The sequence below is a fragment of the Pseudarthrobacter sp. R1 genome (assembly GCF_024494415.1).
Taxonomy (GTDB): domain Bacteria; phylum Actinomycetota; class Actinomycetes; order Actinomycetales; family Micrococcaceae; genus Arthrobacter.
The window spans coordinates 125236-182906 of sequence record NZ_JAMKFI010000004.1 but is presented as its reverse complement, the minus strand read 5'-3'; the positions used below and the strand labels follow the sequence as shown (position 1 = coordinate 182906).

At 65.5% G+C, this 57671-nt stretch carries 46 protein-coding genes (2 of these 46 only partly in view); 21 read left to right on the top strand and 25 right to left on the bottom strand.

The window, feature by feature from the left end; translation table 11 throughout:
- Both M8J71_RS03890 and M8J71_RS03885 read right to left on the bottom strand, forming a co-directional pair.
- Positions 1-345: the 5' portion of a zf-HC2 domain-containing protein gene (locus M8J71_RS03890; RefSeq protein WP_256246686.1), read on the bottom strand. 324 nt of this gene lie to the left of the window's left edge; the window shows 345 of its 669 coding nt (coding positions 1-345); the start codon lies at positions 343-345; its stop codon lies off the left edge, out of view.
- Complete coding sequence (locus tag M8J71_RS03885; RefSeq protein ID WP_163167868.1) at positions 342-842, bottom strand: sigma-70 family RNA polymerase sigma factor; 501 nt, start codon at positions 840-842, stop codon at positions 342-344. Before M8J71_RS03885 ends, M8J71_RS03890 begins: the two co-directional genes overlap by 4 nt.
- 161 nt (positions 843-1003) lie before the next feature.
- On the opposite strand from M8J71_RS03885, the gene M8J71_RS03880 reads away from it, so the two are divergent.
- Entirely contained in the window at positions 1004-1555 is a 552-nt protein-coding gene (locus tag M8J71_RS03880; RefSeq protein ID WP_256246685.1) for a COG4315 family predicted lipoprotein, read from the top strand.
- A 36-nt stretch (positions 1556-1591) separates the two neighbouring features.
- Here the strand turns inward: M8J71_RS03880 and M8J71_RS03875 are convergent, their stop codons facing one another.
- From M8J71_RS03875 to M8J71_RS03865, 3 genes are all read right to left on the bottom strand, one after another.
- Positions 1592-2347, bottom strand: a complete 756-nt coding sequence (locus tag M8J71_RS03875; protein WP_256246684.1) for a hypothetical protein — start codon at positions 2345-2347, stop codon at positions 1592-1594.
- Positions 2340-2918 (bottom strand): RNA polymerase sigma factor, encoded by a 579-nt coding sequence (locus M8J71_RS03870; protein WP_256246683.1) that lies wholly within the window; start codon positions 2916-2918, stop codon positions 2340-2342. The genes M8J71_RS03875 and M8J71_RS03870 overlap by 8 nt, the downstream gene beginning before the upstream one ends.
- A gap of 223 nt (positions 2919-3141) precedes the next feature.
- Complete coding sequence (locus tag M8J71_RS03865) at positions 3142-3843, bottom strand: protein tyrosine phosphatase (RefSeq protein ID WP_256246682.1); 702 nt, start codon at positions 3841-3843, stop codon at positions 3142-3144.
- 202 nt (positions 3844-4045) lie between these two features.
- On the opposite strand from M8J71_RS03865, the gene M8J71_RS03860 reads away from it, so the two are divergent.
- On the top strand, positions 4046-4639 hold the full coding sequence (locus M8J71_RS03860) for a DUF5655 domain-containing protein (RefSeq protein WP_256246681.1): 594 nt from the start codon (positions 4046-4048) through the stop codon (positions 4637-4639).
- 121 nt (positions 4640-4760) lie between these two features.
- Here M8J71_RS03860 and yicI read toward each other — a convergent pair whose 3' ends face one another.
- The gene (gene yicI / locus M8J71_RS03855) at positions 4761-6941 is read right to left on the bottom strand and encodes an alpha-xylosidase (RefSeq protein WP_256246680.1); all 2181 of its coding nucleotides are present in this window, start codon (positions 6939-6941) and stop codon (positions 4761-4763) included.
- Positions 6942-6947: 6 nt separating this feature from the next.
- Entirely contained in the window at positions 6948-9017 is a 2070-nt protein-coding gene (locus tag M8J71_RS03850) for a beta-galactosidase (RefSeq protein ID WP_256246679.1), read from the bottom strand.
- Positions 9018-9041: 24 nt separating this feature from the next.
- Between M8J71_RS03850 and M8J71_RS03845 the strand changes: the two genes are divergently transcribed.
- Positions 9042-10067, top strand: coding sequence for a LacI family DNA-binding transcriptional regulator (locus M8J71_RS03845; protein ID WP_256246678.1), 1026 nt, complete (start codon positions 9042-9044; stop codon positions 10065-10067).
- A 32-nt stretch (positions 10068-10099) separates the two neighbouring features.
- On the opposite strand, the gene M8J71_RS03840 is transcribed toward M8J71_RS03845, so the two are convergent.
- Genes M8J71_RS03840 through M8J71_RS03830 form a run of 3 tightly spaced genes read right to left on the bottom strand, consistent with a single transcriptional unit; the run spans position 10100 to position 13833 of the window.
- Entirely contained in the window at positions 10100-11056 is a 957-nt protein-coding gene (locus M8J71_RS03840; RefSeq protein WP_256246677.1) for a carbohydrate ABC transporter permease, read from the bottom strand.
- A complete protein-coding gene (locus M8J71_RS03835; protein WP_374114804.1) occupies positions 11053-12117 on the bottom strand; it encodes an ABC transporter permease in 1065 nt (354 codons plus the stop codon). Before M8J71_RS03835 ends, M8J71_RS03840 begins: the two co-directional genes overlap by 4 nt.
- Positions 12118-12129: 12 nt before the next feature.
- Positions 12130-13833: an extracellular solute-binding protein gene (locus M8J71_RS03830; protein ID WP_256246675.1), complete on the bottom strand. Its 1704-nt coding sequence runs from the start codon at positions 13831-13833 to the stop codon at positions 12130-12132.
- Positions 13834-14052: 219 nt separating this feature from the next.
- Between M8J71_RS03830 and M8J71_RS03825 the strand changes: the two genes are divergently transcribed.
- Entirely contained in the window at positions 14053-16923 is a 2871-nt protein-coding gene (locus tag M8J71_RS03825; protein WP_256246674.1) for a glycoside hydrolase family 3 C-terminal domain-containing protein, read from the top strand.
- A gap of 5 nt (positions 16924-16928) precedes the next feature.
- On the opposite strand, the gene M8J71_RS03820 is transcribed toward M8J71_RS03825, so the two are convergent.
- Together M8J71_RS03820 and M8J71_RS03815 are read right to left on the bottom strand one after the other, a co-directional pair.
- Positions 16929-17795 carry a DMP19 family protein gene (locus M8J71_RS03820; protein ID WP_256246673.1) on the bottom strand — a complete coding sequence of 289 codons (867 nt, stop codon included), beginning with the start codon at positions 17793-17795 and terminating at the stop codon, positions 16929-16931.
- 140 nt (positions 17796-17935) lie between these two features.
- Positions 17936-19021, bottom strand: a complete 1086-nt coding sequence (locus M8J71_RS03815; protein ID WP_256246672.1) for a LacI family DNA-binding transcriptional regulator — start codon at positions 19019-19021, stop codon at positions 17936-17938.
- Positions 19022-19207: 186 nt separating this feature from the next.
- Here M8J71_RS03815 and M8J71_RS03810 point away from each other — a divergent pair, with 186 nt between their 5' ends.
- The 7 genes from M8J71_RS03810 (at position 19208) to M8J71_RS03780 (ending at position 28701) form a co-directional block, all read left to right on the top strand.
- Positions 19208-20071 (top strand): ABC transporter substrate-binding protein, encoded by an 864-nt coding sequence (locus M8J71_RS03810; protein WP_163167825.1) that lies wholly within the window; start codon positions 19208-19210, stop codon positions 20069-20071.
- An 89-nt stretch (positions 20072-20160) separates the two neighbouring features.
- Positions 20161-20949, top strand: coding sequence for an amino acid ABC transporter permease (locus M8J71_RS03805; protein WP_163167823.1), 789 nt, complete (start codon positions 20161-20163; stop codon positions 20947-20949).
- A complete protein-coding gene (locus M8J71_RS03800; protein WP_163167821.1) occupies positions 20946-21719 on the top strand; it encodes an amino acid ABC transporter ATP-binding protein in 774 nt (257 codons plus the stop codon). The genes M8J71_RS03805 and M8J71_RS03800 overlap by 4 nt, the downstream gene beginning before the upstream one ends.
- Positions 21719-22759: a Gfo/Idh/MocA family protein gene (locus M8J71_RS03795; RefSeq protein WP_256246671.1), complete on the top strand. Its 1041-nt coding sequence runs from the start codon at positions 21719-21721 to the stop codon at positions 22757-22759. The genes M8J71_RS03800 and M8J71_RS03795 overlap by 1 nt, the downstream gene beginning before the upstream one ends.
- 46 nt (positions 22760-22805) lie before the next feature.
- Positions 22806-23927, top strand: coding sequence for an NAD(P)/FAD-dependent oxidoreductase (locus M8J71_RS03790; RefSeq protein WP_256246670.1), 1122 nt, complete (start codon positions 22806-22808; stop codon positions 23925-23927).
- A gap of 230 nt (positions 23928-24157) precedes the next feature.
- Complete coding sequence (locus M8J71_RS03785; RefSeq protein ID WP_256246669.1) at positions 24158-27631, top strand: DEAD/DEAH box helicase; 3474 nt, start codon at positions 24158-24160, stop codon at positions 27629-27631.
- A gap of 77 nt (positions 27632-27708) precedes the next feature.
- Complete coding sequence (locus M8J71_RS03780; protein ID WP_256246668.1) at positions 27709-28701, top strand: glycoside hydrolase; 993 nt, start codon at positions 27709-27711, stop codon at positions 28699-28701.
- A 146-nt stretch (positions 28702-28847) separates the two neighbouring features.
- Here the strand turns inward: M8J71_RS03780 and M8J71_RS03775 are convergent, their stop codons facing one another.
- Complete coding sequence (locus M8J71_RS03775) at positions 28848-30137, bottom strand: ammonium transporter (RefSeq protein ID WP_256246667.1); 1290 nt, start codon at positions 30135-30137, stop codon at positions 28848-28850.
- Between the two features lie 251 nt (positions 30138-30388).
- The gene (locus tag M8J71_RS03770) at positions 30389-31081 is read right to left on the bottom strand and encodes a helix-turn-helix domain-containing protein (RefSeq protein ID WP_256246666.1); all 693 of its coding nucleotides are present in this window, start codon (positions 31079-31081) and stop codon (positions 30389-30391) included.
- Between the two features lie 128 nt (positions 31082-31209).
- Between M8J71_RS03770 and M8J71_RS03765 the strand changes: the two genes are divergently transcribed.
- A complete protein-coding gene (locus tag M8J71_RS03765; RefSeq protein WP_256246665.1) occupies positions 31210-31782 on the top strand; it encodes a dihydrofolate reductase family protein in 573 nt (190 codons plus the stop codon).
- Between the two features lie 19 nt (positions 31783-31801).
- On the opposite strand, the gene M8J71_RS03760 is transcribed toward M8J71_RS03765, so the two are convergent.
- From M8J71_RS03760 to glnT, 6 genes are all read right to left on the bottom strand, one after another.
- Positions 31802-33079: an allantoate amidohydrolase gene (locus M8J71_RS03760; protein WP_256246759.1), complete on the bottom strand. Its 1278-nt coding sequence runs from the start codon at positions 33077-33079 to the stop codon at positions 31802-31804.
- Positions 33080-33146: 67 nt separating this feature from the next.
- Entirely contained in the window at positions 33147-34298 is a 1152-nt protein-coding gene (locus tag M8J71_RS03755; RefSeq protein WP_256246664.1) for an FAD-dependent oxidoreductase, read from the bottom strand.
- 8 nt (positions 34299-34306) lie between these two features.
- Positions 34307-35680: an FMN-binding glutamate synthase family protein gene (locus M8J71_RS03750; protein ID WP_256246663.1), complete on the bottom strand. Its 1374-nt coding sequence runs from the start codon at positions 35678-35680 to the stop codon at positions 34307-34309.
- 9 nt (positions 35681-35689) lie between these two features.
- A complete protein-coding gene (locus tag M8J71_RS03745; RefSeq protein ID WP_256246662.1) occupies positions 35690-36430 on the bottom strand; it encodes a protein glxC in 741 nt (246 codons plus the stop codon).
- Positions 36418-37326 carry a glutamine amidotransferase gene (locus tag M8J71_RS03740; protein ID WP_256246661.1) on the bottom strand — a complete coding sequence of 303 codons (909 nt, stop codon included), beginning with the start codon at positions 37324-37326 and terminating at the stop codon, positions 36418-36420. Before M8J71_RS03740 ends, M8J71_RS03745 begins: the two co-directional genes overlap by 13 nt.
- Positions 37327-37380: 54 nt before the next feature.
- The gene (gene glnT / locus M8J71_RS03735) at positions 37381-38790 is read right to left on the bottom strand and encodes a type III glutamate--ammonia ligase (RefSeq protein WP_256246660.1); all 1410 of its coding nucleotides are present in this window, start codon (positions 38788-38790) and stop codon (positions 37381-37383) included.
- Between the two features lie 295 nt (positions 38791-39085).
- On the opposite strand from glnT, the gene M8J71_RS03730 reads away from it, so the two are divergent.
- The 3 genes from M8J71_RS03730 to M8J71_RS03720 all read left to right on the top strand — a co-directional run bounded on the left by M8J71_RS03730 (position 39086) and on the right by M8J71_RS03720 (position 44732).
- A complete protein-coding gene (locus M8J71_RS03730; protein ID WP_256246659.1) occupies positions 39086-42604 on the top strand; it encodes a discoidin domain-containing protein in 3519 nt (1172 codons plus the stop codon).
- Between the two features lie 245 nt (positions 42605-42849).
- Positions 42850-43983: a Gfo/Idh/MocA family protein gene (locus tag M8J71_RS03725; protein WP_374114803.1), complete on the top strand. Its 1134-nt coding sequence runs from the start codon at positions 42850-42852 to the stop codon at positions 43981-43983.
- Positions 43983-44732, top strand: coding sequence for a ThuA domain-containing protein (locus M8J71_RS03720; protein ID WP_256246658.1), 750 nt, complete (start codon positions 43983-43985; stop codon positions 44730-44732). Before M8J71_RS03725 ends, M8J71_RS03720 begins: the two co-directional genes overlap by 1 nt.
- 48 nt (positions 44733-44780) lie before the next feature.
- Here M8J71_RS03720 and M8J71_RS03715 read toward each other — a convergent pair whose 3' ends face one another.
- From M8J71_RS03715 to M8J71_RS03700, 4 genes are all read right to left on the bottom strand, one after another.
- Positions 44781-46697: a DUF2264 domain-containing protein gene (locus M8J71_RS03715; RefSeq protein WP_256246657.1), complete on the bottom strand. Its 1917-nt coding sequence runs from the start codon at positions 46695-46697 to the stop codon at positions 44781-44783.
- Positions 46698-46743: 46 nt separating this feature from the next.
- The gene (locus tag M8J71_RS03710; RefSeq protein WP_256246656.1) at positions 46744-47436 is read right to left on the bottom strand and encodes a ThuA domain-containing protein; all 693 of its coding nucleotides are present in this window, start codon (positions 47434-47436) and stop codon (positions 46744-46746) included.
- A gap of 62 nt (positions 47437-47498) precedes the next feature.
- Positions 47499-48650, bottom strand: coding sequence for a LacI family DNA-binding transcriptional regulator (locus tag M8J71_RS03705; protein WP_256246655.1), 1152 nt, complete (start codon positions 48648-48650; stop codon positions 47499-47501).
- Positions 48647-50617, bottom strand: coding sequence for a heparinase II/III family protein (locus M8J71_RS03700; protein WP_256246654.1), 1971 nt, complete (start codon positions 50615-50617; stop codon positions 48647-48649). Before M8J71_RS03700 ends, M8J71_RS03705 begins: the two co-directional genes overlap by 4 nt.
- 144 nt (positions 50618-50761) lie before the next feature.
- Here M8J71_RS03700 and M8J71_RS03695 point away from each other — a divergent pair, with 144 nt between their 5' ends.
- The 6 genes from M8J71_RS03695 (at position 50762) to M8J71_RS03670 (ending at position 57006) form a co-directional block, all read left to right on the top strand.
- A complete protein-coding gene (locus tag M8J71_RS03695; protein ID WP_256246653.1) occupies positions 50762-51775 on the top strand; it encodes a hydroxyacid dehydrogenase in 1014 nt (337 codons plus the stop codon).
- A 56-nt stretch (positions 51776-51831) separates the two neighbouring features.
- On the top strand, positions 51832-53112 hold the full coding sequence (locus M8J71_RS03690) for an ABC transporter substrate-binding protein (RefSeq protein WP_256246652.1): 1281 nt from the start codon (positions 51832-51834) through the stop codon (positions 53110-53112).
- Between the two features lie 115 nt (positions 53113-53227).
- Complete coding sequence (locus tag M8J71_RS03685; protein WP_256246651.1) at positions 53228-54163, top strand: carbohydrate ABC transporter permease; 936 nt, start codon at positions 53228-53230, stop codon at positions 54161-54163.
- The gene (locus M8J71_RS03680) at positions 54163-55095 is read left to right on the top strand and encodes a carbohydrate ABC transporter permease (RefSeq protein ID WP_256246650.1); all 933 of its coding nucleotides are present in this window, start codon (positions 54163-54165) and stop codon (positions 55093-55095) included. Before M8J71_RS03685 ends, M8J71_RS03680 begins: the two co-directional genes overlap by 1 nt.
- Positions 55092-55817, top strand: a complete 726-nt coding sequence (locus M8J71_RS03675; protein WP_256246649.1) for a hypothetical protein — start codon at positions 55092-55094, stop codon at positions 55815-55817. Before M8J71_RS03680 ends, M8J71_RS03675 begins: the two co-directional genes overlap by 4 nt.
- Positions 55818-55857: 40 nt before the next feature.
- Complete coding sequence (locus tag M8J71_RS03670) at positions 55858-57006, top strand: alanine racemase (protein ID WP_256246648.1); 1149 nt, start codon at positions 55858-55860, stop codon at positions 57004-57006.
- 29 nt (positions 57007-57035) lie between these two features.
- On the opposite strand, the gene gdhA is transcribed toward M8J71_RS03670, so the two are convergent.
- A protein-coding gene (gene gdhA, locus M8J71_RS03665; RefSeq protein ID WP_256246647.1) for an NADP-specific glutamate dehydrogenase crosses the window boundary here: on the bottom strand, positions 57036-57671 show its end. The gene runs 702 nt beyond the window's last position; the window shows 636 of its 1338 coding nt (coding positions 703-1338); the start codon falls outside the window, past its right edge; the stop codon is at positions 57036-57038.

The window sequence follows — 57671 nt, the reverse complement described above, 5'->3', positions numbered from 1 at the left end:
CACCCCCAGGCCCACGGCGAGGCATGCTGCGGCGACCGCCCCCACCAGGGCCGCCCACCGCCGTCGTACCTTCCGACGGCGGCGCGACAGTTCCGAAAGGAGGGGCACCGGGGCCCCGGCTGCCCGGGCGGGTGGCGCGCCCGGTCCTGCCGGCACCACGGTGAGCGCAACGGCGTCCGGCACCGGGAGGGCGTCCAGTAACGCAGGCACTTTCTCCAGCCGGCCGAGCTCGTCCCGGCATCTCGCGCAACCCTGAAGGTGCGCCGCAAAAATCTTCAGGTCCTCGGCGTCCAGCCCGCCCAACAGGTAAGCTCCCAGCAAGTGGTGCTGCTCGGAAGCGCTCACCGTTCCACCCCCATTTCGTCCAGGATGGTCCGCAACGCCCGCACTGCGTAGTACGCACGGGACTTCACCGTTCCGGTCGGGACGTTCAACTGCACCGCTGCCTCATTCACGGTGAAACGGCGGTAGTGCAACGCCACCAGCACGTCCCGGTGTTCAGAGCTGAGGCGGAGCAGCGCTTCCTCGATCAGCACCCTGTTCAGCAGCTCGTCCACGCGTTCCACTGCCTCGGCAGAATTGGCAAGGCCATCGTCCAGAGTTTCGGCCGGGCGGCGCTGCGCCCGCCGGTAATTGTCGATCATGATGTTCCTGGCCGTCCGGAAAAGATAGCTGCGAAGGCTCCCGGTGACCTCCGGGGCGTGCTGCCAGACACGGAGCACGGTTTCCTGGACCACGTCCTCAGCCAACTGCGGGTCGCGGGAGGCGCTGAGCACAAATCGGCGTAGGGCCTGGCCGTGCTCACGGTAGATGGACTCAACAACGTCCTCGTCCAGCGGCATATCGGGACCTCCCGGCCTTCAACATGGTTCGCCACCGTGTGCTTCCGGCTGATACGACGTCTGCAGCCGGAATTTGGTTCAGTTGAACTATTCTTCACCCGGAGGCGTCTTAGTCGTTAGCGTCCGGCATCGACGCCGGGCACGAATCAAGGAGCAGACCTATGAAAAAGCAACTGGGAACAGGCCTCACCATGCTCGCCCTGACGGCGGCCCTCGCGGGGTGCGGCGGCGGCAGTACCACCCCTGCAGCCACCAGCCCGGCTGTCACGGCGGGCTCACCGAACGCCTCTGCAACGGCCCCCGCTGCCTCTGTTTCTCCGCCCTCCGCAACGTCCACAGCTACGGCCGCCGGTGTGGACCTCAAGATTGCGTCTTCCAGCCTGGGCGACATTGTGGTCGATGGCAAGGGGATGAGCGTCTACTACTACACCAAGGATGTCAAAGACTCCGGTACCAGCACCTGCACCGGGGGATGCCTGACCGCGTGGCCGCCGCTCCTCACCACTTCGGACGAGCCCAAAGTCGAAGGGGTAACCGGGACCGTGGGCACCATCACTACACCGGAAGGAGCCAAGCAGGTGACCCTGAACGGCCTGCCGTTGTACTACTTCGCCAAGGACACCAAGGCCGGTGACATCCTCGGCCAGGGCGTCAACGACGTCTGGTACCTGGCCGATCCGGCCGGCGAAATGATCAAAACCGCGACCAAATAATGACCCTGCGGGGGCGGTGAGCCGGGTGCCGGTTCGTCACGGGAGCGGAACTGCCGGCAGCGTGGCGGGCAGTGGAACCTGCGGCGGCACCCGCACTTCCGGCGACCCGCCCAGCCCGTTGGCAATGTGCTCGGGTACAGCCCCGGGCAGGGTCTCTAAAGCGGGGACTTCCCCGGGTTTTCCCGGGGAAGTTGGCTGGCTTGCAGCGGTCTCCGGTGCAACTGGACCGTCCGACGGCGGGGCGGTCGGTTGAGTCGCAGCAGCGGGGTCCGCCGGTATCGATGTTGGGCCGGCTGGTGCAGTGCCGGCAGGTGCGGTGCCGGCAGGTCCGGTACCGGCCGGGGACTCTGGCACAGGCACCGCGGGCTGATCGGCCTGGTGGCCTGCAGGTGCTCCGCCGGAACCGGTGATGAAGGAAGTGACCGCCTGGTTGAGCTGGGTGAACGACTCCCGGATGGACTGGTCTGATGCCGCGGCCACTGCGCCGCCGGCGCTCAGGGACACCGCCACGGACAGGGCCGTCAGTGTGGTCCGGCGCTTGGCCCTGCGGCGGGCAGCGAGTTCGTCAGCGGGGGCTGCAGCAATCGCGGCTTCGGCGACTTCCGGGTCAGCACCAAGCCCTGCGTTGGCTCCGGCCATCATGGCCAGCAGCTCGGCAGAAGGCTCCGGCGCATCAGAGGCCAGGGCCTGAAGCTCGAGAAGGACGGGGCGGAGCTGGGTGTCGCCGTCCAGGTCTGCCTCCAACAGCAGCTGGTCGACGGACCCGCCGCGGGATCCTGCGGTGTCACTCATGGTTTGCCTGGTTTCTTTTGAGCGTCTGTGCCTTGAGATTTTGAAGGGCCCGGCGCTGGAGCTGCTTGATCGCCCCTTCGCTCTTGCCCATGATGCCGGCCACCTGTTCTATGGACAGGTCAGCCACCACGCGAAGGGCCAGCACTTCCTGGTGTTCGTCGCTGAGCCCGTCCAGCAGGGCGGCAGCCGCGCCGTTCAGCTCCACCGCACAGTGTTCTGCGGAGGGGGTGCTCCGGTTGTCCTCCAGCGGGTCGTAAGGAGTCAGCTGAGGCCTGCGTTCCAGCCGCCGGTAGTGGTCCACCATGCGGGCGTGGGCAATGGAGAAGATGAGAGACTTGGCCCCCTGCAGCCCGCCGGTGAGGCCGCTGATCTGCGGGAAGAATGCCAGGAACACGTCCTGGGTTACCGCTTCGGGATCGTCCACGCCGCGTGCCCTGAGGTATCCGAGCACCGGCCCCGCGAAGGACCGGTAGGCAACGCCGAACACCGCAGCCGGGTCGGTTCCGGCTGCGTCGTCGAATATGTCGATCTCTTCTTGGGCCAAAGTGTCTAGCACCGGCGGCTCCTCCATCCCGGAGCAAGGCAATGCCCATCCCGGTTTTACGGTGCGGTCTGCGGGTCCTGCGCTTACTTTCCCGCTGCCTTTCGGCAGGTTATTCCGGGCTTCATTCCGGACCGGCCTCCCCAAGGGCCGTCAGTGTTTCCTGAAAGGGCAGTTCCCGAAATCGAGGACTGCCGTACTGCGGGAAACGGACCGTGGGCCGCTTCCCGCAGTACACACTAGCCAACGCCGCTTAGCGGACCGAAACTGACGGCGCGTCCACAGCTGCGCTGCCGCCGTCGACGGAGGCAGCAGGAACCTCGGGAACTGCAGGCACGGCCGGAACTGCCGGCTCGCCGTCGACACCCGGAACAGCCGGAACAGCCGGGATCGCCGGAACAGCCGGAACCTCGGGACGCTCAATCTCAACAGCGGCGGAACCACCGGCTGCGGCGCCTGCCCCTGCGGCAGCGTCAGCCTGCGCTGCGACGTCGGTGCAGAAGCTTTCGATGTTCGCTTCACCCTGCGCTGCGATGGCCAGCGAGGAGAAGCCTTCGGAAGAGGCGTTCAGGCCACCGTTGGTGAAAGCAGTGCAGAGGCCAAGGGCTGCGGCGCCGGCTGCGTCAACTGCCGTGCCGGCTGCGGCGGACACGGAAGCCTGGGCTGCGACGTTATCACTGGAAACCGCGACATCTCCTGCGGTTTCCGCTTCTGCGTCAGCGGAAGCGTTGGCAGTGGCGTCGGCGGCGGCGGCAGTGGTTGCCTGCGCGTTAGAGGCGGCTTCTGCCGCCAGCTGCGGAGCCGGGGCGCCGAAGAGATTGTGGGCGGTCTGCTGTGCTTCGGCCGGAAGGACGCCGGAAACGGCAGCGGCGCCGGTTCCGCCGACGGCAATGGTGCCGGCTGCCAGTACTCCGGCGGCGACTTTGCTGGTGGCGAGAACGGTGAACAACGACATAAGACACTCCAAAACCTAGACAACATATTCGATTCAGGTCCGCCGGGCGGACCCATCACCTCCTACATCGCGGGGGCAGGCGGAAAGGTTACGGGCGTCCGGAATCTTTTTCTCCGGCTGTGTCAGACTCGCGGCAGCGGCCGGCGGCAGCAGTCGGTGGGCAGCAGCCGGCGAGGTTTAGGGACGGCGCTACGATCGATGCATGCCTACGATCCCGGAGTCCCAGAAGAAGGCCAGCACCTGGCAGTCGATGGTGGACAGCAACAAAGCACTCCTTCTGCGGAAGACCGGCCAAGACACCGCGTACTGGGTTGGGAAGGCCCGCGCCGCCGGTATCCGGAACGACGGCGAACTCCGCACCTGGATGCGCGACAGCTTTGGGGTGACCGGGTACGCCCAGTATGCGGTGTCCTGGGAGATGTTCGGCTATCCGGAATTTATGTTGCGTGACGCCGATGAACTGATTGACGGGCAGTATGCCAACCACCCGCACCTGCGGCCCATCGCGGACGCCCTCCTGGCATGGGCGTCCGCGACGGACGGGGTGGAGATCCAGATGCGGAAGGGTTACGTGTCCCTCCACAGTGCTCGGCGGAAGTTTGCGCAGGTCACGCGGACCACCACCACTGCCGTTGACGTAACCCTCCGGCTCGACGCCCCTGAGGAGGGCCGGATCGAGACTGTGAAGACCCGGGCCGATGACCCTTTCACCCGCAGGGTGCGCCTTACCTCAGCGGACCAGGTGGACGATGAACTTGTGGATATCCTGGCCGTGGCCCTCGAGCGGAACAGCTGACAGGGCAGAACAGCTGACCGTGCGGAACAGCTGACCGTGCAGAACAGCTAAGCAGGATGCAGAACAGCTAAGGGGGCTGCCCTGCGCCTGCTTAGTACCCCGCTGGCCAGCCCAGCACGAGCTACGGGACCACGACGGCGGACACGCCACCGTCCACAACCGTCACTTCGAAGACGGTGGTGGACCCGCCCGGTGACGGCACGGTGACCCGGTGTGTCCCGTCCTGGGCTGCGAAGGCCTGGAACCGCATGTCCTGGGCCCAGTCGTAGTCCGGCCGGTCGGACACCGTACCGATGGGCAGCAGCGCGTTTTCCCGCACCCAGGTTGCCGCTTCCATGACCGAGTACTCCTTGCGGTGCCACCGGGGGCCTGCCAGCTGCTCGCCGGTTTCCAGATGGGTCCAGGTCCCTTCGGGCAGGTAGAAGGACACCGTGCCGGAGCGGTCCATCACGGGTGCCACCAGAAGGTCGGGGCCCAGCATGTACTGCCGGTCAAGATGTGCGCAGCCCGGGTCCTCCGGGAATTCCATAAACAGCGGCCGCATCAGGGGAATGCCCTCTGCATACGCTTCTTCGGCCGCCATCTGCAGGTAAGGCATCAGCCGCATTTTCTGCTCGGTGAAGTGCCGAAGGACATCCACCGACTCTTCGTCCACGAGCCACGGGACGCGGTAGGAGTTGGAGCCGTGCAGCCGTGAGTGCGAGGACAGCAGCCCGAACGCGATCCAGCGCTTGAAGATTTCCGGTTCAGGCGTGCCCTCGAAACCGCCGATGTCATGGCTCCAGAAGGAGAATCCCGACGCCGCCAGCGACAATCCGCCGCGCAGCGATTCAGCCATCGCCGCGAAGGTTGACTCGCAGTCTCCGCCCCAGTGCACCGGCATGGTTTGGCCGCCTGCTGTGGCTGAGCGGGCAAAGACCACCGCTTCGCCCTCACCCAGCTCCTTCGAAAGCAGGTCAAAGACCGTCCTGTTGTACAGCTGCGCGTAGTAGTTGTGCATCCTGGCCGGATTGGAGCCGTCATGCCACACCACATCGGTGGGGATGCGCTCGCCGAAATCGGTCTTGAATGAATCAACGCCCTGGCCCAGCAGGCCGCGGAGTTTGTCCTGGTACCAGAGCACGGCGTCGGGGTTGGTGAAGTCCACAAGTCCCATCCCTGCCTGCCACATGTCCCATTGCCAGACAGAACCGTCCGGACGCTTAACCAGGAAGCCGCGTTCCAGGCCTTCCCGGAACAGGTGCGAGCGCTGGGCGATGTACGGGTTGATCCAGACGCAGACCTTGAGCCCGCGGTCGTGCAGGCGGGCGAGCATGCCCTCCGGGTCCGGGAACGTTGCGGGGTCCCACACGAAATCGCTCCAATGGAAGGACCGCATCCAGTGGCAGTCGAAGTGGAAGACGGAGAGCGGCAGGTTCCGCTCTTCCATGCCGTCGATGAAGGAGTTGACGGTCTTCTCGTCGTAGTCCGTGGTGAACGATGTGGACAGCCAGAGCCCATAGGACCACGCCGGGATCCGGGCGGGCCGGCCGGTCAGCTCCGTGTACCGGCGGATGATCTCCTTGGGTGTGGGCCCGTGGATGATGAAGTACTGCAGCTTCTGGCCTTCCACGCTGAACTGCGTACGGGAAACCACTTCCGAGCCCACCTCGAAGGAAACCTTCTCCGGGTGGTTGACGAACACGCCGTACCCGTCATTCGTGAGGAAGAACGGAACGTTCTTGTACGCGAGGTCGCTGGAGGTGCCGCCGTCCTCGTTCCAGATGTCCACGGCCTGGCCGTTCTTCACGAAGGCGCCGAAGCGCTCGCCCAGGCCGTAGACGTTGGTGCCCACCCCGAGGCTGAGCTGTTCGTGCACAAAGGTCCGCCCGCCGTCGTCCGTGATGACGCCGACGCTGCGGGGAGTGGAGCTGGTCAGCAGCCTGCCGTTCCCGAGGAAGTCGACTCCCCAGTCGCCGGACGTGCTGATCCGTGCCGTCAGCCCTCCGGACGTGATGCTTGCGGTGCGGCCGCCGTCCTGGCTGAACTCCGCGGCGGATCCTGCCCGGTTCACGTCAAAATGCGGACCGTTGTCCAGGCCGCCCTGGAAGTGTTCGATGGTTACCCCAATGACGTCCGGCATCGGGGCGTCGAAGGTGACCGTCAGCTGGGGAAGGTTAAGTGCGTCGCCGCGGGAGGTGATGCGTTTGGTGGGCGCGTAGACGGTCATCGTCCCGCCGTCCACCACTACCTCCGATACGTCGCGGGGGTGCAGCGCGGAAAAGCCTTTGCGGTACAGCCAGTATCCGTCGGTGAATTTCATGGGATCTCAGTTTCCATTCTCAATATGGTCAAAGTTGTTCTTGAGGACCAGGGCGCCGTACGGCTCCAGGGTTATGTCGGGTCCGTGGCTGTCCCCGGTGAGCAAGTCCACCGACTGCTCTTTGAGGCGTACCGTCCGCGGTTCCGGGCCGTGGTTCAGCAGGAAGTGGTAACCGCCGCGGGTGGCGAGTTCGACGTCGTCGGGCAGCTCCCCGGCGACGGGCACAGTCAGTCCCGCCTCCGCCACCGCGGCGCCAACAATGTTTCCCAGCGCTGCAGCGGGCAGGTCGCAGCCGATGTACCAGGCGGTCCCTTGGCCGTGGCTGTTGCGGACTGCTGCCGGCTTCCCGGCAAGCGGGCCGGATGCGAAGGTGGCCACCACGGCAGCGCTGGAGCTGTGGAGGCGCAGGTCCTCCGACCAGACGGCGGCTTCGAGGTTGTCCAGCATTCCTGCGTTGGCCGCCGCGCCCAGAGGACCGGGCTGCCCAAATTCAAGTCCCACGCTGCCCGCCAGCGGGCGCCATTCTTCCCCTGTCACCCCGAGCATGCCGGCCAGCACTGCAGGGAACCGTCCCTGGCGGAGGTGTCCGTTGCTGTCGGCCAATCCGCTGAAGGGACCCACCACTGCAGTTCCTCCCCCGTGCACCCAGCCGGTCAGTGCCGCGGCATGTTCCTCGGTGAGGAGGAAGAGGCTGGGGACAAGCACCAGGTCGAAGCGGTCCAGGGCGGCAGCGGGATGCACCACTTCCACCGACAATCCGCGCCTCAGCAACGGCCGGTAGTAGGCCTGCAACTGGTCGAGCACGCCCAGCCTGTCGCTGGGGCAGTCCGGGGACTCGGCAGCCCACCAGCTGTCCCAGTCGAACAACACGGCAATGCGGGAGGGTGAGGGTGTGCCGGCGAGGAGCCGGAGATTCTGAAGCTCGGACCCGAGAGCCGAGACTTCGCGGAACACGCGGGTGTCCTCCCCCGCCAGGGGTACCACTGCGGAATGGAAGCGCTCGGCGCCGAAGGCGGACTGGCGGAACTGGAAGAAACAGATTCCGTCCGAGCCGCGGGCCAGCGCAGACAGGGAGTCCACCCGCAGCGCGCCGGGTTCCTTGGCGCTGTTGTGCGGGCGCCAGTTCACGGCCGACGCCGCTGATTCCATCAGCAGCCAGGGCCGGCCCGCGGCCAGTCCGCGGCAGAGATCGTGGGTGAGCGCGCCCAGTTCCCAGGTTTGAGGTTGGGCCGGGTCGGTGTACCAATTGTTGCCGATCAGGTCCGTCTCGCCGGCGAAGCTGAAGTAGTCCGCCCCGCGGAAGAAGCCCATGAGGTTTGTGGTGACCGGGACGTCGGGAGAGTGCCGGCGGATGATATCCCGCTCGGCGGTGAAGAGCTTGAGCAGCGAATCCGAGGTGAAACGCTTGAAGTCCAGGACCTGGGTGGGGTTGTGCAGGTAGGGCGCTGTGCGGGGCGGCAGGATCTCCTCCCAGCTGCTGTACCCCTGGCTCCAGAAAGTTGTGCCCCAGGCGGAATTGAGGTTGTCCAGGGAACCATAGCGGCGCAGCAGCCAGCCCCGGAAGGCTCCGGCCGTTTCGTCGTCGTAGCTGACCTGCCCGAGCTCGTTGCCCACGTGCCACATCACGACGGCGGGATGCTTGCCGTAGCGCTCCGCCAGCGCGGCCGTAACCTGCAGCGCAGCGCTGCGGTACACCGCTGACGACGGCGAGAACTGGTTGCGTGAGCCGTACCAGAGGGTAGTTCCCGAGGCATCGGTGGGGAGCGTACTGGGGAAGCGGTGTCCCAGCCATGGCGGCGGCGATGCGGTGGGCGTTGCAAGGCAAACATTGATGTTGCCTTCGTGCAGGAGCGCCAGGATCCGGTCCAGCCAGCCAAAGTCCCACCTGCCTTCGGATGGCTGCAGCCTTGCCCAGCTGAACACGCCCAGGGTGACGAGGTTAATCCCCGCTTGTTGCATCAGGCGGATGTCTTCCGGCCAGCTTTCTTCCGGCCATTGCTCGGGGTTGTAGTCGGCGCCGAACAGCAACCCTGACTGCTGGGTCACGGAGTTCAGCCCGTGGCTGCGAAGATGCATCGAATTCCTTGGTTAAATGGGGGTATGGGTAATCGAAAGGCTTCAACTGCGGCGACGATCAGCGATGTAGCCAAAGAAGCCGGAGTTTCAACAAGTACGGTGTCCTACGTGATGAGCGGGAACCGTCCCATATCGAAAGAAACCCGCGATATCGTCGAAGCGGCAATGCGCCGCCTGAAGTACAGCCCGCGGTCCAGTGCCCGCGCGCTGGCCTCCAGCCGGTCCAATGTGCTGGGCCTTGTGGTGCCGCTCCGCGCTGACGTGAATGTCGGAGTGGTGATGCAGTTCGTCACGGCCGTGGTAACCACTGCCCGTTCCTTCAACCAGGACGTCCTGCTGCTGACCCAGGACGACGCCGGCAGCATAGAGCGGGTGACGTCCCAGTCCATGGTGGATGGCCTGCTCATGATGGACATCGAAGCCCGCGATCCCCGCATTCCGGTGCTTGCCAGGCTGCAGAAACCGGCGGTGCTGATCGGCATGCCGGATGATGCGCGCGGCCTTAGTTGCGTGGACTTTGATTTTGCCGGGGCGTCCCGCACTGCCGTGCGCCACCTGGCCGAGTTGGGGCACCGGGGCATTGCGTTCATCGGGTCTCCGCCGGCCTCGCTGCGCCGCCACGCTACCTATGCCGACCGCGCCCTGCGTGGATTCGAGGAGGCCTGCCGCGCGCTGGAGGTTCACCATGTAGCCGTAGCGTGCGAGGCCAACTCGCCAGACCTGGCAAGGGCCCTGGACAAGGTCTTCGCCGGCCCCGGGCCCATCACTGCTCTTCTGGTGCACAACGAGGGGTTGCTGCCGATCCTGCGTGAGAACCTGGCCGTCCACGGCTTTTCCGTCCCCGGGGACATCTCCGTGGCGGTGATTGCGCCGGCAGATGTGGCAAAGGCTGCCGTCCGCCCCTGGACCTTTGTGCCCATCCCCGCGATGGACATCGGCCGTGCTGCGGTGGAGATGGTGATGGACCGGCTGAGCCTGGAAAAACCGGCCGAACTCCGGCTTATCGGCCCCACCCTGACGGCTGGCGAAACCACCGCCGCGGTTCGATGACATGAGCTGAAGGGCCGGCGCAGACTGGCCCCTCATCCCTTGACCGCCCCGATCATCACGCCCTTGGTGAAGTGCTTTTGCACAAAGGGGTACACGATCAGGATGGGTACCATGGCCAGCACGATGACGGCCATCTGCAGGGCCGGGCCCGCAGCGGCGCCCGTGCCGACGTCCACCTGGCCCGGAACCGAGACGCCCTGGAGCACGTAGGACCGGAGCACCACCTGCAGCGGGTTCATGGCGCTGTCGTTGATGTAGAGGACGGCGTTGAAGAAGGCGTTCCAGTAGCCAACGCTGTAGAACAGTGCGATCACGGCGGTTACGGCCTTGGACATGGGCAGCACAATCTGGGTCAGGGTGCGCCATTCACTGGCACCGTCGATCCTTGCGCTGTCCAGGATTCCCCTGTCGATCCCCATAAAGAAGCCGCGCAGGATGATGATGTTAAACACCGAGATGCAGCTGGGCAGGATCAGCGCCCAATACGTATTGATCAGCCCCAGCCCCGAGACCAGCAGGTAGGAGGGAATGATCCCCGCGCTGAAAAACATGGTGATCAGCAGCGTGAACAGGATGGGGGTGTGCGCAAAGGACCCCGGCCGTGACAACCCGTAGGCGCAAAGGATGGAAACCACCATGCTCAGGGCGGTTCCGGTTGCAGTGACTCCCACACTGACCAGCACCGCGCGGGTGACCACACCTCCACTGAGGATCTGCTGGTACGCGGCGAAAGAAATTTCTCCCGGGGCCAGGACCAGTCCCCCGGCCTGGGTGATGGTGGCCTGGGAGGAGATGCTCGTCAGGACGATTGTGTACAGCGGCCCCAGGACAGCCAGGACGACGACGGCCAGGACAATAAACTTCCCTGCCTTCGCCGCTGCTCCGGGTTCTTCGTCCCAGACGGGGCGTTCTGGTTTCAGGCGCGGCGGCTTGGATTGTTTGGAGGGTTTGGAGGTGGAGGGCACGGCCTTGCTGGTAATTGTGCTCATTTGGAATAGACACCGCTCTCACCGAAGATATGGGCAACTTTGTTGGCTGTCAGGATCAGGGCCAGGCTCACCAGGCCTTTGATGAGGCCGGCCGCAGCGGCGTAGCTCCAGTCGCCGTTTTGGACGCCGGTGTAGTACACAAAGGTGTCCAGGACCTCGGAGGCTTCCGCCCCTACGGCATCCCGCTGGAGGATCATCTGCTCGAAACCGACGGTCAGGGAATCCCCCAGCCGCAGGATCAGCAGCAGCACGATGACGCTGCGCAGGCCGGGCAGGGTGACGTGCCACATGCGCTTCCAGCGGCCCGCTCCGTCCACCGCCGCCGCTTCGTACTGGGCGGGATCGATGGCGCTCAGGGCAGCGAGGAAGACGATGATGCCCCAGCCTGCGTCCTTCCAGACTGCCTGCGAGGTGAGCAGGAACAGGAAGGTGTCCGGGTTGGTCATGATGTCCATCCCTTGCCAGCCGTTGGCCCGCAACGACTGGTTGAGCAGTCCGGCGCCGCCGAAGATCTGCTGGAACACGGACACCACCAGCACCCAGGAAAAGAAGTGCGGGAGGTACACCACGGCCTGTACTGCCGCCCTCAACCGGGGATTCACCAGGGAGTTCAACAGCATGGCCAGGGCGATGGGGACCGGAAAGAAGAACACCAGCTGGAACGCTGTGATCACCAGGGTGTTCTTCACGGCATGCCAGAAGTCGGCGTCCGCCAGCACCCTGGCGAAGTTGTCCGTGCCCACCCACGGGCTGTCAGGGATGCCGACGTAGGGCGAGTAATCCTGGAACGCCACCACATTGCCCAGCATGGGGAGATAGGCGAAAACGCCCAGCAGGATGACCGCAGGCAATGCCATCAATACAAGGGAGCGGTCCCGCTTGAAACGCAACCGAAGGTTTCCCTTTGCCCGTGGCGGCACGGCGGCGGCAGCTCCAACAGCCCGCCTGCCACCACGGGAGCTACGCCCCGCCGTCGTACCTGGCGGCAGGGCCTCATCGGTACGTGTCCCAGACCCATCCTGTAATGGCGCGGAAGCCTTCTGCTCTATTCCGGTGATCATGCGTGCCACGTCCTAGGCCAGGAACCCGGCGTAGAAGTCCCGGAGTTCGTCTCCGCCCTTGCTCTTCCAGGACGCGAGCTCGCTGTCCAGGTCCTTCAGGCTCTTGCGTCCGCGGATGATGTCCTTGGCCAGGTCATCGAACGGTTTGGACAGGGAGCCGAACTTGGCCGGCTCCTGGATCTGCATGCCGAAGAACACGTCCTCCACTACGTTCGGGGCCTGCCGCGCTTCCCAATCGGACTGGGACTTAACCAGCCCGGGGTACTGGACCATCGAGTTGACGATGGGAGGGCTGACGAGGAACGCGTAGGTGCTGGTGACCTCCTCGGTCCCCTTGGCGGTGGCCTTCGGAATGCCCTGGGCATCACGGGTGAAGTGCACTCCTTCAACGCCGTTGTTGATCAGCACGTTCTCCTCTGTGCCAAACGGGGCGGCCATGAAGTTGGCCAATGCCAGCATTTCCTCCACCTTCTTCGGGTCTGCCTTCTTGATGAAACTGAAGATGGCGGCAGGCTGGGCGCGGAAGAGGGTGGGCTTGCCGCCGTCGGGAGCGAAGTAGTCCATGGGCTGCATATTGAACTTCGGGTTGGAGGGCAGGACCCGGGCCAGGGCCTCATGCCAGGAGCCCATTCCGTCAGACGCCATGAGGGAGGCGCCGGACTCGAAGCGCTGCTTGGACTGCTGGGAGTTGCCCGCCACGGCGTCGGGGTGGACGGAACCGTCGGCGAACAGCTTCGCGGTCCACTCAAGGGCGGCCCGGTATTCGTCCGTTTCGACTTTGTTCTGGAGCTTGCCGTCCACCATCTTCCACTTGGGCACCACGCCGTGCATGATCTGGGCGCCGTTCCAGACGTCTTCGGATCCCCAGCGGTTCTTGGACTCGTCCGTCAGCTCCTTGGCGAGCTTGCGGTATTCGTCGGCGGACTTCGGCGGTTCCACTCCGAGTTCCTTGAAGAGGTCCGCCCGGTAGAAGATGGCGTCCGAGATCAACGCGCCGGGATACGGGAGACCGTAGAGGCCCCCTTCGAAGCAGCCCATCTTCCAGGCGGCAGTAGGGATGTTTGCCAGGTTGGGGTACTTGTTGACCTTGTCCCCGGCGATGAACTCCGAAAGATCCTGGAACACACCCGCGGCGGCCTGCCCAAAGCGCGGGGGGAGGTTCCAGCTGGGGATAACCATCCAGTCCGGCACGTCCTTGGGCGAGGCCAGCACTGTCTGGACCTTGTCCGCGTAGGCGTTGCCGTCATTGGCCTGGAAGTTGATGGTGGCGCCCAGCTTTTCGTTGACAGCCTGGTAGTAGCTGTTCTGCGGCAGCGCTGGCGGAACAGCCCACCAGGCCGGCGTCATGGCCGTGTAGGTTCCGCCGCTTCCCGGTGTGCTGGCGACCGACTTGACCAGGGAGGAAGGGATGCTGGTGAAACCGGGGGTGGAGCCGTTGATCGGGGGGATATCGGGCTTCACCAGCTCGAGCGGCTTGTAGGCAGGAACCAGCTTGGCCACCGCTGCCGCCAGTCCTCCCGAGTTGGTGGCCTGTGGGGCTGCAGTACCTGACGAACAAGCAGTCAGCGCCGCCGGGGCCGCGGCCAGGAACACTGCGCCACTGAGGATTCCAAGGAAGGACCGGCGGTTCACTGCTGCGGATGATGCTTCATCCAGCAGTCCGGCGGCGGCTTTACGGGGTTTGCCCCTCCCGGGGCCTACGTGGGAACTGAGCATGACAGCACTCCTTCGTGTTAAGTCAATGACGGGGGATTCAACAGATTCATCGAATCGGTTCGACTTCGATTAGCGTAGGGCACGCCCAGTAAATCCCGCAAGGCCGAAATGTGTTGCGCCTCACATCCCTGAGTGCAACACTGGGTCTCGCCTGCTTTGTATAAGCGATTCGATAATTCAGCCGATTGGACTCCAGTGCCGCATTCCGCTCAGCCTGCCATGCTCAACGTTGATGCCTTAGGGCCCGGCCAGGAGCAGGACACTGGCCTGCCCGCCCGGATCCTGGCCAGCTTGTCCCTGGAGCAGAAGGTGGCCATGCTGCACCAGCACGCGCCCGCTGTCCCGGAGCTGGGACTGGCGTCTTTCCATACCGGTGCAGAGGCTGCGCACGGAGTTGCGTGGCTGGGCCCGGCCACGGTCTTTCCCCAGCCGGTAGGCATGGCGGCCACGTGGGATGCTGACCTGATCGAACGGCTCGGCGAGGCCACGGGCCGAGAGCTTCGCGGCAAGAAGGCGGAAGATTCCTCCGTGGGCCTGAACGTGTGGGCGCCGGTGGTGAATCCGCTCCGGCATCCGTTGTGGGGGCGAAACGAGGAAGGCTTTTCCGAGGACCCGCACCTGACGGCGGAGCTGGCCGGCGCCTATTGCCGCGGGTTGAGAGGCAAGGACCCGCACACGTGGCTGACGGTTCCCACGCTCAAGCACTTCCTCGGTTACAACAATGAGTTCGACAGGAACGTCACCTCCAGCAACCTCAGCCCGCGGGTGCTTCATGAATATGAGCTCCCCGCTTACCGCTCCCCCATTGAAGAGGGGGTGGCCGGGGCGGTGATGCTGTCCTACAACCTGGTCAACGGCAGGCCGGCCCACGTTTCGGACCTGGTGCAGTCACAGCTGCGGCAATGGCGGAACGGGGACTCCGTGGCCATCGTCACGGACGCCGGCGCCCCCGGTTCCCTCTTCCGTGCCGAGAAGTATTTCGACGGCGGCCCGGCAGCTTACGCAGCCGCGCTGCAGGCAGGGGTGGACAGCTTCACGGACGACGGCGATAACCCGGCCCCGTCCATCGCCTACCTTACCGAGGCGCTTGGGCAGGGGCTGATCAGCGAGTCTGACGTGGACCGGGCCGTCCTGCGGCTCCTCACCCTCAGGGCCAGGACTGGTGAATTTGCGCACCACCCCTACGCCTCGATCGGGCCGGAAGAAATCGGCGCGGCCGCGCACGTTCAGCTGGCACGGGAAGCGGCGGCAAAGTCCGTGGTGCTGCTGCGCAATGATGCCGGCGCCGGCATCCTGCCGCTGGGCGACGCCCCCGGCACCATCGCCGTCATCGGAAGCCTCGGATCGCGCGTCCTCAGTGACTGGTACAGCGGAACCCTGCAGGACGCCGTCAGCATCGCTGAAGGACTCACCCGCCGCTACGGCGGGACGGACGGGGCCGGCGTCGTTGCTGAAGAAGGTGCCGACGTCGTTGCCCTGCGAAGCGTCAGGACGGGCGGGTACCTGGGTGGCGGCCCGGGCGAGGTCCTCACCGCTGCCGCCACCGCACCCGGCCTGGCGGAATCGTTTACCTTGAAGGACTGGGGAGCCGGCGAGGTAACCCTTCAGTCGATGCTGACCGGCAAGTTCGTGACGGACACGGGCGACGGTTACCTTCGGGCGGAGGCAGGCCGGGTTGGCGGCTGGGTGGTGCAGGAGACCTTCCGGCTGGACCGCGCTGCTGACGGCACGGCCGCGCTGCAGCACGTCGGGACCGGAAAGTGGCTTCGGATTGAGTCAGGGACGGCCAGCGCCGCCCTGGTTCCGGACGCCGCCACGGCTGAACGGTTTGTGCTCCGGACACTCAAGTCCGGACACGAGGCCGCCCGGCAAGCCGCCGCCGAAGCGCATACCGCCGTGGTGGTTGTTGGCAATGATCCCCACCTCGGCGGCAGGGAAACGCTGGACCGCAGCACGCTGGAACTGCCGCTGGCCGAGCAGGAACTCGTCCGTGTTGTGCGTGAGGCGAACCCGCGGACAGTACTCCTGATGGTGTCCTCCTACCCCTACGCCCTGGGCGCGTTGGCTGACACTCCCGCCATCGTCTGGAGCAGCCATGGCGGGCAGGAACTGGGCGGCGGTGTGGCCGATGTCCTGAGTGGCGACGCCGAACCGACCGGGCGCCTGGCGCAGACCTGGTTTGCCCGGGATGCAGACCTGCCGGACATCCTGGACTACGACATCATCACCTCACGCTCCACCTACCTGTACAGCCGTGCCGAGCCCCTGTTCCCGCTGGGCCACGGCCTGACGTACGGCGATGTGCGGTACGGGTCCGTTGCCCTCCGCGAGATGCTTGGTGGAGGAACCACCGGCACAGACCTGGCCGAAGTAACGGTGGAATTGCGCAACGAGGGTAGCCGGCCGGCTTTCGAGCTGGTGCAGGTCTACGCATCCGCCCCCGGCCACCTTTTAGAATTCCCGCGCCGCCTGCTGGTGGGCCATCAGCGGGTGGAGGTGCCGGCCGGCGGAACAGCAACGGCCACAATCGGTGTTCCCCTGGACCGCCTGGCAACCTACAGCGCGGTGGAGGAGCGGATGCTGGTGGAGCCCGGCGCCTACCAGCTGCTGGTGGGTTCCTCGGCAGAGAACCTTCCCCTGGCAGTGCCGCTGTCAGTGCCCGGAACACCGGGCCGCGGCCGTAGCGCCGGCCGTTGGTTCCGTTCGGAAAACTTCGACTCCTGCGGGAACGTTGCCTTGGTTCCCGAGACCCGGCTGGCGGGCACTGCCGTTACCCCTGCGAACGCCGCCCGGCCCGCCTGGGTGACCTACCGCTTCTGGGGTGCAGCGGAGCCGCTACGGGAGAACGTTGTGCTGGCCGACGTCGTGTCCTGCAGCCCGGCCACACCGGGCGCCGGCTGCGTGCTCCGGGTCCAGGTGCCGGGCCCCGCCGACACCTGGAACACCATCGGCACCGCCCGTGTTTCGCCCGGTTTCAGCGGCGAGCTTCCGGTCCCGCTGTCTTCCGGTGCTTCACCGTTCGATGAAGCGCGTACCTTCCGATTGGTATTGGAAGGCGCCGTCACGGTCAGCCGGCTACAGCTGCGATAGCACCTTTACGCACCGACCATCTCGGCGTCGGTTTCCGCAAAGTCCGCTTCCTCGAACTCCACGGCTGCGACGATTTCCTGCGTGTCGGGGTTGATCATAAAGGCCTCATCGTCCTCCTCGACCATCAGGAAGTCGCCGTGGTCGGTGGAGAAGTGCCAGGCCAGGGTCTTTTCGCCGCCATGGACATAGTTGGGGTCGCCCATGGTGATCTTGACCAGCTCATACCCTGCGATGCTGCAGAGCTCGCGGATGATGATCTCGAAGTCCGGGGCGTCTTCCAAGGCCTCGGCGTCAGCCTGCGCCTGGCGCTCCGGCAGGTCCGGGATCTGCGCCACAAGCCGCTCAATGTGAGCGCCGACTTCCTCGTCGTCCAGCACCAGGAGATCGGCCTGGCCCCGCAGCCAGGCGGCATTGAGGGACGTGATGTTCTCCCGCTCGAGCAGCTCCTCAAACTCGCCGTCGAGCTCCTCCATCCGGAGGACGCCGTCGGGCGTTTCCCCTGACCCATCCAGCCCGCCGTCGAGGTAGTGCTCTTCATCTTCCTCGGACAGGTCGTCGTAAACGGCCACCGCACGGTTGAACAGGTCAAGGTGGGCGGCGGCACCCATCCCTGCCATGCCCTCGCGGATCAGCGTGTCCGTCTCGGCCCGGTCGACGGCGGTGAAGACGTACTGCGCGAAGCCGCCCTCCAGCGCCTGCGTGAGGTAAAAGTCCACGTAGTAGCCGCGGACGGCTACGGGTGACATCTCTTCGGTGCGGAGCAGGGCGGTGTGCATGGCGTCCACGATGCTGACGTTGGCCTCCACGACGTCCTCGTCGCTGGATTCGATGCTGCTGCTGGTCAGGACGACGGGCTGCTGGCTGTTAATCATGGCAATCCTCACGGCTGTTAGCGGGTGGTGCTCGTACGCTTTTCACGCTACGTGCGCCGTTCCTTCACAGCGCTGAGGGGGAAGTGAACGTCCGGCGAAGTTTGTGGGGCGGGTATGTTCGGAAAGAGAGTCACTGGGCATCAGCCGGGGATGCCACCCCTGTTGGGCCGCGCGCCGACAGATCCCCGCCTCACCAGGGTTGCGGAAAATTCAGGTATGGCAACCGGCGCCTTCCTGCCCTGGATCTGGCGAATGAGGGCTTCGGCGGCTGCCACGCCCATCTCATAGACGGGCTGGGCAATGACCGTCAGAGGAGGGGTAGTGAGGCGGGTCCAGGCAAAGTCGTCATACATCAGGAACGAGACATCGTCCGGGATCGAGAGCCCCAGGTCCTGGATTGCCTCCACCACGCTGAGTCCGATAAGCCCGTCAGACGCAATGATCGCGGTGGCAGGATCAGGCTGCTGGAGCAGTTCCCGGGTGATCTTCTTGATGGACTCCGGACCGCCGGCGTTGAGGCGCACCAGGTCCTCGGGTTGGGGAAGCCCCGCTTCTTCAAAGGCGCGCTTCATGCCGTCCCGGCGATCGGAAATTTGCGAGGATTCCAAGGGCAATCCGGCGAAGTAGGGCTCATCCGTTCGGATAGTGGAAATGAAGGCAATCCGGCTGTGCCCTTCCTGGATGAGGTAGCGGGTGGATTCATGGGAGATCGCTTCCATCTCCACCGCCACCGTGTCCACCTCCAGCCCCGGTGCCTTGCGGTCCAGGAGCACCAAGGGCCGCCCGGACTTGTGAACGCCTTCCAGGTGCCTGGTATCAACCGACGACGCCGGAGCAATGATCAGACCGTCGACGCGCTTGTCCAGCAGAACCTTCACGGCGTCGACTTCGGCCGCGGTGTCCTCATCGGTGTTGACCAGGATGACGTTAAAGCCGCTTCTCTTGGCGGTGTCGGTGATGCCCCTGGTGGCGAGGCCAAAGTGGGGATTTTCGATATCGCCCACCACCACGCCGATGGTGTTGGATTTTCCGGTGTTCATGCTCCGCGCAAGCTCGTTGGGCCGGTAGTTCAGCTCTTCCGCCGCGGCCAGCACGCGCTCCCTCACATCGTCACTGACAGCACCGTAGTTGCCCAGGGCACGTGCCGCCTGGGCTTTGGATACCTGGGCGGCCTTGGCGACGTCTGCGACTGTTATGTCGCGCCGCCGTGAAGCGTCATTACTCATGTCGGCCTTTCTTACCGGGCGCTTGACGCCCTTTTGTGGCTTGGGTTACATTCTTATCAATCGGTGTGAGTCCGGTCTCAATCGTATGGACTGAGACCGGACTCAGCAAGAGGCACCGGCAAAGCACCATCACCACGGCGGATCTTGATCCTCCATCTCCCGCTTCTCTCGATTGGAAAACTCGCTGTGTTTACTCGAAAGACTTTCCGCCCCGCAACGCTCGTTGCCGCTGCCGTCGCCGCGGTCGTGGCGCTGTCCGGCTGCGGAGCCTCCACTCCTGCTTCATCCTCGTCCGCAGACAACCCGTACGGCCTGATTGAGCCCGGCTCCATCCGTGTCGCCAGCCTGGGCGACTCCAAGCCGTACACCTTCACGGACGCCCAGGGTAAGTTCACGGGATTCGACGTCGAACTCTTTACGGACGTAGCCCGCCGGGCCGGTGTAGACAACGTGGTCTTCACCGGACAGGACTTCTCCGGCCTGCTTGCCGCCGTAGCCAACGGGCAGTTCGACGCCGGTGTCGCCGCCATCGGCATCACGGACAAGCGCAAGGAAACCGTTGATTTCTCCGACGGTTACCTGGCCGGATACCTGACCATCATCACCACCAAGACGTCCGGCATCAGCGATCCGGAAGGTCTCTCCGGCAAGCGCCTGGGCGTTGTTCAGGGCACGCTGCAGGAAGCTTACGCTGTCAAGAACTTCACCTCCGCAAACCTGGTGCGCTTCCCCGACAACAACACTGCAGTCTCGGCCGTCAACAGCGGTGCGGTCGACGCACACTTCCTGGACTACGAGGCCGCCAAGTCATACCAGGAACAGTTCGGGCTGGTGAGCGCTGCGGACATCCCGTCCTTCGACGCTCCGGCCGGCTTCGCCATCGCCAAGGGCAAGACCGAGTTCAAGGAGGCCCTGAACAAGGGCCTGGCCGAAGCCATGGAGGACGGCACCTGGAAGAAGCTCTACGAAAAGTGGTTCCCGGGCTCCCCAATGCCCGAGCAGTACCTTCCCAAGGCTGAACAAACCTCCAGCCCGGCACCCAGCAAGTAACCCTCCCAAGGTTCCGGGGGCGGCCGCCACCGGATCACCGCCGGCAGCGCCGCCCCCGTTCCACCAGCTAACAACGTCTGAGAGCAACCATGGACTGGCTCAACACCATCATCCGCACGTTCTTCGACTTCGGTGCAATGGCCGAAGTCCTGCCCCAGCTTCTGGCTGTGGGCCTCCTGAACACCCTCATCATCTCCGTCGCGGCAACTATTATCGGCGTCGTGCTCGGCATGATCGTCGCCGTTATGGGGATCTCTCCGTCCCGCTGGCTGCGTATCCCGGCCCGCATCTACACGGACCTGTTTCGGGGCCTGCCTGCCATCCTGACCATCCTGCTGATTGGCCAGGGGTTCGCCCGGCTGAGCCAGTCCATCTTCGGCCCCTCGCCCTACCCGTTGGGCATCATTGCCTTGAGCCTGATCGCCAGTGCCTACATCGGCGAGATCTTCCGCGCCGGCATCCAAAGCGTGGACAAGGGCCAGGGCGAGGCCTGCCGCGCCCTCGGGATGAGCTACGGCAAATCCATGGCTCTCGTGGTCATTCCCCAAGGCATCCGCCGCGTACTGCCGGCACTCGTGAACCAGTTCATCGCCATCGTCAAGGATTCCTCGCTCGTCTACTTCCTCGGACTGCTGGTCAGCGAGCGTGAACTCTTCCGCGTTGGCCAGGACGCCGCGGTCCTCTCCGGAAACCTCTCCCCGCTGGTGATGGCTGGCATCTTCTACCTCATCATCACCGTGCCGCTCACGCACTTGGTGAACTACTTCGACAGCCGCTTCCGGACAGGAAAGCGCCGGCCCACGGCTCCGTCCAGCGGCCTGAACGAAGTCAAGGAACTCGACGCGGCCTCGCCGCTCACTACCGGGAGCAACACATGATCACCAGCACCAGCGCCAACCCCACAGCTGACATCCAGACCTTTCACGGATCCAGCCTGGAACTGCAGAACCTGACCATGGCGTACGGGGACATCGAGGTCCTCCGCAACGTCAGCCTCACGGTGGCGCCGGGCACCACCACCTGCATCATCGGGCCCTCCGGTTCGGGCAAGTCCACCCTGCTTCGAGGCGTGAACCGCCTGCATGAGCCCAAAAGCGGCGACGTGCTCCTGGCGGGCGAGAGCGCCCTGAAGGTCAACCCCGACATTCTGCGCAGCCGGATCGGGATGGTGTTCCAGCATTTCAACCTCTTTCCGGACCACACTGCCCTGGAGAATGTGGCCCTCGCCCTCTGGAGCGTCAAGAAAATGTCCAAGGCAGAGGCACGGGAGCGCGCAAGCCGCCGCCTGGCAGAAGTGGGCCTCGCCGAACGCGCCGACCACCGGCCCCGGGACCTTTCGGGCGGACAGCAGCAGCGCGTCGCCATCGCCCGCGCTCTCGCCATGGAACCGGAGGTCATGCTCTTTGACGAGGCCACCAGCGCCCTGGACCCCGAACTCGTCAAGGGCGTCCTGACCCTCATGGCATCCCTTGCCAAGCGGGGCATGACCATGGTGGTGGTGACGCACGAAATGGGCTTCGCCCGGAAAGTCGCCGACCAGGTCGTTTTTATGGATGAAGGCGAAGTGGTTGAAGCAGGCACGCCGGCGGACATCTTCGACAACCCCAAGAGTGAACGCCTCCAGCGCTTCCTCTCGGAGGTCCTGTGATGGCAGCAGGGAGCGCGCCCATCCGTACCGCCGTCGTCGGTTTTGGGATTTCCGGACGTGTCTTCCATGCACCCCTGATCGAGGCGGACCCTTCGTATTCACTCGATGTGATAGTTACCGCCCACCCGGAACGTGCCGCCGCAGCGGCGGCCCGCTACCCGAACGCGCGGGTTGTCCCCACGGCCGAGGCCCTGTTCGCGCTCGCCGCGGACCTTGACCTGGTGGTACTGGGAACGCCTCCGGCCACCCATTTCGGGATGGCTTCGACGGCGATCGCCCACAAGCTCCATGTTGTGGTGGACAAGCCGTTCGTCACCACGTCAGCCCACGGCGAGGAGCTTTCGGCCGCCGCGGCCGAGGCCGGCGTGCATCTGACGGTCTTCCAGAACCGCCGGTGGGACGCTGATTTCCTCACTCTCAAGAAGCTCCGGGATGCGGGTGCGTTGGGCGAGGTCCGGACCTTCGAATCACGGTTCGAGTGGTGGCGCCCTGAAGGTTTCGGGAATTGGCGCGACTCTGCCACCACGGCGGAGGGCGGCGGCATCCTCCACGACCTGGGCGCCCACCTCATTGACCAGGCCATCCAGCTCTTTGGGCCGGTGGCACGCAGCTACGGCGAAACAGCCGGGCAGAGCGGAGAGCAGTCAGCACCGGAACAGGAAGCCTTTGTGTCCCTGCTGCATGATTCGGGCGTGCGCTCCCGGCTCTGGATGAACGGTGCAGCCGCACTGACGGGCCCCAGGTTCCATGTGCTCGGCTCGTCCGCCGGCTACACAAAGTGGGGACTGGACGGCCAGGAACCCGCGCTCGACGCCGGTGTCCTCCCCGGCGACCCCGCCTACGGAGTGGAACCCCAGGACTCTTGGGGGGTCCTGGGAGTGGATGGTGCAACCAGCGCCGTTCCCGCCGAGCGTGGTGCCTATCCCCAGTTCTACCGGCTCCTCGCCGATACCCTCCTGCGCGGCGCACCGGTCCCGGTTGACCCGGCAGACGCCGTCGAAGTCTTGAAAGTCATTGAAGAAGTCCATGCCCTCGCCTGACGCACCCCGTCACGGCACATTGTTGTACACAGGAAAGCGAGTCCCCATGTCCTCCACCAGCCCCAGCAGGAAAGTTGCCGTCATCGGCGGCGGAATCCTTGGTGTTTCCACTGCCGTTAACCTCCTGCGCGCAGGCGCTTCGGTAGTCCTCCTGACCGAAAGCGGCTTGACCAGCGAGGCCTCAGGCCGGTCGCTCTCGTGGCTGAATTCCGCGGGCGAACGCTCCACGCCCTACCACCAGCTGCGCATGGCAGGAGTGGACAGGTACCGCACACTGTTCGCCTCGGACCCCTCCCGCGAGTGGCTCCAGTTCGGCGGCGGCCTGATGTGGAACCCGGCAGGCCAGGCTGGCGCCACGGCTGCCCGCCACCAGTATGAGCTGGACAAGGGCTACGATTCCAAGCTGCTGGAACCGGCGGAGATCGCATCGATGGCTCCCGGCGTGGACGCCTCGGCCGTTCCCGAGAACGCGATTTTCAACCCCGGTGAAGGCTGGGTGAGCCTGCCGGATCTGGTGGAATTCCTGATGGCAGAGTTCCACGAACTCGGCGGTGAACTGGTCCTCAACGCAGGAAAAGCGTCAGTGGTGGTTGAAGGCGGGCGCGCTGTGGGCGTTCAGGCCGCTTCGGGTGCTGCGCATGATGCCGACGCCGTCCTGGTGGCTTGCGGCGCTGCGACCCCTTCAGTGGTGGCCCCCCTGGGAGTGGACATTCCCAACGGCTCACCGGTATCGATGCTGGTCATCACGAAGCCCACTGACCACGGCCTGGCGCCCGTGCTGAACACGCCGCGGGCCGCTGTCCGGCCGAACCCCGGAAACACCCTTGCCCTTGACCACGACTGGTACGAGGAGAGCATCACCGAACACGCCGACGGGACCTTCAGCATCCCTGATGACGTGGTGCAGGAACTCGCCGACGAGGCTTCCAAGCTCATCGCAGGCAACCCGGAGCTCAAGCCGGCGTCGTGGAAGATCGGCTACAAACCCATTCCGGGTGACGGCGAGCCTGTCTTCGGCGAACTCGAGAAAGTCCCCGGCTGCTTTGTCGCGTTCACCCACTCGGGGGCAACCCTCGGGCTGATTGCCGGAGAGCTCCTGGCAGGCGAAATCCTCACCGGAGCGCGGCACCCGATGCTTGAGACTTTCCGGCCGGAGCGGTTCTCCTAGTCCCGCAACTGCTGCCTGCGCGAAGTTCGTGAAGCACTGGCCGTGGCATGCTGCTGTTCTGTACAGCGGCACGCCACGGCCTTTGCTGTTCCACCCTGTTGTTTGTCCGGCCATGCCTTCCGCCCGCAAAGAAACGGCGGCACGCCCTCCCCCTCGGGCGAACTAAGATGGATCAAATAACCAACCACCGGCCCCGGCCCCGCCGTGGCCTGCTGAAAGTAGCGCGCACCATGCCATCCCAACCGGACGAGAGTGCGGCACTGGCAATACAGCCCCCCGCCATTAACGACCGTTCCCTGGCGGCCGGGCTCGCTTATGCCATGGGAAGCCGCGTCTCCGGTATTTCGTTCGACGCCGCCACCGGGCTCATGCTGGGCAAGGTCCGCGGCGGCGCGGACCTGCCCTATTCCACCACTGCCAAGCTGGTCCGCAAGGGGGGCGGCTGGAGCTGCACCGTGGGCGTGTGCAGCTGCCCGGTCCGGAAGGACTGCAAGCACGTCGCGGCACTGCTCTTCGCGGCGGAGGACAACCCGGCCACCCGCGTCCAGCTGCTTTCACCGGCCACCGCCACCCAGGTTTCGCGTGAACCATCCGCCGCCGTTTCTGACTGGGAACGCGCCCTCAGCCCGCTCATCTCACAGCCCGGCGCCGCACCGTCCAGCAACGGCGTCCCCCTGGCCCTCCAGTTCGAGATCGAGGAACCGGCACCCCACTTCTCCTACACAGGCCGCCGGGATCCGCTCCGGAGTGTCCGCCAGCTCAAGGCGCGCCCGGTGATCATGGGGGCCAAGGGCAAATGGATCCGTGGGGACGTCTCCTGGAACACGCTCAGCTACCTGAATTTCCGCCGTGAGTGCCATGAATCGCATGTGGAGTGGATGCAGGAGTTCCTGGCCGCCCACTCCGCATCGGCCAGCCGCATGCACAACTCCTCCGGCCTCTGGCTGGGGCTGAACACCTACTCCGGAAAAAACCTGTGGAGCCTGCTGGCCGATGCCAGGAAGATCGGACTGGCGCTGGTCCACTCGCGCGGCACGGAGCCGGTGCGGCTCGCGGAGTCCCCCGCCGCCGTCGGGCTCAACCTGGGACGGTACGGCACTGATGCTGACAGGGACGGTACCGACGGCGGGCTGGAGCTTGCGCCCACCGTCACCGTTGAGGGTGTTGAGGTGGATCCGGCGTCGATTGGAACCATCGGCCGGCCGGCGCATGGAATTTTTGTCATCACGGGAGAGGCTGCTCTGCCTGGCGTCCCGGACCCTGACGGCATCATCACGCTGGCGCCACTGGAAGGCGGCCTGAGCGAGGAACTGCTGTCGTTCGTGACGGCGGGCAGCACCCTCCACATCCCGGCCAAGGACGAGTCTCGCTTCCTCACCGGCTTCTACCCCAAGCTGAAGCAGACGGCCCGGGTCACTGCCCGCGACGAGTCCGTTGAGCTGCCCACCCTGGCTGTCCCCACACTCTCCCTGCTGGCGAACTACGGTGCTGACCACCGGGTGCGCCTGCACTGGGAATGGCACTACAAAACGGGCAACCTGGTCACGGCCCAACCACTGTGGCGGCACCCCGGTGACCATGGCTACCGCGACGACACCGCCGAGGCCCGGATCCTTGAAGGCATCGGCCAGCCGTGGGACGTGGTGCCCGCCCTGGGGGAATCCGCCACCGGCGGCTGGGGCACTCCCCGGCTCGCGGCGTCCGTGGAGCTGAAGGGCCTGGACACGCTCGCGTTCACTGAGGAAGTGCTGCCCCGCCTGCGCCAGGCCCCCGACGTCGACGTGGACACCGTGGGCGACATCGCCGACTACCGTGAGGCTGAGGAAGCGCCGGTGGTTTCCATCTCCACCAAAGCCACGGAACAGCGCGACTGGTTCGACCTCGGCATCCAGATCACTCTTGAGGGCCAGCCGGTTTCATTCGCCGCGGTGTTCTCCGCACTGGCCGCGGGACAAACCAAGATGTTGCTGCCCAGCGGCGCCTACTTCTCCCTGGACCTGCCCGAACTGCACCAGCTGCGGGCCCTGATCGAAGAGGCCCGCTCCCTGCAGGACAACAAGGACGCGCCCCTGCAAATCAGCCGGTTCCAGGCAGGACTGTGGGACGAGCTGGCCCAGCTCGGGATTGTTGACGAACAGGCGGCGGCCTGGCGCTCGGCGGTGGGCGGCCTGCTCGAGGGCGGCGTGGACGGCCTGCCGCTGCCCGCCACCCTGAACGCGGAGCTGCGCCCCTACCAGCTGGAGGGCTTCAACTGGCTCACGTTTCTGTACCGGCACAGCCTGGGCGGGATCCTTGCGGACGACATGGGCCTCGGCAAGACCGTACAGGCCCTCGCCCTGATGTGCGCGGCGAAGGAACTGGCCCTGGCCAGTGCTGGAAGCAGCAACGCGTCCGACGACGGCGCCGGCCGCGCGGGTGATAACTCCGCCGAGGGCGTCGCAGCAGCAAGCCAGCCCGACGCCGTCGCTCCCTTCTTGGTGGTTGCCCCCACCAGCGTGGTGGGCAACTGGGCACTGGAAGCAGCGCGCTTCGCGCCCGGGTTGAAGGTCCAGGCGGTCGGTGAGACGTTCGGAAAGAGCGGGCAGGACGTGGCTGCGGCACTGGCCGGGGCCGACATCGTGATCACCTCCTACGCCCTGTTCCGCATCGACTACGACGCGTACGCCTCACGTGAATGGTCCGGCCTGGTGCTGGATGAGGCCCAGTTCGTGAAGAACCACCAGTCCAAGGCGTACCAGTGCGCCCGCAAACTGCCGGCGGCCTTCAAGCTCGCCATCACCGGCACCCCGCTGGAAAACAACCTCATGGAGTTCTGGGCGCTTACCTCGATCGTCGCCCCGGGCCTGTTTTCCAGTCCCAAGCGTTTCGCCGAGTACTACCAGAAGCCGGTGGAGAAAAACGGCGACAAGGGGCAACTGGACAAGCTCCGCCGTCGGGTCCGCCCGCTGATGATGCGGCGCACCAAGGACCAAGTCATCAAGGACTTGCCGCCGAAGCAGGAGCAGATCCTGGAAGTGGTGCTGAACCCGCGCCACCAAAAGGTGTACCAGACCCACCTGCAGCGCGAACGGCAGAAGATCCTGGGGCTGATCGAGGACGTCAACAAGAACCGCTTCACCATCTTCCAGTCGCTGACCCTGCTGCGGCAGCTCAGCCTTGACGCCTCGCTGGTGGATCCCGCGCTTTCGTCAGTCCGCTCAAGCAAGCTGGACGTGCTGTTTGAACAGCTTGAGGACCTGGTCGCGGAAGGCCACCGGGCCCTGATCTTCAGCCAGTTCACCGGGTTCCTGGGCAAGGTCCGGGAGCGGCTGGACGAGGAGAAGATCGAGTACTGCTACCTCGACGGCGGCACCCGCAACCGTGCCGACGTGGTCAGCGAGTTCAAGAACGGCACGGCACCGGTATTCCTGATTTCGCTGAAGGCCGGCGGGTTTGGGTTGAACCTTACCGAGGCCGACTATGTGTTCCTGCTGGATCCCTGGTGGAACCCCGCTTCCGAGGCGCAGGCGGTGGACCGCACCCACCGGATTGGGCAGGCCCGGAACGTGATGGTCTACCGGCTCGTGGCCAAGGACACCATCGAGGAAAAGGTCATGGCGCTCAAGGCCCGAAAGTCGCAGTTGTTCGCCGACGTGATGGAAGGCGACGCCCTGGCCGGCGGCGCCATCACGGCCGAAGACCTTGCAGGGCTGTTCCAGGAGTAGGGCAAGGTCTTTCAGACACGTGCGCTTCATCCGCATATGCTGGACAGCAAACGAAAACTACAACGTTGGAGAAGCGCGTGTCGCAACAGCAAGTAAACGCCCTCAAGCCCCTGCGCCCGGATGCCTTCACCAGTCCCTACCGCGACCCCGTCTGGGACGGGCCCACGGACCCCATCCTGGTTCCGGACCAACTCACCGGCGAGTGGGTGCTGTTCTACACCCAGCGGCGTGCCACGGTGCCGGGGCTGACCGGAGTCGAGTGGGTTCACGGCACAGCCATCGGCGTTGCGAGGTCCTCCGACGGCGGACGGAGCTGGAGATACCAAGGCACCGTGGGCGGCCTGGTGCCTCCGGAAACGGAACAGCCGGCTACTCTCTGGGCTCCCGACGTCGTAAGAATTGGCGAACGTTGGATCATGTACCTGACCGTGCTCGGCGGGGTACGGACTGACTGGACCGGCACCGCGTCCATCGTCCAGTTTGCCAGCCACGACCTCGTGACGTGGGAGTACCTCGGCGCAGTCGATCTGGATTCCCCGCGGGTCATCGATGCCGCCGTGGCACTCTGCGGGGATGGCCGCTACCGCCTCTGGTACAAGGACGAAGCCCACGGCTCCAACACGTACAGCGCGGTCAGCGACACACCTCAGGACCCGTCGTCGTGGGTTCTTGAAGGACTCACCATTCCCGGCCGCCCGCATGAAGGGCCCAAGGTCTTCCAGCTCGAGGGGACCTACTGGATGATCGTTGATGAATGGCGGGGCCAGGCGGTCTACCGTTCTGAGAACGCCGCCGGCGGCTGGGTCCGGCAGGAACACCTGGGCGGGCTCATCCTGACGCAACCGGAGCACGTGGGCGGCAGGCCCGTCGTCGGACGCCATGCTGATGTGGTGCTGCTTCCAGCCGGGGAGGACGGCAGGGAACGCGCCCTGCTGGTCTACTTCACCCACCCGCATTGGGGCGGCGAAGACATCGACACCATGGCACCCGACCCCAAGACCCGCCTCAGCCACGTCCGGGCGGCGCTCTTGGAAGTCCGTGGCGGCAACCTGGTCTGCGACGAGCCCTGATCATCGAACAGCCCTCCCGCGCGGGAAGCAAGACAAAGGGCCAAACCCTGGAACTATAAGCCGGCTGCTGCCGGCACCGGTCCAAGGTTTGGCCCTCTGCCTGACGCGTACTTCGGGCACCCCCGCCCGGACTTCTCAAATACCCGTCAGGTCCGCTGCGGCGAGCCGAGCTCCACCGGATCTTCGTCCGTCAGGTACGCCAGTTCGGAGTGGGCGGCGAGGTCAATGCCGCGCATTTCGTCCTCGGGATGGATGCGCAGGCCAATAGTCTTGTCCAGGATCTTCGCCAGGATCCAGGTGATGCCAAAGGAGTAAGCCAGCACCGTGACCGTTGCGAGGGCCTGGACACCGAGGAGTTCGACGCCGCCGCCATAGAACAGTCCGTTGACGGCGTTGGGTGCGGCGTCGGTAGCAAACAGGCCGATGAGCAGCGTGCCGAGGATGCCGCCCACCAGGTGGACGCCTACGACGTCGAGCGAATCGTCATAGCCCAGGCGGAACTTCAGCTCGATGGCCAGCGAGCAGACGGCCCCGGCGATTGCACCGATGGCCACCGCGCCGAGGGGGCTCACGGCGCCACAGGCGGGAGTGATGGCAACCAGTGCGGAGATCAGGCCGGACGCTGCACCCATGCTGGTGGCTGCGCCGCGGCGGAGGCGCTCCACGAGTGCCCAGGCAAGAAGGCCTGCCGAAGCTGCAACAGCTGTGTTAAGGAAAACCACCGACGCCGACTGGCCGGCGGAAAGTGCGGAGCCGGCGTTGAACCCGAACCAGCCCACCCACAGCAGTCCGGCGCCGATGAGCACCAGCGGACGGCTGTGCGGCTTCGCGTGTTCCACCTTGGGCCAGCCTGAGCTTTTGCCCAGGACGAGTGCCAGAGCCAGGGCAGCTGCGCCGGCGTTCATGTGCACAGCGGTTCCGCCGGCGAAGTCGATGGCCTTGATGCCGCTGGCGATCCAGCCGCCGGTGACACTGCCATCAGCGGAGGAGAAGGCGAACACCCAGTGTGCGATGGGGAAATAGACAATGGTGGCCCAGATGCCGGCGAACAGCATCCACGCGCCGAACTTCATCCGCCCGGCTGCGGCTCCGGCAACCAGGGCTGTGGTGACGCAGGCGAAGAACAGCTGGAACGCGGCGAACAGGACCACCGGGATGGAAGCACCCTCGTCCGCCGGGAGCAGCTGCGCCATACCCGGAAATTCCGTGACGTCTCCGATGAGCCCCAGGCCGGCTACCGAATTTCCGAAGGCCATCGAGTATCCGAAGAGCGCCCAGAGGACGGCCACCAGGCTGGCCCCGCCGAAGCACATCATCATCATGTTAAGAATGCGGCGCGACCCCACCATGCCCCCATAAAACAGGGCCAAGGCGGGGATCATCATGCAGACCAGCGCGGAACTGGCCAGAATCCAAGCGACATTTCCCGAATCCATGGGAAACCCCTTTCGTGATGCGAGGAGAGAACGCCAAATCGCCCGTTGGAGCCACTCCGGAGGAGGGACGCGGAGTCAGTACCACGTTCATCGGAGGGCAGCTATTGCCGTCTGGTTCCAACTGTATGGCGGCCGTTTCGGGGTGGGTTTCCGGTGTGTTAAATGATGGTTTCAGTCATTGACGCGCGAGTTTCAGGCGTCACGCTGAGCGCAGACTCCCCCCGGGCATGCGGGAGCAAGGGCCGGAAGAGCTACTTGGCAGAGACGGCCAGGAACTTGATGGGCAGGTCGAGCAGCTCCAGCGGACCGTGCGGGCCCTCACCGTCCAGCAGCAGCGAATCCCCCGGCTCCATGGCGTACTCGTAGGCGCCGTGGCCGTACACCATCTTCCCGGAAAGCATGTAGATGAATTCCGTTCCCGGGTGCTGGAACAGGGGAAAAACATCGGAGGCGTCGGTAAGTGTCACCAGGGTGGGTTCGAGCGCGTCCGTCCGGCCCTTGAGCGTACCCAGGACCCGGTATTCGTGGCCGTGCTGGGTGCCGCTTCGGACGGTCAGGCTCCCCTGGCCGCTTTTGGTGAAGGTGGCGTCCCGGTCTGTGTCAGCGCCACGGAACAACGCGGTCACGGGAATCTTCAGGCCGTCCGCCAGCCGCTGCAGCGTGGTCAGCGAACAGGAGGTGGTGGCCGTTTCGATCCTTGAGATCATGGCCTTGGACAGGCCCGTGCGGGCAGCAAGCTCCGCCGAGGACAGACCATTGGCGGTGCGGTAATGCCGGACCTGCCTGGCAATGACCTGCTCCAATTTCCCCGGGGCGGCTGCGTCGTCCGGGGACCCACCGGCGCCGGTTCCGACTCCCGAGGGCTTCCCGACGGCGGCACCCGCCTCGGCAGCATCGGCGGCGGTGTCCGCCGCGTCGGTTCCGTCCGGGGCGTGATTGGTCATAGGAGCCATCATAGGTGCGCCCCGCCGGGCCGCCTCCGGCCGTCCGGCTCGTGCAGCGTCGGCGCCGTAGCCAAGGTTCCGGCGCCTGCCTACAGTTTTGGTAGGACATGGGAGTGAAAGGAAGACCGGTGCGGACCGTAACTTATGGTGCAGCATGCAGCCTTGACGGATTCATCGCCGGTAGCGATGGCGCCCTCGACTGGCTCCATTTCAGCCGTGACGTCGAGGAAGTGATGGGCGCGTACTGGTCCACCGTGGACGCCGTGCTGATGGGCCGGAAGACTTGGGAATTCGCGGCGACCCAAGGCATGGGTGGGGAGTCAGGCGGCGACTCAGGCCAGGGCAAACCGTCGGCAAGTAACGACGACAGCGGCATCCCGGCTGTTGCCACCTACCTCTTTTCACGCACGCTGACGGAACCCCAGCCCGGAGTGGAACTCGTCTCTTCCGACGCGGCCGGCTTCGTCAAGCATCTCAAGGATCAGCCGGGCAAGGGCATCTGCCTGATGGGCGGCGGGGAACTTGCGGGCTCGCTCTTCGAGGCTGGCCTGATAGATGAGATCAGCCTCAATGTGCATCCCGTGCTGCTTGGTTCAGGCGTCCCGTTTTTCCAGCAAACGCGCCGCATTGCCCTCGAACTGGCAGAGGCACGCACCATCGCCGGCGGCTGTGTCCTGATGACGTACCGGGTGCGGAACTAAAGCAAAGAATTCGCCCGCCCTATCCGACCACACACGCCTCACCCAGCAGCCCTGCCAGTGAGTCCGCGAGCGCGACGGCGCCCGCCTCCGCGTCCCAGTCCTCCACCAGCTCCTCGGGCGAGTGCGAGACGCCCGTGGGGTTGCGGACAAACAGCATCGCGGTGGGGATCTGCGAGCTGAGGACTCCGGCGTCGTGCCCTGCCCCGGTGTCCAGGACAGGAGCATCCGGCAGCAGGGCCTGAAGCCGGTCCCGCAGACCGCCGTCGAAATGCACCGTGGGGCTCAGCGACTCGGTGGTCAGGCTGGCCGTGCACCCCTCTTCGGCTGCCATCAGCTCGGCGTTCAGCCCGATGGCTTCCACCAGCGCGGCAGTGACGGAGTCGTTCGGGTGCCGGACGTCAATCCACAAGTCCACCCGGGAGGCGATCACGTTGGTCCCCCCGGGTACCGGCTGCAGCCGGCCCACGGTGGCCCTGGCGTCACGGTACTTCCGGGCTGTGTCGCGGATGCTGACCATGATTTTGCCCGCGGCGATCATCGGGTCCCTGCGGCCGGCCATAAGGGTTGTCCCTGCATGGTTTCCCTGCCCGGAGATGGTCAATTTCCACCGGCCGTGACCCAGGATCGATGACCCGATGGCCACCGGCTGGTGCAGGTCGATCAGTCCCCGGCCCTGCTCAACGTGCAGTTCCACGAAGAGACCGAGCTGCTGGAGGGTTGTGTAGTCCGCACCGATCAGCCGGGGATCCTGGCCGTTGGCTGACGCGATGTCGGCATACGTGTTGCCGTCCGCGTCTTTCAGCCGGCGCGCCTTGTCGGGGGCAAGCTCCCCGGTAAGTAGGCGGGATCCAAGGCAAGCGACACCGAACCGCGAGCCTTCCTCTTCGGGGAAGACGGCAATCGCCAGGGGCCGCCGCGGCCGGAACCGGCGGGCTTTCAAAATGTCGACGGCGACCAGGGCCGATGCTACTCCCAGCGGCCCGTCGTACTCACCGCCGCCAGGGACGGAATCGAGGTGGCTTCCGGTAACCACGGCGTCCTTCCGGGTACCAGCGGTGGTGTCCCACCAGGCCCAGATAATCCCGTTGTGGTCAGTATCGACGTCCAGCCCCCGCCGTCCGGCCTGCTCTACAAACCAGTTGCGCAGTTCGGTTTCCGCGCCAGAGAACACCGGGCGTGAGTAGCCTCCACGGTTCCTGTCCCGTCCGACGTCGGAAATGTCCCTAAGGAGGCTGCTCACCGAGGTAGTGGTAGGCGCCGTGGCGGAGGGGACAGCAGGGGTTTCCTGGAGCGGCAGGGTGGCGGGAGGCAGCGAAGCGGTCACGAAGTTCCTTAGGTGGTTTTGGTGCGCGGAGGGTGCGTGTTCAGCGGCCGCCGGCAGGCACCGTCGCAGAACGGAAGCGATCCGGGACGCTGCCGGTGCCGGTGCCGGTAACCAGGCCTGCAGCCCACTGCCCGATGAGCGGCGCGAACTTGGCGCCGTGCCCCGAGCAGGGCGACAGGACGGTGAGGTTGTCGATGCGGTCGATGAGAAAGTCCTCATGGGGAGTGTTGGTGAACAGGCACGTCGTCTCGGCGTAGGGTTCCGGGTCAAGGCCAGGCAGGTAGCGCTGCACGTAGTCCACCACCCGACGGCGGTTGGCCGGGTCCACTTCTCCGGTCTGCTTCGCCGCGGAAGGGATGAACTTGCCGCCGTTGTACTCCGCTACCTTCTGGCCCGCAAAGCCTGCGTCCCGTCCGCCGGGAAGCCCGTAGGCCTGGATGTCGGCAGCTTTATGAATGAAGGTGGGCCACTGGCCCGCGCTTTCAGGATCCCGGTACCGGAAGTGGAACGCCTGCTCCTGCCGGACGGTAATCTCCGGAAGCCCGGCCACGAAGCCCGACGGAAGGGACAGCTGCCCCAGCAGCCCGGGCAGCCAGCCACCGGCGCTGATGACCACGTTTCCGGCGTCGAACGTTTGCCCTGTGGAGGAGAACAGGCGGTAGCCTGCGCCTTGGCGTTCAATACTGCGCAGGGTCCAGCCGGTCAGCACCTCTGCGCCGTTGCGGACGGCCAGCGCAACCATGGCATTTACGGCGGTTTCGGCGTCGATGACACCGGCGCCGGGGTGCCAGAGAACCTCTGTGTCGAAGGCGAGCTGCGGCCAGCGTGCCCGGGCCTCGGAGGCGGACAGGAGTTCGTGCTCTATGCCTTCGCCGGAAAGCACGGATGCCAGAAGCCGCGGATTGCGTTCGGGGCCGTAGTCCACGGCACCAGCAGGGCTGATGAGTGCGGTGTCGGTGTCCTGGGCGAGCCCGTCCCACAGCGCCTTGGATTCCAGGACCGCCCGCGTATAGAAGGGGTCCGGGTAGGCGTAGCGGAAGATCCGCGCCGACCCGTGGGAGCTGCCGTCGTGGCTGGCCGGGACGTTGCGCTCCAGGATGGTGACCTGGTGACCGCGGGCCGCGAGCTGCCAGGCGGTGGCGGCGCCGGCCAGGCCCGCGCCCACCACCACATAGTCGGAGGAGTCAGCCATGGGCATGCCTAGCCTGCACCGGGGATCCACGAGGTGCCGGCCAACGGCACGCGTGCCATGGCTGACGCTTCGATGGTGAGCGCCACCAGGTCCTCGGGTTCCAGGTTGTGCAGGTGCGACTTTCCGCAGGCCCGGGCAATGGTCTGGGCCTCCATCGTCAGGACGCGGAGGTAGTTCGCCAGGCGCTTACCGGCCGCCACCGGGTCCAGCCGGGAAGCGAGCTCCGGGTCCTGGGTGGTGATGCCGGCGGGGTCGCGGCCGTCCTGGAAATCGTCATAGAACCCGGCGGCGGAGCCAAGCGCGGAGTATTCGGCGGCGTAGCGGGGATCATTGTCGCCCAGGGCGATCAGCGCCGCCGTGCCGACGGCGACGGCGTCAGCACCCAGGGCCATTGCCTTGGCGACGTCGGCCCCGGTGCGGATGCCGCCGGAAACAATGAGCTGGACCTTCCGGTGCACGCCGAGTTCCTGCAGCGCCTGGACGGCCTGCGGGATGGCGGCGAGGGTGGGGATACCGACGTTTTCGATGAACACCTGCTGCGTGGCAGCGGTCCCGCCCTGCATGCCGTCCACCACCACCACGTCCGCGCCGGACTTCACCGCGAGTGCCGTGTCATAGTACGGGCGGGAGGCGCCGATCTTCACGTAAATGGGGGTCTTCCAGTCGGTGATTTCCCGCAGTTCGCCGATCTTGATTTCGAGGTCGTCCGGGCCGGTCCAGTCCGGGTGTCGGCTCGCCGAGCGCTGGTCGATACCCACCGGAAGAGTGCGCATTCCGGCCACGCGTTCGGTGATCTTTTGGCCCAGGAGCATCCCGCCGCCGCCGGGCTTGGCACCCTGGCCCAGCACGATTTCGATGGCGTCGGCCTTGCGCAGGTCGTCCGGGTTCATGCCGTAACGCGACGGCAGGTACTGGTACACGAGGTGCTTGGACTGGCCGCGCTCCTCAGGCGTCATGCCGCCGTCGCCCGTTGTGGTGGAAGTGCCTACCTCCGAAGCGCCGCGGCCCAGCGCCTCCTTGGCGTTGGCGGACAGTGCGCCGAAGCTCATGCCGGCGATGGTCACCGGGGTCTGCAGGTGCAGCGGCTTGCTGGCGTGCCGGTCGCCGAGGACCACGTCGGTATCGCACTTTTCGCGGTAGCCCTCCAGCGGGTAACGGGACATGGAGGCGCCTAGGAAGAGCAGGTCGTCAAAGTGCGGGACTTTGCGCTTGGCGCCCCAGCCGCGGATGTCGTAGACGCCGGTGGCGGCGGCGCGCTGGATATCGGCGATGGCGGCGCGGTCGAACGTGGCGGATTCGCGCAGGCCCAATTCGGCGATGTTTTGCGGTTGGGCGTTGTAAGTGGACGCTGCAGCAGGAGCAGGAACGGAGGTGATGGTCATGGTGGGCTCCTAGTACTGCGTCGAGTTGTCGACGTGGAAGTGGTAGAGGTTCCGGGCTGAGCCGTAGCGCTTGAAGTCGGCAGGGTTGTCGGTGCGGCCGGCGGCGGCCAGCAGCTCCGCGAGTTCGGCCAGGTGTTCTTCCTTCAGCGGCTTTTCGACGCAGTCCGCACCGAGCGAGGCGACGGTGCCCTTGACGTAGATCCGGGCCTCGTAGATGGAGTCGCCGAGTGCGTCGCCGGCGTCACCGCAGACCACCAGCCGGCCGGCCTGCGCCATAAACGCGGACATGTGGCCGATGTTGCCGCCCACCACGATGTCCACGCCCTTCATGGAGATACCGCAGCGGGCCCCGGCGTTGCCGTCGATGACCACCAGGCCGCCGTGGCCGGTGGCCGCGGCTGATTGGGAGGCATCTCCCGTGACGTGGACCCTGCCGGACATAATGTTCTCCGCCAGTCCGACGCCGGCATTGCCGTTGATGGTCACGTCGCCTTTTTGGTGCATCCCGGCTGCGTAGTAGCCGGCGTGGCCTTCGATGGTCACCTGGATGTCCGCATCGATGCCGACGGCCAGGCTGTGCTTGCCGCCGGGGTTGGTGACGGTCCATGATTGACCGTCTGCGGCGTTATGGATGGTTTGGTTGAGTTCACGAACCGGGCTGGCGGCGAGGTCGAGGACTGTTGGGTCCGCGGCAGCGGCTGCGGTGCCGGCTGTCGGGGAAAACGTTTCGGGGGCTGTCAGAGTGACCATGTGTAGACCTTTCCGGGTTCCGGTTCGAAGATGCGGGCGTTGTTGATGCCGGGCAGGCCGGCCAGGGCACGGTATTCGGAGGCCATGGCCACGTAGTCGTCCGTTTCGGCGATGATGGCCGGCTTGCAGGCGATGGGGTCCCGGACCACGGCCATGCTGTCCGCGGTGGTGACCACCAGGGTGTAGAAGCCGTCTAGGACCTTGCCCAGGTTCACCAGTGCTTCCTCGAGGGTGTCGCCCTGCTTCAGCCGGGAAGCGACATAGCGGGCGCCCACTTCGGTGTCGTTTTCGGAATCGAACACCACGCCTTCGCGCAAGAGGCCCCGCCGCACAGTGGCGTGGTTGGAGAACGAGCCGTTATGGACCAGGCAGAGGTCATCTGCCACGGAGAAGGGGTGTGAGCCGCCGGCGGTGACTGCGGATTCGGTGGCCATCCGGGTGTGGGACAGCCCCTGGCTTCCGGCCATTGCCTCGAGGCCGTGCTCGGCGGCGATCTCCATCGGATGGCCCACGCTCTTCATCACGGCCACATGCTCGCCGCGGCCAATGATGGTGGCGGCCGGGAGGGTTTCGGTGACGGCCTTCACCAGCAGGTCAGTCCCGACGGCGGCGCTCACCAGGGTGGTATCGCCCACCACCTGAACTGCTGCGGCGGAGTCAGCTGGAAGCATTGCCGAGACCCCTGCGGTGATCGCCGCCGGCGTCATGCCCTGGTCCCTGCCCAAAAGGCTAAGCGTCGAAGTTCCTTCCTTGACCAGGCCTGGGGTGTTGTAAACGGCGAGGCCGGCCGAGTCCGGTCCGCGGTCCACGATCTGGCAAAGCATCGAGGACAGCAGGCTGCCCATCCGGGGGTGCAGCGAGGGGTTGCGCAACTGCAGCGCGGCGATTCCGCACATGGTGGTCCTTTGCTTGGTATGAGGGTTGGGGGTAGTGGCCAGAGAGAAGCTGGGTTAGATCGACGTCAAATACGTGCGGATTTCCCAGTCGCTGACCTGGTTGTGCCAGCTCAGGAATTCCTCCTCCTTGGCATCCGCGTAGTACTTGCCGATTTCCGCATCCCCGCTGAGGCTGGCCAGGATCACGGGGTCCTTCCGAAGCGCTTCCACTGCATGGAGCAGGGTGGCCGGAAGCAAGTGGGCATCCGGCTTGGACTCCCCCGGACCCGACGGCAGCCCGGGGTCTAGCGATTTCTCCACACCGTCAAGCCCTGCAGCGACGGCAGTGGCGATGGCCAGGTACGGGTTTGCAGAACCATCGCCGGAGCGCAGCTCGATCCGCTTGTTGTCAGGCACCCGGATCATGTGGGTGCGGTCGTTCCCGCCGAAGGAAGCCTTCCGCGGAGACCACGTGGCACCGGATGAACTGGTAGTGGCGCCGGTCCGCTTGTAGGAGTTAACGGTAGGTGCCAGGAACGCCTGCAGGGCAGGGGCGTGGTCGAGGATGCCCGCAATGAATGCATAGGCGAGCCCTGACAGCCCAAGGCCCCCGCCGCCGTCGTCCGCCTTGTTCCCGTCAGCCGGGAACAGCGCCTCGGCGCCGGACCACAGGGACAGGTGGAAGTGCAGGCCGGTGCCTGTGCGGTCCGTGAAGGGCTTTGGCATAAAGGTGGCGGTCATGCCGCGCTGTTCGGCCAGGATGTTCAGGATGTAGCGGAGGGTGACAACGCGGTCCGCCGTGGTGAGCGCATCCGCGTAGTTGAAGTTCTGCTCAAACTGGCCGGCGGCGTCCTCGTGGTCGTTGGCGTAGTTGCCCCAGCCCAGGCCGTTCATGGCATCGGAAATGGAGGTGAGGTGCTCATACATGCGGGTCACACCGCGGGCGTCGTAGCAGGGCCGGGGTGAATCGTCCCGGTCATCGGCGGTACTCAACGTCCCGTCGTCGTTCTTCTTCACCAGGAAGTACTCCACTTCCGCCCCCACCTTGGCCTGCATCCCCATGCTCCCGAGGCGGGCCAGGGTGTTTTTCAGGATCACCCGCGGGGCGTAGGGCCAGGGCTTGCCGTCGACGTGCGGGTCGCAGTGGATGATGGCCAGCCCCTCCTTGATGAAGGGAACCGGCGTGAAGGAGGCAAGGTCCGGCACCGCGATCAGGTCCGAATCCTGCGGCTTCTGTCCCATCAGGCCAGCGGCATAACCGGCGAAGCCCATGGCACCGCTTTCCAGCTCGTCCGCGGCCTCCACCGGGACCAGCTTCGCGCACGGCTTCCCGGTCATATCCACAAATGTGGCCAGGAGGAAGCGGACGTCGTGGGCTTTTGCAATGTCCCGCAGGGTAATCGTGGGGCTTTCGGGCCGGGGAACGGTTTGCTGATTTTGGGCCTCTGCCTGGGCGGTTACAGCAGGGGTTGCGACACTCGTCATCGGAACGTTCCTGTTCGGTCAGTGTTAGCTACTAGTAAACCTTGTTGCATCAGAGTAGCCAAATGCACGTTTCGGGCGTCGTGCCGGCATGTTAATTGGAGGTTTCACAATTGCTGGAAAACATAGGTGACCAGCTGTGACCGAGCCCGATCAAGCCTGTTCGGATTGCTTGTAACAGCACAACGCCGCCCATAGTCTCGCTTGACCGGCTGCCCGGGATCACGACCGAGGGATTTCACGGCATCGCACCCGATCAACGGCCGGACCAGCAACCCCTGACATACGAGGTACAACAATGACGTTTTCCGTCCGAAGATCACGCAGGCCGGTGGCCGCTTTGGCAGCCGCGGCAACAGCAGCGGCCGGGCTCGCCCTGCTGCCGCCCGCGCCGGCCGCAGCAGCCGAAGCCACCTCAGTGACCATTACGCCCAACCCGGCCAGCCGCAGCGAAGCCTTCCAGGGCTGGGGCACCAGCCTCGTCTGGTTCGCCAACGCGACGGCGGGCTACTCCCCCGAGTTGCGCGAGGAGCTCTACCAAAAGGTGTTCGGCGAGGACGGACTCAACCTCAACATTGCCCGCTACAACGTAGGCGGCGGCAACGCATCCGACGTCGCGGACTACCTCAACGACGGCAGCGCCGTGGAGGGCTGGTGGAAGCCGGTCACAGAACCTCCGGCAGGAACCGCCGCCTCCAACCTCTACAACCCTGACGGCTCGGTGGACCCCGCCCAGTCCAACAAGCTGGCGTTCCTGGAACAGTGGAACCCACATGACCCCGCCTCGTACAACCCGGAGGCAGACCAGAACCAGCGCTGGTGGGTGGAACGCCTTGCGGCGGACCAGCAGATCACCCACTGGGAAGCTTTCAGCAACTCCCCGCCCTGGTTCATGACCAGGAGTGGCTACGTATCCGGCCAGGTCAACACCAAAAAGGGCGAAAACCTGCTGCCCGAAGCAGAAGCCAAGTTCGCCGCGTACATGAAGCACGCCGTCGAACTCCTCGAACAGGGCAGCGGCATCACCGTGGACACCATCGATCCGTTCAACGAACCAAACTCCGGATACTGGGGCACCGACATCAACGCTGCCACCGGCAAGCCGCCCACCACGTACACCCAGAAGCAGGAGGGTGCCCTGATCTATCCGGCGGCCCAGGACCGCGTCACCAGGCTCCTCGCCGCCGAACTGGCGAAGGACAGCACCACCACGGACGCCGTCATTTCCGCGATGGACGAGACTGACCCGAACAAGTTCATGACCAACTGGAACGGCTACAGCCAACAGGCCAAGGACGCCGTCTCCCAGCTGAACGTCCACACGTACGGCACCAACGACCGCCGGCGCGTCCGCGACCTCGCGAGCTCCACGGACAAGCCCCTTTGGATGAGCGAAGTGGGCGGCTTCTGGACCGGAAATCCCGCGCTTGGCGACTCCACCAGCGGCTGGGACCGCTCCAACATCACCAATGGCCTGGGCATCGCCGGCCGCATGGTCAACGACCTCCGCGAACTCGAACCGGACGCCTGGGTGTTCTGGCAGCCGGTGGAGGACACCTACAAGCAGGAAAAGGCCGACAAGGGCTGGGGCTCCATTTACGTGGACTTCGACTGCAACTACCAGGGTCGCGAAGGGTTCTCCAACCGGCGGCTGAATGACGGTGCTTCCCCGGATCAGGCTAAATGCCGGGTCCTGACCAACCAGAAATACAACACCACCCGGAACTTCACCCACTACATCCGCCCCGGCGACTTCCTCATCCAGAATGACAACGCCAAGACGGCGAGCGCCCTGGACGCAGACGGGAACGGCGCTACCCTGGTGCACTTCAATGACACCCCGACGGCGGAGAAGGTCACCATCGACCTCAGCCGGTTCGGCAGCATCGCCTCTGGTGCCACCGTCACACCCGTGGTCACCACCAAGTCGCCCCTGGATGACATCGAGAAGAACGCCCTCGTGAAGGGCAACCCGGTGGCAGTCGATGTCACGGCAAAGTCCGCGACGCTTGACGTTCCTGCCGCGTCAGTGGTGACGTTCGTCGTCGACGGCGTCAGTGGAGTTTCGGCCGACGCCGCACCGGTCCGGGACGGCCGCAGCTACCACCTCGGCGGTGAGGCCAGCGGCAAGTACCTGACGGCGCGTGCCGACGGAACGGCGTCGATCGAGGAACTGGGCCTGGACGCTGCAGGCGTTACGCCGCAGGTCTGGACCTTCAACGCCGTGAACAGCGACGACGAGTTCGCCAATGACCGCCGCTGGGTGGTCACCAACAAGGACGGGCGCGTGCTGACGGGCAATGGCGGTGTCCTCAACGGCAGCCAATCCGGCGCCGCTACCCTGTCAGCGATGTCCCTTGAACAGGCGAAGGCGAACCCGGATTCGCAATGGATCGTCACCACCGAAAACGGCAAGCAGTGGTCCCTGGTGAACGCTGCGTCGGCGATTGCCCTTCAGGTTTCGGGCAACCAGACCGCCGCCGGAACCGGGGTCTCCCTCGGCTCTTCCACCGGCACCACGGCCACCGCCACTGCAAGCCCGCACCAGGCATGGGGATTCACCGACCTCGCGGACCTTGTGCTGCTCGGAACGGAACCCATCCAACTGAGCACGCCCATCGGCGTCGCGCCTGCCCTCCCCACCACCGTGACCCCACTGTATGAGGCGGGTGCAGGTAAGCCGCTGGCGGTGACATGGGAGAACGTGGACCCGGCCGTTTGGCAGAAGGAAGGCAAAGTAACTGTCCGGGGTTACGGTACGGATCCGTACGGGCAGGCCTTCGATGATGCGGAACTCACCGTAACCGTGGGCAAGTACGTGGCAACTGATCCGGCGTCAGTGACCGTCGGTGTGGGTTCCACGCTGGCTGAGGTGCAGGCGGCTGCCCCGACCAGCGTCCCCGGGCAGATCGGCGACGGTCCTGCCCGGAACCCGTTGGATGTGGTGTGGGACTGGGCTTCGCTCGATGTGTCGGCATTGCAGGCGGCCCGGACGCTGGCCGTTCCGGGCAAGGCGGGTGAGCTTGACGCCACGCTGACCGTTCTGGTGGTGGACCGTGTTGCGAGCAGCAACATCTGCAAGGACGACCCCACTACGGCTGTGGCTGCCAGCTACACCGAAGGCTCGTACATCGCCAGGAACACCTGCGACGCCAACGCCTCCACCCGCTGGTCCAACTGGGTGAGCGGCGGCCGCAACAGCGACAGCCTGAGCTACGCCTTCAGCCGCGACTACACCGTGGATTCGGTAACAGTGGTTTCCGCCGAGAGGGCTGCCCAGAGCCTCAAGGTCCAGTACCAGGACGCTTCCGGCGCTTGGCAGGACACGTCGGCCGGCTCCATCACGGGACTTTCGACGGCGGCACCCGTCACCGTCCGTTTTGACCCGGTCATTACACGCGGCATCCGGGTTACATTCGTCACCACGGGCTCGTACACAAAGGTCTCCGAAGTTGCCATCGCCGGGAGCCGGTTGGGTGAAGCAGGCCTTGCGGACCTCGGCAGGCTGCTCGTGGACCAGGCTTCGGTGGTCGGCTTTACCCCCGGAAGCACGGACTACCGGGTGCTGACCGCATCGGCCGCTCCCGCCGTCGTCGGCCTTCCCCTGGACACAAACGCGAAGGTGGCCGTGCAGCAGGCAACAACTGAAAGCCCGACGGCGGTAGTCACCGTCACGGCGCCGGACGGCACCACGAAGGAGTACCGCCTCGCCTTCTCCACCGGCAAGGACGCATGCAAGAACGACGGCTGGACGACGAGCCCGTCACCAACGTTCAAGAACCTGGGGGAATGCGTTAGCTACTTCGCTTCACACTAGCCGCTGAGGCAATTGCCTTGACCCTTTCGGGGCGAAACGCAGGGACGGCCGTTGCAGCACCCGCACAAGGTGGTGCAACGGCCGTTTGCGTTGCCCTTCGAAGCCGCAGTTCCACGTCCCGTAAGTGGCAGGCGGCTATGCTGTTGAAAACCCGCCGCAGCAACTGAAAACCCAGCGCAGCAACGCACAGCACGGACACGGCAGCTTCGAATCCTTCCCCCGCCTCCAAGAGATAAGGAAGATCAGTGGACAACCACCAGTCGCCAGGACAGCGCTCCGCTCCCCCGGGGAACGAGCCCGTAGAGGACCTGAGGGTGGGCGTCGTCGGCATTGGCTGGGCCGGCCAGCAGCACCTCAAGGCCTACGATTCGCTGGCCGGTGTCCGCATCGTGTCCCTGGCAGGGATGGAGCAGGACCTCCGCGACTCCCTGCAGGCTGAATACTCCATTCCCAATGCCTTCGCGGAGTGGGAAGAGATGCTGGAGCATGGCGGCCTGGACGCGGTAAGCGTGGCAGTGCCTACCTTCCTGCACGCACCCATCGCCGTGGCCGCCCTGGAACGCGGAATACACGTGCTGAGCGAGAAGCCGATCGCGCGCAACGCCGCCGAAGGCCAGTCCATGGTGGACGCGGCCCGCAAGGCAGGACGCGTCCTGGACGTCGCCTTCAACCACCGCCGCCGCGGCGACATCCAGGCCCTGAAGGGTGTGATCGACGACGGCGGGCTGGGCCGGCCGTACTACGCCAAGGCATCCTGGCTGCGCCGCTCCGGCATCCCCACGCTGGGCAGCTGGTTTACCAATCCTGAGCTTGCAGGGGGCGGACCGCTGGCAGACATCGGCGTCCACGCGCTGGATTACGCACTGCATCTTCTCGGCGAGCCCAAAGTGGTGGCCGTTTCCGCCGCCACCCACTCGGAGCTGGGCCCGCAGGGGCGGGGTGGCGGCAGCGAGTACTCAGCACTGGCCTCCAGCCACGCGTTTGAGGTGGAAGATTTCGCGTCCGCATTCCTCCGGCTCGAAGGCGGCGGGACCCTGCTGATCGAGGCAAGCTGGGCCACCTACCGGGAAACGGACGACCTCCTGGACTTCACGGTCTACGGGACGGACGGCGGCGCCGAACTGAAGGTACAGGGCGCACCATTTCCACCCGTGGGCCAGCTTCGGGTATTCACCGAAAAGGACGGCGAGAGCGCCGATTACGTGCCGCCGGTGTTGCCGGGCCGCGCGCATGACGGAGTTGTGGAAGATTTCGTGGCGGCGGTGCGAGGGGGCAAGGATGTCTGGGGTGAGCACGATGGAGCCCTGGCGCTTTACCGGGCACAAATCATCGACGCGTGCTACCAGTCCGCGCGGGAGCAAAAGGAGGTTCGTCTCTAATGAACGGCAAACTGAAGATCCGGGTCTGGAACGAGGGCGTCCACGAAGCCATCAACGAGCCGTCCCACATCGGGGAGATCTACCCTGACGGCATCCACGGCGCCATCGCCGCGGGGCTCCGCTCCTACTATCCCGAGGCAGAGATCACGACGGCGGTCCTGGCCACCGATGACGAACACGGCCTTGACGAGGAGGTCCTTGCCGAGACGGACGTCCTGCTCTGGTGGGGACACATGGCCCATCACGAGGTGAGCGATGCCGTCGTCGAACGCGTCCACCGCCACGTCCTCGGCGGGATGGGGCTGATCGTCCTCCACTCGGGGCACTTCGCAAAGGTCTTCACCAGGCTGCTGGGCACCAGCTGCTCCCTCGCGTGGCGGAACGACGGCGAGCGCGAGCTGGTGTGGACCGTGAAGCCGTCGCACCCCATTGCCGAAGGCGTGGACAGCCCCATCGTTATCCCCGAGCAGGAGATGTACGGGGAACTGTTCGACATCCCGGACCCGGACGACCTGATCTTCATCAGCTCCTTCGCGGGCGGTGAGGTATTCCGTTCCGGCGTCACCTTCACCCGGGGCAAGGGCCGCATCTTCTACTTCAGCCCGGGCGACCAGGAATACCCGGTGTACCACCACCCGCAGATCCAGCGGGTGCTGGCCAACGGGGTGCGCTGGGCCGCGCAGCCGGAGCTGCACCGCGCGATTCCGGAAGTGACCAACCCTGCCCGGGAGTGGTTCGCGCAAACCTAAGAGTTTTTGTCCAGATATGCGGACTTCGAGGCCAGCCTTTAAGTCGTCTTATCTGGACAAAAACTCCAGTGCGTCGGCGAGGCTAATGACGGTGCCGCCGGCGAATTCAAATCCTTCCCCTGGGAGATGGCGGATGGTGCCGGCTTCCGCACTTCCCGTGCTGGAAAGGATGACGACGGCGGCATAGTCGCCGTCGATGGCCGCGCCGGAGGTGCCCATCCAGGGAATGGTGAGCTGCTCCCCCATGGGGTGCGGCCCGTCCCGGCGCCAGATTCCGAGGTCAGTCAAGGGCACCCCGAAGCCGGGCACGGGGCGGACCTCGCTGACCATTCCGGATGCCGCGTCCACCGGCCAGCCGCCGATCCGCAGTCTTCCTTCTACAGCCAACTCCGTGCCCCGCACCCGGAGCAGCCGCAGCTCAACAGCACCGCGCGTCATGGAAACAACCGTCACCTCCGGCCCCGGGGTCGCTGTCCCCTTGGCGCCGCTGCCGTGGTCGGGGCCGGCGTCGGGATCAAAGGCTATCCAGTTCAAAGTGCCTCGGGAGATCCCGACTGACACCCCGTCCACGTCCTGCTGACCGAGGTACTCAAAGCCCGTCCGGTGGGTGAGCTTGCCGTCGCCGTCCACCAGGACGACGGCGTTGTCCAGGGATTCCGGCTCCAGGTCCGGGAAAGTGGCGGTGGAGTAGCCGAGCCGGGCGTAGAGGGGCGAGTCAGCCACCGCAACGCCGGCGTTGGCATGGTCCGTACCGTGGTTCCGGATGCGGACCACGCCGTCGGCGACAGTCCCGTCCACCTGCCAGCCTGGAGCGGCCAGCAACCGGCGCGTATCGCTGACTTCCACCGGCAGCTGCTCCTCCACCGCGGTCCAGGCGGGATGGTCTGCCGGCAGGGCCAGGCCCATCATGCCTTTTGCCGCCCAGTAGGGTGAGCCGGCGCCGGAATAGGACTGCTTCATCCCGGGGAACTCGCCGTGGAAACCGATGGAGAGCAGGCCGTCATCGGTGATGGCCCCGCGCTTGACGAAGTAGTCCAGGATGCCGGACGCCGCCCGCCGGCTGACGCCCGGGCTCAACCGGGTGTTACCCAGCAGCTGGCCGGACCAGAATGGTGCCGAAGCGGCGAAGCGGTAGATGAGGCTGCGGCCCTGGATGAGCGGGGCGCCGTTGGCCCCCACCAGGTGCACGGCGTCGTCCAGGAAGTCCGCGAGCCGGTCGCCGTCGAGCTTTGCCCGCGCCTTGACCCGTGGATCCTCCGGTGCCATGAGCTGCAGCAGCTGCGGATAGACCTGGAAGGCCCAGCCCACGTAGTGGTCGTAGGCGCGTTCGGGCCCGTCGGCGAACCAGCCGTGGTCCCGGTACAGGGAGTCGTGAACGGCCAGGCCTGCGTCGATGTCCTCATCCGAGTACCTGCCGCCCACGGAGGCCAGGAAGGTTTCGACAACAATCTGGAACCAGACCCAGTTAATGGGCGGGTACTCCTCGCCGATCACCGTTTCGAACCACGCGACCAATTGCTCCTGGACCCGCTGCGGAAGTTTGTTCCACAGGAGGCCCCGGGTCAGGGCGAGGCCAACCGCCACGGATGCCGCCTCCACTTTCGCCTGGCCGAGCTCTCCCGGGGTGGGCCACCGGTCCGGATTGGCCGGATTGGTTCCGGCGTCCAGCCCCTGCGCGTACCAGTCAGCAATCCAGCCGGTGCCCGCCGGGTCGCCCTTGATCCGGAAGGATGCCAGCAGGAAGGTCCGGGCGAAGGCTTCCAGCGAATCGCTTCGCGGTCCGTAGGCGCTGTTGGCCCCGGGAAGGTGCAGGTTGGCGTGATCATCACTGGCGTAGCGGTGGGCCGAGCGCAGGAGGTAGTCCGCGTAAGCGCACCAGTGTTCTCGGGTGAGTCCGGTGTACGGCGAAAGCGTTCGGTCCAGGGCAGGCAGGGCCAGGGACACGGGAGGAGTTGTGGCGGGCATGGAGTCCTCAGGGTTCGGTGACAGCGGCATCAGAGGGTCAGCGGCATCAGGCGGCAGCGGGTCTTGGCGGCAACGTCAGCCAGGAGATGGCTCGGCGCAGCAGTTCCCCGTGTTCGGCGGATTCGTAGGAGGCGGCGTCGTGGCCCAGGGCATCGTAGAAGGTCCGGCCGGCAGGTTCTGAGCCGGGTACCGGACGTTCGAATGACCAGACCACCGGGTGCTCCACCCCTTCGTGGGTGTGTGTGGCATGGATGCTGATGCCCGGAGCGGTCCGCAACCAGGAATACCGCTCATCGAGCAGTTTGAAGTCCGGAATCCCTGCCACGAGGGGGCTGGAGTCCGGCACCATGTGAATGGCTGCGGGCCCGTATTCGGGATGCATGGACTGTCCCCGCACCCAGCGTCCGCCCAGTCCGGCCTCCCACTCGGGCAGGTCCACGAAGCTGGTGGCGCTGACATGGCTGGCGAGCAGGGGACGCGGTGATTTGAGCCAGCTGGACAACCCCGCCGCGGCATCCGGGGTACCGGGGGATGGCAGCCCATCACGCGGCAGGCCGACATTGACCACCAGGAGATCCGGCAGGTCCGCCGCGTCAGCACGGGCAAGTCCCGCCAAGGCGGCGTCCACGTCAGCGGGGATGTCGACGTCGTATCCCGCCTCCCGGAGGAACCCCGCCAACGCCGTGGACGTCTCAGCGAACGGGTGCCACGGGTCGGCGTAGCGCCCAGCGCCGCTCAACAGCAACGCTTTCGGACGTGCGGCCCTTTCAAGCGAGGGAGATTCCGGGACCGGTCCCGCCGTCACAGGGACTCCTGCAGCACGCCGGAGCCGGAGACGCGCGGGGCACCGACGGACGATTCACGCAGGATCAGCTCCGGATTCAGCTCGATCCGGTGGACCGGGCGCATCCGCCCCTCGGCCAGACGGGCTGCCATCAGCTGCACAGCCACCTTTCCCACGTACTGCTTGGGCGGGCGGACGGCAGAGATCGCGGGCTCGGCAAGGTAGGCCACTTCGTCGTCGTACCCCACGATTGCCATGTCCCCCGGGACTTGCCGCCCCCTGTCCACGCAATGCTGCACAAACGCCACCGCCTGGGTGTCTGAATGAACCAGCATGGCCGTGGTTCCGGTCTTTTCGCACAGCTCGAGAACGTGGTCGAAGTGCCGGGCGCGTTCCCCGTTCTCCTGCTTGGCCGAATCCTCGTGCACCGAGCCCTCAAGCGGAATCTTCAGGGCAGCGAGGGCCTGCCGCCAGCCCCGCACCACATGCGGGCTGGTGGGGCTGGACGAATCGGTGAGGCAGCCGATCCTCCGGTGCCCCTCCTGCCACAGGTGTCGGACGGCCATTCCGGCGCCGAAGGCATGGTCCGTGGCCACCCATTCCAGCCGGTGCGCGGGGATTTCTATGGGCGACCTGCGTTCGGCGAGCACCACCGGGATGGGGAGCGCGTTGAGCCAGCGCAGCAGCTCCTGGCCCTGCTCGCCGGTCATGTCCGGCGCCACGATCAGACCGTCCACGTTCTGGTTGTCCAGCAGAGCCTGGACCTGGCGGCGGTTGTCCGCGGCATCGTAGGCAGATCCCCGCACCAGGATCCGGAGGTTCTGTTCCTCCGCTTCGGCCCGCGCGCCGCTGATGACCTGCGGCCAGTAGTAGTCAAGGGAGGGCACCACCATGCCGATTGCGTAGCTGTGCGACTGCGGCCGGCCCGCGGCCGCTGCGCGGTCCAGCCTGCTGGGCAGCGTTGCGCCACCATGGACCCGGGACACCAGCCCTTCGTCCGCCAGGAGGTTGACGTCGCGCCGGATGGTCAGCTCGCTGACTCCAAGTTTCACGGCGATATCCCGGACGGTGACGGCGCCATGGGCCCGGAGTTCCTCCATCAGCCGTTCCCTGCGCTGGAGCGAGAAGAGCGCCCTTCCTGCTGCTTCGTGCGGTTGGTCAGGGCTCATGGTGTTGCCTCCACGGTGAGGGTGAATGCGCCTGCGGCGCTTGGATGTTCAGGGAATCCTTGGGAAGGCAGCCGGAAACGCAGGCGCGTCAGCTTTGCACCCCAGATGTCCGCGAGGAGGGGATCGTCAAGCAACCACTCGTCAACGAGGACGACGGCGGCACCCGGCTCCCAGTGCAGGAGGGCTCCGCGGGTGGTCCCGGCGGCGGGAATCCCGGCCGGAAGAACGGTGGCTTTCCCCTGCCCGACGCTCACGGTACCGGCGGCAAGGTAGGTGATGTCGACGTCGGCCGGTCCACTGCCCGGCGGGGCACCGCCCAGGTCCCAGCGGTCCTCCACCACGACCTTCCGGGCCTTACGGTCAAGCGATGACGTTCGGACCCACTGGTCCGGGCGCAGCCCGTAGGCCGCCCCCAGGGCCAGCTGGAGCGTGGGGTCCGCCGGCTTCGGCGTCCGCAGCACTGCGGCAGCGAACTCTTTTCCGGTGCCCTGTTCCAGGCCAAACGGTGCCGGAACGCTGTGCCACGCGCTCTGCATGGCCCGGATGTCGTAGCGGTCAGGGCCGAACGTCTTCGCCGTATAGGTGGGCTGGCCGGCGTCAACCAGCAGTGGAACGCCGTCCACCGCCACCACCACCGAACCCACGTCCCGATGGTTGTGGTGTTCGCCGTTGTGTCCGCCCTTTGCCGCCAGCAACAGGCCTTCCGCACTGCCTGCGCTCTCCCGGGCCACCATGATCTGCACGGAGGGGAGGTACGTGAAGGGAACCAGTGGTGGGGTGGCCCTTTCCGCCGAGGCCAGGAGCGAGTGCAGGACTCTTCCAAGACCCGACGCCGGCTCGGGGTACGGGGACACCATGGCAGCCGCATGCCGGGCGGCGTCCTGGTCCCCAAGGCGTACAGCCCAGCGGTGCAGCATGTCCCACGGCAGGGCCCGGGCTGCCTGGGCGGGGCCGTCGGCGACGTTCAGGTACCAGTTCGTTCCGACGTGCATCCGGTGCGGGAAGGCAACCAGCTCACGGATCACCGGAAGGTCCGCATTGAGTCCACCACCGGTGGCTTCTTCCAGCAGCGCGAGTCCCTCCAGCGCCCGGCCGGCCCCGTTCCACCAGTAGGCGAAGCCTTCGTCAACAGCGCCGTCAGGGGGCAGGGAGGCGAGGAAGCGGTCCAGCCCTTCAATGCACCCTTCGACTGTTCGAACCTGTTCGGATGGATCATCCACCAGGAAGATGGCGGCCGCGAGAAGGTTGGTATGGATCCAGGGATTCCAGTTGTGGACGTCGCCGTTCAGCCCCAGCCAATGCCAGTCGAGGCGATCCAGGAAGGGCCGGATGACCCGTTCGGCGGTTTCTTCCCTGATGCGGCGGCGCAGGCCAGGGGCCCTCTCCTCCAGGCGATCCCCCAGGACGTGGTCCAGCCAGGCCAGCTGCGCCGCGACCTCCCCGGCCCCCAGATCCAGATAGGGCCGGGAGATTCTGGGCACCACCTCGCCGGAGCGGGAAAATACGTCATCATGCGCAGCCCAGCTCCACGAGCTTTGCTCGCACAGCAGGTACGCGCCGTCGATCACCTCGTCTAGCCAGCCTTCCTTCTCGACGGCCCCTTCGGCCGCCGCAGCGGGAAGCAATGACATCACCACGGCACGGGTGAGGCGCTGCTGGCGTGCCGCTACCAGCCCTTCGTAGGCCGTACGGTTCCCGTCCCGGAAATAGCGGGCGTAATGCGAGACGAGGGGCTGTGGCCACGCCGTACCTTTCTCCCTGGCGGCCTGCCGGCCCAGCGCTTCCAGCGGCGCGGCGGGCACCCCTTCCCACGCGGCTTCCCCCGCCGGCCGGACCCGTACGCGCTGACGCGCTTGGGCCAGCAGGCCTGCCAGTTCCGGGCCGGCAGCCTTGCTGCCCCAGGTGGAGGCCAGGGGTGGTTCCAGGGTGCCCGCAGGCACAGCGTGAAGGGCCATGGCTTCTTTCATTTGTTCGAGTATGAACGTTTTCGAACGAGTAGGAACATGTTGGATGAACTGTCTTGTTTATGAGTATGTACGGAATGTTAGATGTGATGCAAGACATGTCCGACCGGAACGGGTCACACCCAGAATGCGAAAGGAGGGTCCCTGATGTCACGAAAGCCCAAGGCACTGCTGGTCATGAATAGCGGAACCTTTGCCGATCAATTTGATTGCACCCGGCTGGAACGGCTGGAAAAAGTGGTTGACCTCGGGGCCAACCCCTGGACCGATTCACTCGATGGTGCGGAGCTCACGGAGCGGCTTTCCGGCGTCGAAATCCTCTTGACCAGCTGGGGCGTTCCCCGGCTCGACGCCGAACGCCTGGAACGGATGCCCAAGCTTCGGGCAGTGTTCCACTGCGCCGGCACGGTCCGCAGCTTCGTGAGTGAGGAACTGTGGGAGCGCGGGATCCTGGTGACCAACGGTGCGGACGCAAACGCCATCCCGGTGGCAGAGTTCACCTTCGCCTCCATCGTCCTGGCAGGGAAGAAGGCCCACGTACTGTCCAATGACGCACGTACGTACCGCGAGGACTGGAGCTACAGTACCCGGCGCGGGGAGCTGGGAAACATCGGACGGGTCATCGGAGTGATCGGCTTCTCCCGCATTGGACGCCGGGTGGTGCAGCTGGTGCAGCAACTGCAGGATGTGACCTGCCTGGTCAGCGATCCGCACGCGGATCCCCGGGCCGTGGCAGCCGCTGGTGGGCGCCTCGTTCCGTTGCAGGAGCTGCTGCCAGCCTCTGACGTTGTGACAGTCCACGCCCCCGCCCTGCCTGAAACGCGGCACATGATCGGCGCCCCTGAATTGCGGGCAATGAAGGACCACGCCACCCTTATCAACACAGCCCGGGGTTCACTGGTGGACACCAAAGCCCTGGCAGACGAGTGCCTCACCGGACGCATCACGGCCTTGCTGGATGTCACCGAACCCGAGCCCCTGCCCGCGGATTCCGTGCTGTACGACCTCCCCAACGTGATCATCACTCCGCACATCGCCGGTTCGCTGGGAACGGAAACCCGGAGGATGTCCGACGCCGCTTTGGACGACCTGGAACGGTACCTCACCGGCCGGGAGCTCCTCGCCCAAGTGCTCCACGAAGACCTCTCGCTCAGCGCCTGACCACAGTACAACCACCGCCATTACGGCAAACTTGAAACCCTACAAAGGAGAACGCAATGAAGCGCACAACCCTCGCCGCCATCGCCCTGGCCGTGACCGCCGGGCTTGGCCTGACCGGTTGCGCGGGTGCCGCAGGCCCTGCCGAGCCTCAAAGCCAGGACGGCAAGACCCGCCTGACGGTTTCCGTCTGGAACTATGAAGGCACACCGGAATTCAAGGCCCTGTTTGACAGTTACGAGGCCGCCAATCCCAGCATCGACATCGAGCCAGTAGACATCCTCGCTGATGACTACCCGCAGAAGGTCACCACCATGCTCGCCGGCGGCGACACCACCGACGTCCTGACCATGAAGAATGTCATCGATTACGCCCGGTACGCCAACAACGGCCAGCTGCAGGAAATCAACAGCGTGGTGGACACCGTTGGCAAGGACAACCTTGCAGGCATTGACGCCTTCGACATTGACGGCAAGTACTTCGCCGCCCCCTACCGGCAGGACTTCTGGCTGCTGTACTACAACAAGGACCTCTTTAAGGCCGCCGGAATCGAAGACCCCAAGGATCTGACCTGGGAGAAGTACACGGAGATCGCCAAGAAGCTCAGCTCAGAAGCGGGCGGCAAGAAGGTGTACGGCACCTACCACCACATCTGGCGCTCCACGGTTCAGGCCATCGCAGCCGCCCAGAACAGCGCAGACCAAAACAGCGGCGACTACAACTTCATGCAGGACCAGTACAACACCACCCTGGACCTGCAGAAGAGCGGCGCCACCCTGGACTTCGGAACGGCCAAGAGCCAGAAGACCAGCTACCGCACCATGTTCGAAACCGGCCAGGCGGCCATGATGCCCATGGGCACGTGGTACATCGCCGGCATCCTGCAGGCCAAGAAGGACGGCAAGTCCAACGTCAACTGGGGCTTGGCTCCGCTGCCGCAGAAGGAAGCGGAGGGCAAGGTCACCACCTTCGGCTCCCCCACGGCCTTCGCAGTCAACAAGAACGCCGCCCACTCCGAGGAAGCCAGGAAGTTCATCGAATGGGCAGCCGGTGAGGAAGGCGCCAAGGCCATCTCCAAGATCGGGGTTGTACCTGCGCTGCAGAACGATGCCATCACCGCCGAGTACTTCAAGCTGGACGGCATGCCCACGGACGAGCTGTCCAAGAAGGCCTTCACCCCGGACGAGACCGCCCTGGAAATGCCCGTCAGCGACAAGTCCGCCGCAACGGACAAGGTCCTGAACCAGGAGCACGACCTGATCATGGTCGGCGAGCGCTCTGTCACGGACGGCGTCAATGAAATGGGCAAGCGCGTCAAGAGCGAGGTCCTGGGCAAGTAAGCCAGGCAGCAGCCTTTCCCCGGGCCGGCGTCCCCAGCGGGCGGCGCCGGCCCGGAACCCAGAACTTTCCGATCCTGAATTGGAGGAACGCCCCGGTTTCCGGGAGCGGGTCATCATGACTACTGAGACACTCGAGCCGGCCGCCGCCCCGGCATCGCCCCGGCACAGCAGGGGCAACCGCAAGCAGGCGCGGCGCAATACCTTGATCGGCTGGACTTTCATCCTGCCGAACTTCCTGGGCTTCCTGGCCTTCACGCTTATCCCCGTTATCGCAGCCTTCGCCCTTTCCTTCATGGAATGGACCTCGTTCACGGCGCCGCGCTGGGTAGGGCTTGAGAACTTCCAGCGGATGTTCCAAAGTGACACCTTCTGGGTGGCCCTGCGCAACACCGTGGCCTACGCGGTGGGCCACGTCCCCCTCACCATGGCACTCGCCCTACTCCTGGCCATGCTCCTCAACCGCAAACTCAAGGGCATCGGCTTCTTCCGGGTGGCCATCTTCTTCCCTTACATCACCTCCCTGGTGGCCGTCGCCGTCGTCTGGAACATGCTGTTCAGCCCCGACAGCGGCCCCATCAACCAGTTCCTGAACTCGATCGGCATCGCCGAGACCCCCGGCTGGACCTCCAGCTCCGACTGGGCCATGCCCGCCGTCATCATCACCAGCGTCTGGCGGGACATGGGCTACTACATGGTGCTGTACCTGGCCGGCCTGCAGGCCATCCCTTCCGAACTCTATGAGGCGGCCGAGGTGGACGGCGCCAGCGCCTGGCAGCGCTTCTGGAACGTGACCATCCCGTCCCTGCGGCCCACAACCTTCTTTGTGGTGGTGATGCTGACAGTTTCCAGCTTCAAGGTCTTCGACCTCATTGTGGTCATGACCAACGGCGGGCCGGGCCGCTCCACAACGGTGCTGTCCCAGCTCATTTACCAGGAGGGCATCGGCGAAGGGAAGTTCGGCTACTCGTCCGCCATCTCGCTGGTGCTGTTCCTCATCGTCCTGACGGTCACCGTCCTGCAGTTCAAGATCCAACAGCGGAGGGAACGCTGATGACCAACATGGCCGAAGACCTCAAGGCCGAGGCACCGTTCGCCGGAACCGGCCTGACATCCGCTCCGGAAGACCGCCGTCGTTCACAGCGCAAACGCTCCACGCGCGAACGCAAGGCCCGCACCACCGACGTGGTGATCTACGCCGTGCTGGCCGTGCTGGTGGTGGCGCTGATGGTGCCGTTCATCTGGATGATCTCCTCCTCGCTGAAGGAGAACAACCAGGTCCTCACTGTTCCCATCCAGTGGATTCCCACCGCGTTCGTGTGGAGCAACTACAGCGACATCTGGACCCGGATTCCGATGATGGGGTACCTGCAGAACTCGCTGTACCTGGCTGTCATCATCACCTGCCTGCAGGTCCTGACCGGGTCGCTGGCGGCCTACGGCTTCTCGAAGGTCCGCTTTCCGGGCCGCGACGTCCTCTTTTTGGCCTACATCGGCACCATTGCCGTGCCGTGGCAGGCGTACATGGTGCCGCAGTACATCATGATGCAGAACCTGGGCCTGACCAACAGCTTCAACGCCCTGATCCTGCTCCAGGCGTTCGGCGCCTTCGGTGTCTTCCTGATGCGCCAGTACTACATGACCATTCCTGATGAACTGTGCGAGGCTGCCCGCATCGACGGTCTGAGCGAGTACGGCATCTGGGCGCGGGTCATCCTGCCGCTGTCCAAACCGGCCCTGGCCAGCCTGGCGCTCCTGACGTTCGTGAACACCTGGAACGACTACATGGGTCCGTTCATTTACCTCACCAGCAACCGGCTCTGGACCGTCCAACTGGGGCTTCGCTCCTTCGTGGGCCAGTTCGACGCCGAATACGCCATGATCATGACCGGCTCCGTGATCTCCGTAATCCCCATCCTCCTCATCTTCCTGGTGGGACAGCGCTACTTCATCCAGGGCATCGCGACGAGCGGCATGAAGGGATGACCACCGTGGCACAGCATCCGCCGCCGCGGCGCGGCCTGGCGGGCCGTATCCCCAGCCCGGGATTCGAAACGTTCGGCGGCATCTTCGGCTTCATCTACACGTTCCTCGCCGGGAACGTCCTGCTGGCCCTGGCCAACGCTCCGCTGGTCCTCTGCCTGGCCCTGGTGGCCGATCCCATCGCGGCCTGGCCGTTCTTCCTGGCACTCTCGGTGACAGTGCCGCCGTCGCTCGCGGGCCTGTTCGCCGCCTTCCAGGCATTGAATGACGACGGCACTGCGGTCAAGCCGGTCGCCTCCTTCCTGCGGGGCTACCGGCGCGGCTTCCGGAGGGTCGCCCCGCTGGGGCTTGCCGCCGTCGCGGTGCTGCTGTTCCTCGGCGTGGACCTCGCGATTGTCCAGTCGCTGCCCGCCGGGGCGGTGCTGGTTCCCGTCTTCGTGGTGGCGGCGGCCGTCGTGGTGAGTGTGGCGATTCTGTCCATTGCCGGGGCCGTGCTGCTCCCCGACGCAGGGCTCAAGAGCCTGCTCAAGGCGTCGCTCTACCTGTGCGTCCAGCGCTGGTACCTCAGCCTTGCCATGCTGGTGCTGCTCGGCATCATCGCCTCGGCTGCGCTGCTGCAGCCGGTCCTGGGCGTGGCGCTCGCGCCGGCGCCCCTGCTGTTTGTGGTCTGGAGCAACGCCGTTTACGCCTTCCACGCCGTGCTGCGCGGGGGTTCCGTAAGGTAGCTTCGGGGGTATCAGCGAACGATGTGCAGGAGTGGCTGCGGTGCCAATAAGTGTTGACCATAACGAGCCACGCCCGGGATCCAGGGATGCCGCAGCCATCCCCCAGGAGGTTGATACGCCGGAAATCCTGGTGGACGTCGATGCCCTGGACCGGAACATCACCAGGATGGCCCAAGCCGTCCAGGCAAAAGGGCTGGCCCTGCGCCCCCACGCGAAGACCCACAAGATCCCCGAGATTGCCGCCCGTCAGCTGGCCGCTGGTGCTGCCGGCCTGACAGTGGCAACCATCGGCGAAGCGGAGGTGTTTGCGGCGCGGGGCGTGGACAACATCTTCATTGCCTACCCACTGTGGATTTCGTCCCGGAAAGCCGAACGCCTCCGGCGGCTGGCCGCAACGGCAGTAATCTCAGTAGGCGTGGACTCAGCGTCCGGCGCGGCAATGCTTGGCGAGGGCCTGGGCGAGGCCGCCGGGGACGTGGCAGTGCTGGTGGAAATAGATAGCGGCCACCACCGCAGCGGTGTCCGGCCGGAAGCGGCGGCAACGGTGGCCAAGGCAGCCTCCGACGCCGGTTTGCAGGTGGCAGGCGTGTTCACCTTCCCGGGCCACAGCTACGCTCCGGGGATGCCCGCCGATGCGGCGGCGCAGGAGCAGGCAGCATTGAACCAGGCGGCAGAAGTCCTTGCGGCAGCAGGGTTCGAGGCGAAGGTCCGAAGCGGCGGATCGACCCCAACGGCACTGCTCACCGAGGGTTCCGCTGCCACCGAAGTGCGGCCCGGAGTCTACGTGTTTGGTGACGCCCAGCAATTCGAGCTGGGCCGCTGCGCCCTTGAAGACATTTCCCTCACGGTTGCAACCACTGTGGTCAGCCATCACACCATTGCGCCGGGCACCCCTGCACGCTTTATCCTTGACGCCGGCAGCAAGATCCTGGGCAGCGACCGCCCGGCCTGGGCAACTGGTTTTGGCCGGCTGATCGACCACCTGGAGGCCCGGGTCGTCGCCCTCTCGGAGCACCAGGCCACGGTGGAATGGCACGACGGCGGCGCGCCGCCACCCATCGGCACCCGGCTGCGGGTCATCCCCAACCACGTATGCCTGGCCATCAACCTCGTGGACGAGGTTGCCGTTGTAAGGCAGGGACAACTTGTGGACCGGTGGAGCGTGGCAGCCCGGGGTAAGAACAGATAGCCGCCCAACGGCGGAACCTTTCGTGCCGGCTAGATCAACCCCTGCGCGAGCATGGCGTCTGCCACCTTCACGAATCCGCCGATGTTGGCACCCAGGACGTAATCGCCGGGGGCACCATACTCTTCCGCTGTGGCGGCGCAGACGTCGTGGATACCCACCATGATCTCGGTGAGGCGCTGCTCCGTGTGCTCGAAGGACCAGGAATCGCGGCTGGCGTTCTGCTGCATCTCCAACGCGGAGGTGGCCACCCCGCCGGCGTTGGCTGCCTTGCCGGGACCGAAGAGCACGCCGGCCTGCTGGAAAACGGACACTGCATCGGGAGTGCTGGGCATGTTGGCCCCTTCACCCACTGCGAGCACACCGCCGCCGACCAGGGCGGCGGCAGCAGCGCCGTCGAGCTCGTTCTGGGTTGCGCATGGCAGGGCTACCGTGGCGCCCACATCCCAGACCGAACCGCCCTCGAAGTACTTGGCGCCGGGCAAGCGGTTTGCGTATTCCTTGAGCCGCCCGCGCTGCACTTCCTTGATCTCGCGCAGCAACGAAACGTCGATCCCGCCCTCGTCAACGATGTAGCCGCTGGAGTCCGAGCACGCCACCACCGTGGCGCCCAGGTCCTGTGCTTTGGCGATGGCGTGGATGGCCACATTCCCGGACCCCGAAACCAC

Coding starts and splice junctions, on each gene's coding strand:
- M8J71_RS03730 (WP_256246659.1), top strand. CDS start 39,086: ATGACGTTTTCCGTCCGAAGATCACGCAGGCCGGTGGCCGCTTTGGCA.
- M8J71_RS03845 (WP_256246678.1), top strand. CDS start 9,042: ATGGGTAATCGAAAGGCTTCAACTGCGGCGACGATCAGCGATGTAGCC.
- M8J71_RS03715 (WP_256246657.1), bottom strand. CDS start 46,697: ATGCCCGCCACAACTCCTCCCGTGTCCCTGGCCCTGCCTGCCCTGGAC.
- M8J71_RS03740 (WP_256246661.1), bottom strand. CDS start 37,326: ATGTGCGGAATCGCCGCGCTGCAGTTGCGCAACCCCTCGCTGCACCCC.
- M8J71_RS03755 (WP_256246664.1), bottom strand. CDS start 34,298: ATGGCTGACTCCTCCGACTATGTGGTGGTGGGCGCGGGCCTGGCCGGC.
- M8J71_RS03860 (WP_256246681.1), top strand. CDS start 4,046: ATGCCTACGATCCCGGAGTCCCAGAAGAAGGCCAGCACCTGGCAGTCG.
- M8J71_RS03775 (WP_256246667.1), bottom strand. CDS start 30,137: ATGGATTCGGGAAATGTCGCTTGGATTCTGGCCAGTTCCGCGCTGGTC.
- M8J71_RS03675 (WP_256246649.1), top strand. CDS start 55,092: ATGACCACCGTGGCACAGCATCCGCCGCCGCGGCGCGGCCTGGCGGGC.
- M8J71_RS03680 (WP_256246650.1), top strand. CDS start 54,163: ATGACCAACATGGCCGAAGACCTCAAGGCCGAGGCACCGTTCGCCGGA.
- M8J71_RS03820 (WP_256246673.1), bottom strand. CDS start 17,795: ATGATTAACAGCCAGCAGCCCGTCGTCCTGACCAGCAGCAGCATCGAA.
- M8J71_RS03870 (WP_256246683.1), bottom strand. CDS start 2,918: ATGGAGGAGCCGCCGGTGCTAGACACTTTGGCCCAAGAAGAGATCGAC.
- M8J71_RS03815 (WP_256246672.1), bottom strand. CDS start 19,021: ATGAGTAATGACGCTTCACGGCGGCGCGACATAACAGTCGCAGACGTC.
- yicI (WP_256246680.1), bottom strand. CDS start 6,941: ATGAAATTCACCGACGGATACTGGCTGTACCGCAAAGGCTTTTCCGCG.
- M8J71_RS03750 (WP_256246663.1), bottom strand. CDS start 35,680: ATGACCATCACCTCCGTTCCTGCTCCTGCTGCAGCGTCCACTTACAAC.
- M8J71_RS03785 (WP_256246669.1), top strand. CDS start 24,158: ATGCCATCCCAACCGGACGAGAGTGCGGCACTGGCAATACAGCCCCCC.
- M8J71_RS03700 (WP_256246654.1), bottom strand. CDS start 50,617: ATGAAAGAAGCCATGGCCCTTCACGCTGTGCCTGCGGGCACCCTGGAA.
- glnT (WP_256246660.1), bottom strand. CDS start 38,790: ATGACGAGTGTCGCAACCCCTGCTGTAACCGCCCAGGCAGAGGCCCAA.
- M8J71_RS03875 (WP_256246684.1), bottom strand. CDS start 2,347: ATGAGTGACACCGCAGGATCCCGCGGCGGGTCCGTCGACCAGCTGCTG.
- M8J71_RS03885 (WP_163167868.1), bottom strand. CDS start 842: ATGCCGCTGGACGAGGACGTTGTTGAGTCCATCTACCGTGAGCACGGC.
- M8J71_RS03835 (WP_374114804.1), bottom strand. CDS start 12,117: ATGATCACCGGAATAGAGCAGAAGGCTTCCGCGCCATTACAGGATGGG.
- M8J71_RS03720 (WP_256246658.1), top strand. CDS start 43,983: ATGAACGGCAAACTGAAGATCCGGGTCTGGAACGAGGGCGTCCACGAA.
- M8J71_RS03850 (WP_256246679.1), bottom strand. CDS start 9,017: ATGCATCTTCGCAGCCACGGGCTGAACTCCGTGACCCAGCAGTCAGGG.
- M8J71_RS03695 (WP_256246653.1), top strand. CDS start 50,762: ATGTCACGAAAGCCCAAGGCACTGCTGGTCATGAATAGCGGAACCTTT.
- M8J71_RS03880 (WP_256246685.1), top strand. CDS start 1,004: ATGAAAAAGCAACTGGGAACAGGCCTCACCATGCTCGCCCTGACGGCG.
- M8J71_RS03705 (WP_256246655.1), bottom strand. CDS start 48,650: ATGAGCCCTGACCAACCGCACGAAGCAGCAGGAAGGGCGCTCTTCTCG.
- M8J71_RS03685 (WP_256246651.1), top strand. CDS start 53,228: ATGACTACTGAGACACTCGAGCCGGCCGCCGCCCCGGCATCGCCCCGG.
- M8J71_RS03790 (WP_256246670.1), top strand. CDS start 22,806: ATGTCCTCCACCAGCCCCAGCAGGAAAGTTGCCGTCATCGGCGGCGGA.
- M8J71_RS03830 (WP_256246675.1), bottom strand. CDS start 13,833: ATGCTCAGTTCCCACGTAGGCCCCGGGAGGGGCAAACCCCGTAAAGCC.
- M8J71_RS03865 (WP_256246682.1), bottom strand. CDS start 3,843: ATGTCGTTGTTCACCGTTCTCGCCACCAGCAAAGTCGCCGCCGGAGTA.
- M8J71_RS03800 (WP_163167821.1), top strand. CDS start 20,946: ATGATCACCAGCACCAGCGCCAACCCCACAGCTGACATCCAGACCTTT.
- M8J71_RS03770 (WP_256246666.1), bottom strand. CDS start 31,081: ATGACCAATCACGCCCCGGACGGAACCGACGCGGCGGACACCGCCGCC.
- M8J71_RS03690 (WP_256246652.1), top strand. CDS start 51,832: ATGAAGCGCACAACCCTCGCCGCCATCGCCCTGGCCGTGACCGCCGGG.
- M8J71_RS03840 (WP_256246677.1), bottom strand. CDS start 11,056: ATGAGCACAATTACCAGCAAGGCCGTGCCCTCCACCTCCAAACCCTCC.
- M8J71_RS03745 (WP_256246662.1), bottom strand. CDS start 36,430: ATGGTCACTCTGACAGCCCCCGAAACGTTTTCCCCGACAGCCGGCACC.
- M8J71_RS03825 (WP_256246674.1), top strand. CDS start 14,053: ATGCTCAACGTTGATGCCTTAGGGCCCGGCCAGGAGCAGGACACTGGC.
- M8J71_RS03805 (WP_163167823.1), top strand. CDS start 20,161: ATGGACTGGCTCAACACCATCATCCGCACGTTCTTCGACTTCGGTGCA.
- M8J71_RS03795 (WP_256246671.1), top strand. CDS start 21,719: ATGGCAGCAGGGAGCGCGCCCATCCGTACCGCCGTCGTCGGTTTTGGG.